This window comes from Pseudomonas sp. KBN10P06128, from assembly GCF_037574945.1.
GTDB lineage: Bacteria > Pseudomonadota > Gammaproteobacteria > Pseudomonadales > Pseudomonadaceae > Pseudomonas > Pseudomonas aeruginosa.
Genome location: NZ_JBBELR010000001.1, coordinates 4,893,645 through 4,947,897, shown reverse-complemented (window position 1 = coordinate 4,947,897; position 54,253 = coordinate 4,893,645). Strand labels below are relative to the sequence as shown.

Annotated in this window: 57 protein-coding genes and 1 tRNA gene (2 of these 58 only partly in view); 35 read left to right on the top strand and 23 right to left on the bottom strand. The window is 66.1% G+C overall.

What is annotated here, in order from left to right; all coding sequences use genetic code 11:
- Positions 1 to 459, top strand: partial view of a TolC family outer membrane protein gene (locus VQ065_RS23160; protein ID WP_003091840.1) — the 3' portion only. It extends 897 nt beyond the left edge of the window; only the last 459 of its 1,356 coding nucleotides appear in the window; its start codon lies beyond the left edge, outside the window; it ends in the stop codon at positions 457 to 459.
- On the opposite strand, the gene VQ065_RS23155 is transcribed toward VQ065_RS23160, so the two are convergent.
- Entirely contained in the window at positions 452 to 739 is a 288-nt protein-coding gene (locus tag VQ065_RS23155; protein ID WP_003091839.1) for a DUF3509 domain-containing protein, read from the bottom strand. The genes VQ065_RS23160 and VQ065_RS23155 overlap by 8 nt on opposite strands.
- A gap of 174 nt (positions 740 to 913) precedes the next feature.
- Here VQ065_RS23155 and VQ065_RS23150 point away from each other — a divergent pair, with 174 nt between their 5' ends.
- The 5 genes from VQ065_RS23150 to VQ065_RS23130 all read left to right on the top strand — a co-directional run bounded on the left by VQ065_RS23150 (position 914) and on the right by VQ065_RS23130 (position 5,184).
- Positions 914 to 1,399 (top strand): phosphate-starvation-inducible protein PsiE, encoded by a 486-nt coding sequence (locus VQ065_RS23150; protein ID WP_003091838.1) that lies wholly within the window; start codon positions 914 to 916, stop codon positions 1,397 to 1,399.
- Between the two features lie 112 nt (positions 1,400 to 1,511).
- Positions 1,512 to 2,483, top strand: a complete 972-nt coding sequence (locus VQ065_RS23145; protein ID WP_003091837.1) for an HlyD family secretion protein — start codon at positions 1,512 to 1,514, stop codon at positions 2,481 to 2,483.
- Positions 2,484 to 2,486: 3 nt separating this feature from the next.
- Complete coding sequence (locus VQ065_RS23140) at positions 2,487 to 3,659, top strand: ABC transporter permease (RefSeq protein ID WP_003111478.1); 1,173 nt, start codon at positions 2,487 to 2,489, stop codon at positions 3,657 to 3,659.
- Positions 3,656 to 4,789: an ABC transporter permease gene (locus VQ065_RS23135; protein WP_003098675.1), complete on the top strand. Its 1,134-nt coding sequence runs from the start codon at positions 3,656 to 3,658 to the stop codon at positions 4,787 to 4,789. The genes VQ065_RS23140 and VQ065_RS23135 overlap by 4 nt, the downstream gene beginning before the upstream one ends.
- 53 nt (positions 4,790 to 4,842) lie before the next feature.
- Entirely contained in the window at positions 4,843 to 5,184 is a 342-nt protein-coding gene (locus tag VQ065_RS23130; RefSeq protein WP_003091834.1) for a YceK/YidQ family lipoprotein, read from the top strand.
- Between the two features lies 1 nt (position 5,185).
- Here VQ065_RS23130 and VQ065_RS23125 read toward each other — a convergent pair whose 3' ends face one another.
- Positions 5,186 to 6,112, bottom strand: a complete 927-nt coding sequence (locus VQ065_RS23125) for a LysR family transcriptional regulator (RefSeq protein WP_003091833.1) — start codon at positions 6,110 to 6,112, stop codon at positions 5,186 to 5,188.
- Positions 6,113 to 6,385: 273 nt separating this feature from the next.
- On the opposite strand from VQ065_RS23125, the gene fpr reads away from it, so the two are divergent.
- A complete protein-coding gene (fpr, locus tag VQ065_RS23120) occupies positions 6,386 to 7,162 on the top strand; it encodes a ferredoxin-NADP reductase (protein ID WP_003091832.1) in 777 nt (258 codons plus the stop codon).
- Between the two features lie 82 nt (positions 7,163 to 7,244).
- Here the strand turns inward: fpr and VQ065_RS23115 are convergent, their stop codons facing one another.
- The 7 genes from VQ065_RS23115 to VQ065_RS23085 all read right to left on the bottom strand — a co-directional run bounded on the left by VQ065_RS23115 (position 7,245) and on the right by VQ065_RS23085 (position 15,552).
- Positions 7,245 to 7,781, bottom strand: a complete 537-nt coding sequence (locus VQ065_RS23115) for a nitrous oxide reductase accessory protein NosL (RefSeq protein WP_003091829.1) — start codon at positions 7,779 to 7,781, stop codon at positions 7,245 to 7,247.
- 16 nt (positions 7,782 to 7,797) lie between these two features.
- Positions 7,798 to 8,625: an ABC transporter permease gene (locus tag VQ065_RS23110; protein ID WP_003091826.1), complete on the bottom strand. Its 828-nt coding sequence runs from the start codon at positions 8,623 to 8,625 to the stop codon at positions 7,798 to 7,800.
- Positions 8,616 to 9,530, bottom strand: a complete 915-nt coding sequence (locus tag VQ065_RS23105) for an ABC transporter ATP-binding protein (protein WP_003098683.1) — start codon at positions 9,528 to 9,530, stop codon at positions 8,616 to 8,618. Before VQ065_RS23105 ends, VQ065_RS23110 begins: the two co-directional genes overlap by 10 nt.
- On the bottom strand, positions 9,527 to 10,813 hold the full coding sequence (locus VQ065_RS23100) for a nitrous oxide reductase family maturation protein NosD (RefSeq protein WP_014603954.1): 1,287 nt from the start codon (positions 10,811 to 10,813) through the stop codon (positions 9,527 to 9,529). The genes VQ065_RS23105 and VQ065_RS23100 overlap by 4 nt, the downstream gene beginning before the upstream one ends.
- Positions 10,810 to 12,720, bottom strand: a complete 1,911-nt coding sequence (gene nosZ, locus VQ065_RS23095; RefSeq protein ID WP_003098686.1) for a TAT-dependent nitrous-oxide reductase — start codon at positions 12,718 to 12,720, stop codon at positions 10,810 to 10,812. The genes VQ065_RS23100 and nosZ overlap by 4 nt, the downstream gene beginning before the upstream one ends.
- 42 nt (positions 12,721 to 12,762) lie before the next feature.
- A complete protein-coding gene (nosR, locus tag VQ065_RS23090; RefSeq protein WP_014603953.1) occupies positions 12,763 to 14,910 on the bottom strand; it encodes a transcriptional regulator NosR in 2,148 nt (715 codons plus the stop codon).
- Positions 14,911 to 15,138: 228 nt separating this feature from the next.
- The gene (locus VQ065_RS23085; RefSeq protein ID WP_003091813.1) at positions 15,139 to 15,552 is read right to left on the bottom strand and encodes a VOC family protein; all 414 of its coding nucleotides are present in this window, start codon (positions 15,550 to 15,552) and stop codon (positions 15,139 to 15,141) included.
- A gap of 60 nt (positions 15,553 to 15,612) precedes the next feature.
- Here VQ065_RS23085 and VQ065_RS23080 point away from each other — a divergent pair, with 60 nt between their 5' ends.
- On the top strand, positions 15,613 to 15,915 hold the full coding sequence (locus tag VQ065_RS23080; protein ID WP_003091811.1) for a putative quinol monooxygenase: 303 nt from the start codon (positions 15,613 to 15,615) through the stop codon (positions 15,913 to 15,915).
- 6 nt (positions 15,916 to 15,921) lie between these two features.
- On the opposite strand, the gene tsaA is transcribed toward VQ065_RS23080, so the two are convergent.
- From tsaA to amrZ, 4 genes are all read right to left on the bottom strand, one after another.
- Entirely contained in the window at positions 15,922 to 16,617 is a 696-nt protein-coding gene (tsaA, locus tag VQ065_RS23075) for a tRNA (N6-threonylcarbamoyladenosine(37)-N6)-methyltransferase TrmO (RefSeq protein ID WP_003091808.1), read from the bottom strand.
- Between the two features lie 52 nt (positions 16,618 to 16,669).
- Positions 16,670 to 17,440 (bottom strand): 3-oxoacyl-ACP reductase RhlG, encoded by a 771-nt coding sequence (gene rhlG, locus VQ065_RS23070; RefSeq protein ID WP_003091805.1) that lies wholly within the window; start codon positions 17,438 to 17,440, stop codon positions 16,670 to 16,672.
- Positions 17,441 to 17,537: 97 nt separating this feature from the next.
- Positions 17,538 to 17,903: a DUF2784 domain-containing protein gene (locus VQ065_RS23065; protein WP_003091804.1), complete on the bottom strand. Its 366-nt coding sequence runs from the start codon at positions 17,901 to 17,903 to the stop codon at positions 17,538 to 17,540.
- Between the two features lie 153 nt (positions 17,904 to 18,056).
- Positions 18,057 to 18,383 (bottom strand): transcriptional regulator AmrZ, encoded by a 327-nt coding sequence (gene amrZ / locus VQ065_RS23060; RefSeq protein ID WP_003091802.1) that lies wholly within the window; start codon positions 18,381 to 18,383, stop codon positions 18,057 to 18,059.
- A 360-nt stretch (positions 18,384 to 18,743) separates the two neighbouring features.
- Here amrZ and phnC point away from each other — a divergent pair, with 360 nt between their 5' ends.
- From phnC to phnP, 13 genes are all read left to right on the top strand, one after another.
- Complete coding sequence (gene phnC, locus VQ065_RS23055; protein ID WP_003091798.1) at positions 18,744 to 19,580, top strand: phosphonate ABC transporter ATP-binding protein; 837 nt, start codon at positions 18,744 to 18,746, stop codon at positions 19,578 to 19,580.
- Positions 19,581 to 19,632: 52 nt separating this feature from the next.
- On the top strand, positions 19,633 to 20,637 hold the full coding sequence (phnD, locus tag VQ065_RS23050) for a phosphonate ABC transporter substrate-binding protein (protein WP_003091795.1): 1,005 nt from the start codon (positions 19,633 to 19,635) through the stop codon (positions 20,635 to 20,637).
- Positions 20,638 to 20,704: 67 nt separating this feature from the next.
- On the top strand, positions 20,705 to 21,499 hold the full coding sequence (phnE, locus tag VQ065_RS23045; RefSeq protein WP_003091793.1) for a phosphonate ABC transporter, permease protein PhnE: 795 nt from the start codon (positions 20,705 to 20,707) through the stop codon (positions 21,497 to 21,499).
- A gap of 20 nt (positions 21,500 to 21,519) precedes the next feature.
- On the top strand, positions 21,520 to 22,242 hold the full coding sequence (gene phnF / locus VQ065_RS23040; RefSeq protein WP_003091792.1) for a phosphonate metabolism transcriptional regulator PhnF: 723 nt from the start codon (positions 21,520 to 21,522) through the stop codon (positions 22,240 to 22,242).
- Between the two features lie 9 nt (positions 22,243 to 22,251).
- On the top strand, positions 22,252 to 22,710 hold the full coding sequence (gene phnG, locus VQ065_RS23035; RefSeq protein WP_003091790.1) for a phosphonate C-P lyase system protein PhnG: 459 nt from the start codon (positions 22,252 to 22,254) through the stop codon (positions 22,708 to 22,710).
- A complete protein-coding gene (gene phnH, locus VQ065_RS23030; protein ID WP_003091788.1) occupies positions 22,710 to 23,339 on the top strand; it encodes a phosphonate C-P lyase system protein PhnH in 630 nt (209 codons plus the stop codon). The genes phnG and phnH overlap by 1 nt, the downstream gene beginning before the upstream one ends.
- Positions 23,339 to 24,439, top strand: coding sequence for a carbon-phosphorus lyase complex subunit PhnI (locus tag VQ065_RS23025; RefSeq protein ID WP_003091786.1), 1,101 nt, complete (start codon positions 23,339 to 23,341; stop codon positions 24,437 to 24,439). Before phnH ends, VQ065_RS23025 begins: the two co-directional genes overlap by 1 nt.
- Positions 24,436 to 25,320 carry an alpha-D-ribose 1-methylphosphonate 5-phosphate C-P-lyase PhnJ gene (locus tag VQ065_RS23020; RefSeq protein ID WP_003091784.1) on the top strand — a complete coding sequence of 295 codons (885 nt, stop codon included), beginning with the start codon at positions 24,436 to 24,438 and terminating at the stop codon, positions 25,318 to 25,320. Before VQ065_RS23025 ends, VQ065_RS23020 begins: the two co-directional genes overlap by 4 nt.
- Positions 25,317 to 26,132 (top strand): phosphonate C-P lyase system protein PhnK, encoded by an 816-nt coding sequence (gene phnK, locus VQ065_RS23015; RefSeq protein ID WP_003091781.1) that lies wholly within the window; start codon positions 25,317 to 25,319, stop codon positions 26,130 to 26,132. The genes VQ065_RS23020 and phnK overlap by 4 nt, the downstream gene beginning before the upstream one ends.
- Positions 26,133 to 26,181: 49 nt before the next feature.
- Positions 26,182 to 26,898, top strand: coding sequence for a phosphonate C-P lyase system protein PhnL (phnL, locus tag VQ065_RS23010; protein WP_003091778.1), 717 nt, complete (start codon positions 26,182 to 26,184; stop codon positions 26,896 to 26,898).
- The gene (locus tag VQ065_RS23005) at positions 26,888 to 28,051 is read left to right on the top strand and encodes an alpha-D-ribose 1-methylphosphonate 5-triphosphate diphosphatase (RefSeq protein ID WP_003091776.1); all 1,164 of its coding nucleotides are present in this window, start codon (positions 26,888 to 26,890) and stop codon (positions 28,049 to 28,051) included. Before phnL ends, VQ065_RS23005 begins: the two co-directional genes overlap by 11 nt.
- Entirely contained in the window at positions 28,051 to 28,608 is a 558-nt protein-coding gene (gene phnN, locus VQ065_RS23000; protein WP_003109293.1) for a phosphonate metabolism protein/1,5-bisphosphokinase (PRPP-forming) PhnN, read from the top strand. The genes VQ065_RS23005 and phnN overlap by 1 nt, the downstream gene beginning before the upstream one ends.
- A complete protein-coding gene (phnP, locus tag VQ065_RS22995) occupies positions 28,599 to 29,369 on the top strand; it encodes a phosphonate metabolism protein PhnP (protein WP_003091770.1) in 771 nt (256 codons plus the stop codon). The genes phnN and phnP overlap by 10 nt, the downstream gene beginning before the upstream one ends.
- A gap of 26 nt (positions 29,370 to 29,395) precedes the next feature.
- On the opposite strand, the gene VQ065_RS22990 is transcribed toward phnP, so the two are convergent.
- From VQ065_RS22990 to VQ065_RS22975, 4 genes are all read right to left on the bottom strand, one after another.
- Positions 29,396 to 29,581 (bottom strand): PA3371 family protein, encoded by a 186-nt coding sequence (locus tag VQ065_RS22990; protein WP_003091768.1) that lies wholly within the window; start codon positions 29,579 to 29,581, stop codon positions 29,396 to 29,398.
- A gap of 51 nt (positions 29,582 to 29,632) precedes the next feature.
- Complete coding sequence (locus VQ065_RS22985; RefSeq protein ID WP_003091766.1) at positions 29,633 to 29,779, bottom strand: hypothetical protein; 147 nt, start codon at positions 29,777 to 29,779, stop codon at positions 29,633 to 29,635.
- 88 nt (positions 29,780 to 29,867) lie between these two features.
- Complete coding sequence (locus VQ065_RS22980; protein WP_003091763.1) at positions 29,868 to 30,146, bottom strand: hypothetical protein; 279 nt, start codon at positions 30,144 to 30,146, stop codon at positions 29,868 to 29,870.
- A 192-nt stretch (positions 30,147 to 30,338) separates the two neighbouring features.
- A complete protein-coding gene (locus VQ065_RS22975) occupies positions 30,339 to 30,857 on the bottom strand; it encodes a GNAT family N-acetyltransferase (RefSeq protein WP_003091762.1) in 519 nt (172 codons plus the stop codon).
- 119 nt (positions 30,858 to 30,976) lie between these two features.
- Here VQ065_RS22975 and VQ065_RS22970 point away from each other — a divergent pair.
- The 3 genes from VQ065_RS22970 to VQ065_RS22960 all read left to right on the top strand — a co-directional run bounded on the left by VQ065_RS22970 (position 30,977) and on the right by VQ065_RS22960 (position 36,515).
- Positions 30,977 to 31,053, top strand: a tRNA-Arg gene (locus tag VQ065_RS22970).
- A 1,227-nt stretch (positions 31,054 to 32,280) separates the two neighbouring features.
- Positions 32,281 to 33,795, top strand: a complete 1,515-nt coding sequence (locus tag VQ065_RS22965; RefSeq protein WP_282892690.1) for a DUF6531 domain-containing protein — start codon at positions 32,281 to 32,283, stop codon at positions 33,793 to 33,795.
- Between the two features lie 14 nt (positions 33,796 to 33,809).
- On the top strand, positions 33,810 to 36,515 hold the full coding sequence (locus VQ065_RS22960) for an RHS repeat domain-containing protein (protein WP_023123812.1): 2,706 nt from the start codon (positions 33,810 to 33,812) through the stop codon (positions 36,513 to 36,515).
- A 569-nt stretch (positions 36,516 to 37,084) separates the two neighbouring features.
- On the opposite strand, the gene VQ065_RS22955 is transcribed toward VQ065_RS22960, so the two are convergent.
- Positions 37,085 to 38,247 (bottom strand): IS3-like element IS222 family transposase gene (locus tag VQ065_RS22955; protein WP_086937300.1). Its coding sequence is split into 2 segments (ribosomal slippage): positions 37,085 to 37,992 and positions 37,992 to 38,247, totalling 1,164 coding nucleotides; the frame shifts between segments, so codons are not numbered across the junction.
- Positions 38,248 to 38,624: 377 nt separating this feature from the next.
- On the opposite strand from VQ065_RS22955, the gene VQ065_RS22950 reads away from it, so the two are divergent.
- Positions 38,625 to 38,855: a hypothetical protein gene (locus VQ065_RS22950; protein ID WP_115456378.1), complete on the top strand. Its 231-nt coding sequence runs from the start codon at positions 38,625 to 38,627 to the stop codon at positions 38,853 to 38,855.
- Positions 38,856 to 39,336: 481 nt separating this feature from the next.
- On the opposite strand, the gene VQ065_RS22945 is transcribed toward VQ065_RS22950, so the two are convergent.
- Positions 39,337 to 39,675 carry a YdcA family protein gene (locus VQ065_RS22945; protein ID WP_003091758.1) on the bottom strand — a complete coding sequence of 113 codons (339 nt, stop codon included), beginning with the start codon at positions 39,673 to 39,675 and terminating at the stop codon, positions 39,337 to 39,339.
- 266 nt (positions 39,676 to 39,941) lie between these two features.
- Here VQ065_RS22945 and VQ065_RS22940 point away from each other — a divergent pair, with 266 nt between their 5' ends.
- The 5 genes from VQ065_RS22940 (at position 39,942) to VQ065_RS22920 (ending at position 45,146) form a co-directional block, all read left to right on the top strand.
- Positions 39,942 to 40,982 carry an aliphatic amidase gene (locus tag VQ065_RS22940; protein WP_003091756.1) on the top strand — a complete coding sequence of 347 codons (1,041 nt, stop codon included), beginning with the start codon at positions 39,942 to 39,944 and terminating at the stop codon, positions 40,980 to 40,982.
- A gap of 82 nt (positions 40,983 to 41,064) precedes the next feature.
- On the top strand, positions 41,065 to 42,180 hold the full coding sequence (locus VQ065_RS22935; RefSeq protein WP_003091753.1) for an AAA family ATPase: 1,116 nt from the start codon (positions 41,065 to 41,067) through the stop codon (positions 42,178 to 42,180).
- A 25-nt stretch (positions 42,181 to 42,205) separates the two neighbouring features.
- Positions 42,206 to 43,363 (top strand): aliphatic amidase expression-regulating protein AmiC, encoded by a 1,158-nt coding sequence (gene amiC / locus VQ065_RS22930; RefSeq protein WP_003091751.1) that lies wholly within the window; start codon positions 42,206 to 42,208, stop codon positions 43,361 to 43,363.
- On the top strand, positions 43,360 to 43,950 hold the full coding sequence (gene amiR, locus VQ065_RS22925; RefSeq protein WP_003091749.1) for a transcriptional antitermination factor AmiR: 591 nt from the start codon (positions 43,360 to 43,362) through the stop codon (positions 43,948 to 43,950). Before amiC ends, amiR begins: the two co-directional genes overlap by 4 nt.
- A 521-nt stretch (positions 43,951 to 44,471) precedes the next feature.
- Positions 44,472 to 45,146, top strand: a complete 675-nt coding sequence (locus VQ065_RS22920; RefSeq protein WP_003091746.1) for a DUF3313 domain-containing protein — start codon at positions 44,472 to 44,474, stop codon at positions 45,144 to 45,146.
- Between the two features lie 46 nt (positions 45,147 to 45,192).
- On the opposite strand, the gene VQ065_RS22915 is transcribed toward VQ065_RS22920, so the two are convergent.
- A complete protein-coding gene (locus tag VQ065_RS22915) occupies positions 45,193 to 45,540 on the bottom strand; it encodes a fucose-binding lectin II (RefSeq protein WP_003091745.1) in 348 nt (115 codons plus the stop codon).
- Positions 45,541 to 46,006: 466 nt separating this feature from the next.
- Here VQ065_RS22915 and VQ065_RS22910 point away from each other — a divergent pair, with 466 nt between their 5' ends.
- Complete coding sequence (locus tag VQ065_RS22910; protein WP_003091742.1) at positions 46,007 to 47,065, top strand: HlyD family secretion protein; 1,059 nt, start codon at positions 46,007 to 46,009, stop codon at positions 47,063 to 47,065.
- Between the two features lie 22 nt (positions 47,066 to 47,087).
- Positions 47,088 to 48,098 (top strand): DUF2955 domain-containing protein, encoded by a 1,011-nt coding sequence (locus VQ065_RS22905; RefSeq protein ID WP_003119630.1) that lies wholly within the window; start codon positions 47,088 to 47,090, stop codon positions 48,096 to 48,098.
- Positions 48,099 to 48,102: 4 nt separating this feature from the next.
- Here VQ065_RS22905 and VQ065_RS22900 read toward each other — a convergent pair whose 3' ends face one another.
- On the bottom strand, positions 48,103 to 48,981 hold the full coding sequence (locus VQ065_RS22900; RefSeq protein WP_003091740.1) for a DMT family transporter: 879 nt from the start codon (positions 48,979 to 48,981) through the stop codon (positions 48,103 to 48,105).
- Between the two features lie 56 nt (positions 48,982 to 49,037).
- Positions 49,038 to 50,384, bottom strand: coding sequence for a D-serine ammonia-lyase (gene dsdA, locus VQ065_RS22895; RefSeq protein ID WP_003091739.1), 1,347 nt, complete (start codon positions 50,382 to 50,384; stop codon positions 49,038 to 49,040).
- Positions 50,385 to 50,709: 325 nt separating this feature from the next.
- On the opposite strand from dsdA, the gene VQ065_RS22890 reads away from it, so the two are divergent.
- The 3 genes from VQ065_RS22890 (at position 50,710) to VQ065_RS22880 (ending at position 54,092) form a co-directional block, all read left to right on the top strand.
- Positions 50,710 to 51,951 carry a glutamine synthetase family protein gene (locus tag VQ065_RS22890; RefSeq protein WP_073647204.1) on the top strand — a complete coding sequence of 414 codons (1,242 nt, stop codon included), beginning with the start codon at positions 50,710 to 50,712 and terminating at the stop codon, positions 51,949 to 51,951.
- A gap of 183 nt (positions 51,952 to 52,134) precedes the next feature.
- The gene (locus VQ065_RS22885; protein ID WP_003091737.1) at positions 52,135 to 53,439 is read left to right on the top strand and encodes an MFS transporter; all 1,305 of its coding nucleotides are present in this window, start codon (positions 52,135 to 52,137) and stop codon (positions 53,437 to 53,439) included.
- Positions 53,440 to 53,480: 41 nt separating this feature from the next.
- Positions 53,481 to 54,092, top strand: a complete 612-nt coding sequence (locus VQ065_RS22880) for a TIGR04282 family arsenosugar biosynthesis glycosyltransferase (RefSeq protein WP_003091736.1) — start codon at positions 53,481 to 53,483, stop codon at positions 54,090 to 54,092.
- Between the two features lie 3 nt (positions 54,093 to 54,095).
- Here VQ065_RS22880 and flgZ read toward each other — a convergent pair whose 3' ends face one another.
- A protein-coding gene (flgZ, locus tag VQ065_RS22875) for a flagellar brake protein FlgZ (RefSeq protein ID WP_003119635.1) crosses the window boundary here: on the bottom strand, positions 54,096 to 54,253 show its final stretch. The gene runs 634 nt beyond the window's last position; 158 of the gene's 792 nt are visible here — the last part of the coding sequence; its start codon lies beyond the right edge, outside the window — the gene reads right to left on this strand; the stop codon is at positions 54,096 to 54,098.

The following is a 54,253-nucleotide window of genomic DNA, read 5'->3' as shown; positions in this document are numbered from 1 at the left end:
GACAGTGTCGGCCTGCGTCTCAGCCTGCCGCTGTTCGAGGGCGGGCGGGTGTCGGCGGCGACCCGCCAGGCCGGCGACAAGTACGCTCAGGCCCAGGCCGAGCTGGATGCCCAGGTGGCCAGTGTGATCAATGACCTGCACAGCCAGTTCGACCTGACCGCCAGCAGCCTGGCCAAGGTGCGCGCCTACGAGATGGCGGTGGCGGCGGCGCGCGAACAGGTGACGGCGACGCGGCGCAGCGTCGCCGGCGGGGAGCGGGTCAATCGCGACGTGCTGGACGCCGAACAGCAGTTCTACGGCGCCCGCCGCGACCTGGCGGAAGCGCGCTACGCCTACCTCAACGCCTGGCTGCGCCTGCGCCAGCTGGCGGGGGTGCTGGAAGACCGCGACCTGGCGGTACTGGCCGCCTATTTCGGCGCCGGCGAAGGACGCGCGCAGGTCGCCGCTGCCATCAGATAGCTATCGGCCAGCGTGCCTTGCCTTGGGTCATCGCCTGCAACAGTTGCGGCGCGCTGGTGCCGTTTTCGATGGCGATGCCGAAGCGGATGCTCTCGATCATCCGCTGCAACTGTTCCAGGTCATGCAGTTGCGCCGGTCGGATCAGGCGCTTGGCGGCGACCCCGCGTTCGTTGGAGAGGGTGAGGACGATGCTGCCGTCCGGCCGCTCCAGGCTGAGGTTGACCCGGTACTCGGCCTGGAAGGCCTCGGTGAGGAGCTGGAAAGGGCTGCTGTCGGTCATGGCGGACCACCTGAATGCTGTCGTGCTGGTTGGGACTGGGTGCCGCCCGGAAAGTTCTTTGTCACCGCCGGGCTGTACCCTGCGCCGACGTGCGGACGTCTATCTGCGCACGTGCCTTGGCCTGGGCCTTGCACGCTTCGGGCCAGGTGGCCGTCGTCTTTGTCGGGAGAAGCTATGAAACAGAATTGGGCCGAGCGCCTGCGCGCAAGCATGCACCACCAGGCGGAGAGCCTCGGCAACCTGCTGGTGGAGGCCTTCCACTACCTGGCCCTGTTCGCCATCGGCGCCACGGTGTTCTGGGCGGCGGGCGCGGCCTTCCTGGGGATGGTGAACAAGGGGCATGCGTCGATCGATGACATCCTCCTGCTGTTCATCTACCTCGAGCTGGGCGCGATGGTCGGTATCTACTTCAAGACCAACCACATGCCGGTACGCTTCCTGATCTACGTGGCGATGACCGCGCTGACCCGCCTGATGATCGCCGACATCCAGCACAACCATACGCCGGACGATGGCATCATCCTGGTCTCGGTGGCGTTGCTCCTGCTGGCGCTGGCGATCCTGGTGGTGCGCTTCGCCTCGGCGCGCTTCCCTTCGGCGAAGTCCGACGGCGCCGCCGCGCGGCGGGTGGCGAGCGAGGACGCCGAAGGGGAAGCCTGATTCGTCGCCGCGCCGGAGCCGGTCTCCGGCGCGCTTCCGCCCGGCGCGCCGGCCAGCGCAACGGCCTGGCAATGTACTACCATCGCCCGGTCGTGTTCAGGAAGCCTGCCCCATGAAGGGATGGAAACTCTTTACCCCGCTGCTGATCCTCGCGATCGTCGCCATCACCCTCTACCTGCGCCTGCACAATCCGCCCCTGCTGTTGCAGGGCGAGGCGGACGCCACCAACGTCATCGTTTCCTCCAAGGCCAAGGGCCGGGTCCAGGTGCTGCACGTGCGGCGCGGCGACGAGGTGAAGCAGGGCGACCTGCTGATCAGCCTCGACAGCCCCGAGCTGGAAGCCCAGCTCGATGCCCTGCACGCGGCGCGCAACCAGGCCCAGGCGCAGCTCGATGAGTCGCTCCACGGTACTCGCGAGGAGAGCATCCGCGCGCTCAAGGCCAGCCTGGCACAGGCCGAGGCCGAGTTGCGCAACGCCGAGTCGGATTTCCAGCGCAACCAGCAGATGGTCGAGCGCGGCTTCCTCTCGCGGACCCAGTTCGACCTCTCGCGGCGTGAGCGCGATGTCGCCCGTGACCGCGTCGCCGAGGCGCGGGCCAATCTCGACGAAGGCCTCAAGGGCGACCGCGAGGAGCGCCGCCAGGCGTTGCAGGCCGCGGTGCGCCGGGCCGACGCGCAGATCGCCGAGCTACAGGCGCAGATCGACGACCTGCAGGTGCGCGCGCCGGTCAACGGCGAGGTCGGGCCGATCCCCGCCGAACAGGGCGAACTGATCAACGCCTACAGTCCGCTGCTGACGCTGGTGCGGCTGGACGACAGCTACTTCGTCTTCAACCTGCGCGAGGACATCCTGGCCAAGGTGCGCAAGGGCGACCGCATCGTCATGCAGGTGCCCGGCCTGGGCGGCGCCGAGGTCGAGACCGAACTGCGCTACATCGCCCCGCTGGGCGACTTCTCGACCAGGCGCGCGACCCGCGCCACCGGCGATTTCGACCTGAAGACCTTCGAGACCCGCTTCTACCCGTTGCAGCCGACACCCGGCCTGCGCCCGGGCATGAGCGCGCTGTGGCGCTGGACGAACTGAGCGATGGCGTGGGCCGCGCTGAAGCGCAACGCCAGCCGTTTCGTCCAGGCGTTCAACACCGAGACGCGGATCGCCTGCCGCAGCTGGACCATCCACTGGCTCGGCTGGTGCTGGCCGCTGCTGCTGTTCGGCGTGATCAGCGGCGTCTACCAGGCCGGTACCCTGCTGGACATGCCGCTGGCGGTGGTCGACAAGGACCATAGCCAACTGTCGCGCAAGTTGATCCGCGAACTCGACGCGACCTCCCACGCCCAGGTGATCACCGTTCCCGCCGGCGTCCAGGAGGGGCTCGACGCGATCCGTCGGGCCGATGCCTACGCCTTGCTCTACATCCCGCCGGACTTCGAGGCCGACGTGCTCGGCGGGCGCGCGCCGAAGGCCGAGCTGTACTACAACGCGCTGCTGTATTCGGCCGGCTACGCCGCCACCCAGGACTTCTCGGCGCTGGTCGCCAGCCTCAACGGCGAATTGCGTCCGCGCCTGGCCGCCGGGATGCCGGCGGCGCTGCCGCACCTGGCGAGCATCAGCGTGTCCTACGACAGCCTGTTCAATGCCAGCGGCAACTACATCTATTACCAGCAGTTCGCCGCCATCGTGCACCTGTTACAGCTGTTCGTGATCGTCACCATGGTCCATGTGCTGGCCCGCGAGGCGCCGGAACTGCGCGCCTCCTCGCCGCACATCCTGCGGGCCAAGGCCCTCGGCGTACGCCTGGTGGGCAAGCTGGCGCCCTACACGCTGCTGTTCACCGCGCTGCTGATGCTGGAAATCTTCCTGCTGGTGGCGTTCTCCGGCGCGCGCATCAACGGCAGCCCGCTGGCGATGCTGATGATCACGCTGTTCTACGTGATTGCCGCGCAGAGCGTCGGGCTGGTGCTGTTCGTCTTCACCGCCAACCGCTTCACCGCCTATTCGCTGGTGGGCATGCTGATCGGCGTCGCCCAGACCTACTCTGGAGTGCTGATCCCGGAATTGGCGATGCCGACCCTGGCGCGGGTGATCGCCGAGGCCGAGCCGCTGACCCACACCCTGCACGGCCTGTTCGACCAGTTCCTGCGCCAGGCGCCGCCCAGTTCGGCGCTCTACACCTGCGCCAAGCTGGCGCTGTACCCGCTGATCGCCTACATGATCGCCAAGATGCGCCTGCGCAGCCGCCTGGACCTGAGCCCGATATGAAGAACTACCTGCAGATCCTCCGGGAAACCCTGAAGGCCATGCTGTCCAAGCCGATGTGGCTGATGGTCGTGGCCTCGGTGTGCATCACCTCGCTGCCGTACATGAACCACACCGCCCTCGACCTGCCGGTGGCGGTGGTCGACGAGGACCACAGCGACGTGTCGCGCGAGCTGGTCCGGCTGCTCGATTCGGCGCCGAAGGTCGCCGTGGTCGGCTACGACAGCCTGCCGCAGGCCAAGCGCGACCTGGCCTGGCGCGAGCTGTACGCGATCATCGTGATCCCGCTGAACTTCGAGAAGCGCCTGCTGCGCGGCGAGGCGCTGGTGATCCCGTACTTCGGCGACGCCACCAACCGCATGGCCAACGGCCAGATCCAGCAGGACATCTCGGCGGTCTACAGCGCGCTGACCAACCGTTACAACGCCGCCCTGCTGGAACGCGAAGGCTTCACCGCGACCCAGGCGCAGGTGGTGCTGAGCCCGCTGGTAGGGCAATTGACCGACCTGTTCAACCCCGGCATCAGCTTCGCCGCGATCGTCCTTCCGGGGCTGCTGTCGCTGATCCTGCAACACAGCCTGCTGCTCGGCTGCACCCGCGGCAACATCATGCTGCGCGGCGGCACCCCGCGCTACATGCGCCAGCCGCTGTCGACCCGCTTCGGCCGCTACAGCGCGCAACTGCTGATCTGGACCGTGCTGGCGATGCTCTTCTACGTGATCTGGCCGCACCTGCTGGGCTATCGCCAGTCGGCCTCGTTCTTCATGCTGCTGGGGATCGTCCTGCCGTTCCTGATCGCGGTGATCGCCCTCAGCGAGTTCATCGCCGAGCTGCTGCCCACCGAGGAATCGGTGTACCTGACCATGACCTTCATCACCCTGCCGCTGTTCTACATGGCCGGCTACAGCTGGCCGGAACAGGCCATGCCGGACTGGGTACGCTGGCTGGCCGACGCGATCCCCTCGACCTGGGCGATCCGCGCCATCGCCGAGATGAACCAGATGGACCTGCCGCTGCGCGAAGTCAGCGACCATGCCCTGGTGCTGCTGGGCATGGCCGCCACCTATGCGTTGCTGGGTACGCTGCTGTACCAGTACCGCAACTGGCGCTGGGACAACGTCAAGGGTTGGTGAAGCGGCGCAAGGCCGGCCATACTCGGCTGGCGTTCGCACAGGGAGATGAAGGAATGTTTCGTTCGGGGCTTTCTTTGCTGGTGCTTCTGGGGCTCGCCACGCTCGGCGGGTGCGGTTCCGTCAACACGCTGGTGCGCGACGACGCCAGCGCCGCCCACGACCTGCGCCTGAAGGCGACCGCCTGCACCAGCCTGCCGCGGGTGTACAGCGGGGTCAGCTACACCTTCTGCCGGCTCAACGTGAAGACCGGGTCGCCGGTGGCGCCGGCGCATGCCGACGGCATCCTCGAGGTGCTGGCCCTCGACTTCGCGCTGTCCGGGGTGATCGACACCCTCGCGCTGCCCTATACCTCGTACCGCCAGTACCGCGACGGCAACCTGTCCCTGGCCAACTGAGTCAGGGAATCAGCGGCAGCACGATCTCGTCGCTGCGGCTGATCCCGGCGGTCTCGCTGCGGCACAGGTCGAGGAACTCGCGCATGGTCGCGGTCTGGTACTTCTGCTTGTGCCAGATGAAGTAGAACTGCCGGCGCAGGTCCAGGCCGGGCGTTTCCACCGGCACCAGGCTGCCGCGGCGGAAAGCGTCGCGCAGGGCCAGGCGGGAAATACAGCCGATGCCCAGGCCGGACTCCACGGCACGCTTGATCGCCTCGGTGTGCTCCAGCTCCAGGCGGATGTTCAGCGGCCGCGGGTGATGACGCATGGCCTGGTCGAAGGTCAGGCGGGTGCCGGAGCCCTGCTCGCGGAGGATCCAGGCCTCCCGCGTCAGCCGTTCCAGGTCGGCGCCGCCCCGCCGCGCCAGCGGATGCTGGGGGGCGCAGAACACCACCAGTTCGTCCTCCATCCAGGGTTGCACCTCGATGTCCGGATGCCGGCAGTCGCCCTCGATCAGGCCCAGGTCCAGCTCGTAGTGGGCGACCTGCTGCACCACCTGGGCGGTGTTGTGCACGTGCAGGCGCACCCGGCAGTCCGGCTGGCGCTGCATGAAGGCGCCGATCAGCAGCGTGGCCAGGTAGTTGCCGATGGTCAGGGTGGCGCCGAGGTCGAGGGAGCCGAAGGCGGTCTTGCCGTTGAGCAGGTTCTCGATTTCCTCGCCGCGGTCGAGCAGCGCCACCGCCTGCGGCAGCAGTTGGCGGCCGAGGGCATTGAGGGTCAGGCGCTTGCCGGCGCGGTCGAACAGCTTGCAGTCGAACTGCCGCTCCAGCTCGCCGAGCGAGGTGCTGGTCGCCGACTGCGACAGCGACAGCCCCTCGGCGGCACGGGAGACGCTCTCCTGCTGGGCCACGGCGACGAACACCTCGAGCTGGCGGAGGGTGAATTTCATCCAGGCTTCCTCGTCTAGAGCGAAAGGCCCCGCGACATTTTGCCGTTCCGTCGGCGGGGTTGGCTCGGTTATCCTTGCGCCCCGTCCGCGGGAGCGATGGGAGCCCTCGGCGGCCGGCGGCCGACCGATATCGTGTTATCCCATATCCATATTCTGGATAAGCATTATCCAGACAATTCATTTTGCGGATATTTTGGCAACCGATAAAATGCCGCGCAACTGCGTCACGTCTGCTGCTGTTGGTGTGCGCCCGCGTTTTCCTAGGAGTCTTTGATGAGCAATCTGTACACCGAGCGCGTTCTCAGCGTGCACCACTGGAACGACACCCTGTTCAGCTTCAAGACCACCCGCAACCCGGGTCTGCGCTTCAAGACCGGCCAGTTCGTGATGATCGGCCTGGAAGTCGACGGTCGCCCGCTGATGCGCGCCTACAGCATTGCCAGCCCGAACTACGAAGAGCACCTGGAGTTCTTCAGCATCAAGGTCCCGGACGGCCCGCTGACCTCGCGCTTGCAACACCTGAAGGAAGGCGACGAGCTGATGGTCAGCCGCAAGCCGACCGGCACCCTGGTGCACGACGACCTGCTGCCCGGCAAGCACCTCTACCTGCTCAGCACCGGCACTGGCATGGCGCCCTTCCTCAGCGTGATCCAGGACCCGGAAACCTACGAGCGCTACGAGAAGGTGATCCTGGTCCACGGCGTGCGCTGGGTCAGCGAACTGGCCTACGCCGACTTCATCACCAAGGTCCTACCGGAACACGAGTACTTCGGCGACCAGGTGAAAGAGAAGCTGATCTACTACCCGCTGGTGACCCGCGAGCCGTTCCGCAACCAGGGCCGCCAGACCGACCTGATGCGCAGCGGCAAGCTGTTCGAGGACATCGGCCTGCCGCCGATGAATCCGCAGGACGACCGTGCGATGATCTGCGGCAGCCCGAGCATGCTGGAAGAGACCAGCGCCGTGCTCGACAGCTTCGGCCTGAAGATCTCGCCGCGCATGGGCGAGCCGGGCGACTACCTGATCGAGCGCGCCTTCGTCGAGAAGTAGGCCTCCGCCGCGCCTCGTCGCGCCAGGCGAAGAAAGCCCCTGCCGTATCCGCGGCAGGGGCTTTCTGCTTTCCGGCCCCCGCTCAGTGCGCCGGGTGCCGGTGCGGGTGGTCGCCGCCCACGCCTTGCAGCACCGCCTGGTCGATCTCGTCGAAGCGCAGTACCCGGCCGCCTTCCTCGGCCGCCAGGCGCGTCGCGGCCTCTTCGTCGGCGAACGAGGCGAGGGTGGCGCCCATGCCGCCCGGCCGCTGGATGCCGACCACGTAGTAGGCGCGGGTGGCGTCGATCAAGCGGGCGTCGTCGGGGTGCCGCCAGTCGGCCTGGCTCATGTCGTGGACATACAGGCGCGCCTGGCCCTGGCGGTTTTCCGGTTGCAGCCACCAGCCGAACAGTTCGGCGGTGGAGCAGAACTTGCGCACCGCGCCGGGAAGCACCGCCTCGCCCTTGGGACCGGGCATTTCCTCGATGAGCATGCCGCAGACGTGGCATTCGTCGCCGCTGGCGATCGGCACCGGGCCGAGTGCCGTGGCGTCGTCCCGCGACGCATCGCAGCCGGCCAGCAGCAGGCCGAGCAGGAGCGTGCCGAGCAGAGGGCGCAGGGGGAGGGTATGACGTTGCATGGCGGAACCTCGTGAGTCAGATGGGGCGGCGGCGGAACAGGCCGTGGGCCAGCGCCAGGGCAGCGCCGGCCCAGAGGGCCAGGGCCAGCCAGAGGGCGCTGGCGGACACCGGCAGGTCGCTGGCCAGGGGAACCACCCCGCCGGCGGCGGCTGCGTCGAAGCCGGACAGGTTGATCAGCCGGTAGAGATCGGTCGGGTTGAGCAGCAACAGCCAGGGCAACAGCCGCGGGCTCAGGTGACCCTGGCTGAGGACCAGGATCGCCAGCAGGGCCAGGTCGAACAGCAGGACGAAGAAGAACCACAGGCCGAGCGCCTGCCCGGCGGCGCTGGATTTCTCGCTGGCGCGGCTGCTCAGGGCGTAGGCCAGGGCGAGGAACACGCAGCCGAGCAGCAGCGAGGAACCCATGAAGCGGCCGAAGGCGCCCAGCAGGATGGCCGCCTCGACCTCCGGCACCAGCACGAGGATCGCCAGCGCCGCGCTGCCGAAGCCGATCAGGGTGGCCAGGGCGAGGATCAGGCCGTGACCGAGGAACTTGCCGAGCAGCAACTGGCCGCGCCCCAGCGGGTAGGTCAGGAGCAGCAGCAGGGTGCCGCCTTCCTCCTCGCCGACGATGGCGTCGTAGGCCAGCAGCAGGGCGATCAGCGGCATCAGGAAGGTGGCCAGGCTGGTCAGGCTGGCGACCGTCGCCGGCACCGAGGTGAAGCCGACCTGGCCGGCCGCGGCGGCGCCGAACCAGGCGATGCCCACCGAGAGCAGGGCGAACAGCAGGCTGATCGCCAGCAGCCAGCGATTGCGCAGGCCGTCGGCCAGTTCCTTGCGGGCGATGGTCCAGACTACGGGCATGGCGTGGCTCCGGCGGGGGCGGGGGACATGTGGTGGCGATAGAGGTCCTCCAGCGACGGCGGCAGGATCTCCAGGTCGAACTCGCGCGCGGCCAGCAGCGCTTCCAGTACGCCGTCGCGCTCGGCATCGTCCAGCAGTACCTCGATGCGCTGGCCGTCCAGTCTCCGCGCCGCCAGGCCGGCCCGGTGCCAGCGTTCGAGCCACTGCGGGTTATGCGGGCTGGCCAGGCGCACGCGGGTCGGCAGAGCCGCCTTGCGGCGCAGTTCGGCGAGGCTGCCGGCCACTTGCAGGCGGCCGCCGGCGAGAATCGCGGCGCGGTCGATGTGCGTCTCGACGCCGGGCAGCACATGGGAGCAGAGGACGATCCCGGTGCCCTGGCCGCGCAGGCGGTCGAGCAATTGGTAAAGCTCGACGGTGGCCAGCGGGTCGAGGCCCACCGTCGGTTCGTCGAGCAGCAGCAGGCGCGGTTCGCCGAGCAGCGCCTGGGCCAGGCCGAGGCGCTGGCGCATGCCCTTCGAGTAGGTTTTCAGGCGCCGCCTGGCGGCATGGCCGAGGCCGACCTGTTCCAGCAGGCGCGCGGCCTCGGCCGGCGCCACGCCCTTGAGGCGGGCGAAGTGGCGCAGGGTTTCCGCGCCGCTGAGCTGCGGGTAGAAGGTCACGTTCTCCGGCAGGTAGCCGAGCTGGCGGCGCGCCTCCAGGCTTCTTGCATCGTGGCCGAGGACCCGCACGCGGCCTTCGCTGGGGGCCAACAGGCCGAGGACCAGCTTGATGGTGGTGGTCTTGCCGGCGCCGTTGTGGCCGAGCAGGCCGAGCACCTCGCCGGGCTCCAGGCGCAGGTCGAGCCCGCTCAGGGCGGTGAGGGCGCCGTAGCGCAGGGTCGCGCCGTCGATCTCGACCAGGCTCATGGCCTCGGCTCCGCGGCGGGCATCCGCATCAGCGGATGGCTGTCGCGCACGCCGGGCGAGCGCACCACCGGGAAGGCGCGCTGGACCCAGCGCAACAACTCGATGCTCGGGCTGTTCAACAGCAGGCGTACCTCCGGGTACAGCCAGATCAGCCGGTCGACGTTGTCGTTGGGCTCGTAGGCGACGTCGCCAAGACCGTCGTCGTCGCGGTCCCAGCCCAGGTAGTCGCTCCAGTAGTTGCCGCGGCCGTCGGCGGACCACTCCTGCTCGCGGCTGGCGACGTACTTGACCTGCTGGCGGTTGCCTATGAAGGCGTTGCCGGCGATGCGATTGTCCTCCGAGCCGGCGGTGAGGTGGATGCCCAGGGCGCTGTCGGCGAAGCTGTTGCCTTCGATGCGGTTGAACAGCGAGTTGTAGATGAACAGCGCCTTGCCCTCGGCGCCGGAGATCATCGCGTCACCGGTGCTGCCGCTGCGCACGCCCTCGACGCGGTTGCCGGCCAGGGTCGAGTAGGTGATGTAGTTCATCAGGATGCCGTAGTTCTCGTCGTCGATGGAGCGGTTGCCGGTCACGGTCAGCTTGCGGCTCTGCATCAGCGCGTAGCCGGTGCGGGTGCGCCGGGTCAGGTTGTCGGTCACCCGGCTGTTGTGGGTGAACATGTAGTGCACGCCGTAGCGCAGGTCCTCGAAGCGGTTGGCTTCGATGCTGCTGTCGTTGGAGGTGTCGATGTAGACCCCGTCGCGGGTGTGGCTGACCCGGTTGCCGCGGACCAGGGCGTCCTTCACCGCATAGAGGTGGATGCCGTTGCCGCGATCCTGGGAGCGCACGCTTTCGTCGCCCTCGATGCGGTTGTCGAGCACCTGCGCGCCCGCCGTGGCGTCGAGCCAGACGCCGAAGCCCGCGCCGCGCAGGTCGTTGCCGCGGATCACGGCGCCGCTGGCGGCCTTGCCGACGAAGATCGCGGCGTCGAGTTCGGTCAGGTTGCGCCCCCAGTTGCGCAGCCGGCAGCCCTCGACGGTGATCCCGGGGCTGGTCAGGGTCAGCAGGCTGCCGTGGCCGCCGCCGTCCAGTTCGGCGCCGGCCTCGCAGCGCAGGTGCAGCGGTCGGTCGATGACGAAGTTGCCGGCGTAGCGGCCCGCCGCCAGGCTCCAGCGGCCATCGCCGTCGGCCCGCAGCGGCAGGCCGTCGACCGGCTCCGCGCGGGCCGTGGCGAGGCCGAGCAGGAGCAGGGCGAGGAGCGGCCCCGCACGGCGCCCGGCCATCGACCGCGCTGCGTGGATCAAGCCTTTTCCACCAGCATCCGCCCGCACATTTCCATGTGCAGGGCGTGGCAGAACCAGCTGCAGTAGTACCAGTGCACCCCGGGCTTATCGGCGACGAAGGTGATCGACGAGGTCTGTTGCGGGCTGATCTCCATGCAGACGCCGTGGTTGACCATGACGAAGCCGTGGGTCACGTCCTCGATCTCGTCGAGGTTGGTGATGGTCACGGTGACTTCGTCGCCCTGCTTCACCTTGAACTCGGTGAGGCCGAAGGAGGGCGCCATCGAGACCATGTAGACGCGGACCTTGTTGCCCTCGCGGATGACCTTGTTGTCCTTCATCAGGTCGATGCCGTCCTTTTCCGCGCGCTTGACCGTCTCGGCGAAGAACGGGTCCTTGCGGTCCCAGATCTTGCGGGTCTTGATCTGGTCGCGGCGGGCGAGGATGCAATCGTGCGGTTCGGCGAAGGTCGGGCCGTCGTGGACCAGCTTCATTTCCTCGCCGGAAATGTCGATCAACTGGTCGTTCTCCGGGTGCAGCGGACCGGTGGGCAGGAAGCGGTCCTTGGAGAACTTGCTGAGCACCACGATCCACTTGCCGTCGGCTTCGCTGGTCTCGCACAGGGTGGCGTGGTTGTGCCCCGGCTGGTACTGCACGTCGAGTTTCTGGCGGATGTAGTCGACCTTCTCGCCCTTGTAGGCGCGCACCGCGTCGGCCAGGTTCCACTTCACCAACTGGCTGTCGATGAACAGCGTGGTATAGGCGTTGCCTCGGCCATCGAAGGTGGTGTGCAGCGGGCCGAGGCCCAGTTCCGGCTCGCCCACCACCACGTCGCGCGGGTCGGCCAGCTTGCCGGCGAACAGGTCGCCGAGGCGCTCGATGGCGATCATGGTGCAGGTCGGCGAGAGCTTGCCGTTGGCGATGAAGTACTTGCCGTCCGGCGAGGTGTTCAGCCCGTGGGGATTCTTCGGTACCGGGATGTAGCGGGTCACCGGGCTGTCCTTGCCGTCCTTGCGCCGGCCGTCGACCACCGGCACCTTCGAGTCGCCGAGGGTGACGAAGCGCTTCGCCTTGATCTCGGCCTCGATGCGCGGGATGTCGAACACCACCACCCAGTCGCGCTCGTTGCGCATCATGCCGCCGAGGTCGACGGCCTTCTCCGAGTTGTAGCAGGTGGAGGCGGCGAACCTGCCGCTGTAGTCCATGTCGGTGTTGTCGAGGTTGCCGTCGACGATCACCTGCCAGGCCACTTCCATGGTCTCGGCGTCGATGGCGTTGTACAGGGTGAAGGCGTTGTCGCCGGACAGGTCGAAGGTCGAGCCGTCGTTGGGATGGGGGATGATGAACTCGGCGTTGCAGAACACGTAGCGGGTATGCGGCACCTTTTGCAGGCGCAGGCCGTGGATCGCCTGGACGTTGGGAATGGTGACGATGCGGTCGCATTTCATGACGTCCAGGCGGATGCGCGCGACCCGGCTGTTGGCCTTGTCGTTGATGAACAGGTACTTGCCGTCGTACTTGCCGTCGGTCATCGAGATGTGCGGATGGTGGCAGTCGCCGTTGAGGAAGCGCGCGCTGTCGCCGAGGACCCGCTTGCTCTCGTTGGTCAGGCCCCAGCCGGTGGCCGAGTCGACGTTGAACACCGGTATGCGCATCAGCTCGCGCATCGACGGCACGCCGAGCACGCGTACTTCGCCGGAATGTCCGCCGCTCCAGAACCCGTAGTACTCATCCAGTTCGCCGGGGGCGACCTCGGCCTTGCTGCGCTCGCCCTTGCCCGCGGCCCGGGCCTCGCGGCCGACCACCGCGCTGCCCAGGGCGCTGGCGCCAACCAGGGCGGCGGCTCCGGTCAGCGCCGAGGCGCCGAGGAAGCCGCGGCGGTTCAGGCCGTGGGTTTCTTCGTGGGGGCTTTTCGTGTCGTCGCTCATCTCGTGTCGTCCTCAAGGGCAGTCAGGGGAAAGGGAGCCAGGTCAGAGGTTCTCCGCGGGTATTCGCGCGTTGTCCGCCGGCGCGCTCTTCGCGCGCTTCTTGCGCTTGTTCACCAGCGGCGGGCACTTGTCCTGGTCGTGGTAGGTCATCTGGCAGTCGAGGCAGTAGTGGCATTCGTTGGCCTCGATGCGGCCGTCCGGATGGATCGCCTGGATCTCGCATTCGCGGGCACAGAGCTGGCAGGGCCTGCCGCATTCCGCACGGCGCTTGAGCCAGTCGAACAGGCGCGCCTTGGCCGGGATCGCCAGGGCCGCGCCCAGCGGGCAGAGGTAGCGGCAATAGACCTTGCGGGTGAACAGGTTGACCACCAGCAGCGCGACGGCGTAGGCGACGAACCACCACTGGCGGTCGAAGCCGAGGGTGATGGCGGTCTTGAACGGCTCCACCTCCGCGGCCTGCTCGGCCAGCGCCAGGGATTCCAGGGAGAGACCGAAGAGCACCAGCAGGATGATGTACTTGATCGCCCAGAGCCGCTCGTGCACGGCGAACGGCACCTGGAACTGCGGCACGCGGAGCTTGCGCGCGAGTTCGTTGAGCAGTTCCTGTAGCGCACCGAACGGGCACAGCCAGCCGCAGAACACGCCGCGGCCCCAGAGCAGCAGGCTGGCTGCGGTGAAGGTCCAGAGGATGAACAGCAGCGGGTCGCTGAGGAACAGCTCCCAGCGGAAGCCTTCGAACAGCGCGTGGACGAAGGTCAGCACGTTGACCACCGATAGCTGGCCGAGGCTGTACCAGCCCAGGTAGACCAGGGTGAACGCCAGGTAGCCGGTGCGCAGTCGCTGCATCAGGCGCGGCCGTCGCACCAGGCGGTCCTGGAGGAAGAGGATCGCCAGGAGCAGGACGAGGGCGGTACAGAGGACCCCGATCTGGAAACTCTTCTGGTACCAGACCCGCAGCCACAGCGGCCGGGCAGCCTCTTCCAGGGCGGCCAGTTCCTCGGCCGTTGGCTGCGGCCGCTCCAGGTATTCCTCGGGCGTCTGGCAGGCCAGCTCGAAGCTGGTGAATACCCCCGCCACCGGGCCGGTCTGGCGCCGCACGAGCAACTCCAGGGTCCAGGGCGAGCCCGGATCGAAACGCTGGCTGGCGCGGGCGACGAAGATCGCCATCTCGCGGAACTCCGGCATGCCTTCGGCGTAGACGTCCGACAGGCGCTGGTAGTCGAGGTCGCGGAAGCTGATGATGTCGCCGAACTGGCGCAGTTGGACCCGATCGAAGATGCCACCGCGCACGTAGCCGGAACCCTTGAAGGAATACTCGCCGTCGCCGAGCACGACGAAGGCGTATTCGCCTGGCTTCAGCGACGCCATCAGTTCGCGGTACTGGTTGTCGCCGAGCAGGCTGCGGCCCACCGCGGGAGGGTTGAGCAGGGCGCTGTAGAGATCGATGAACGGCTCGTCGCGGTGCGCCGCGTCGGCTTCGCCGATGCCTTCGGCCTCGCTGCCCTTGAAGGCGTCGTCGATCTGCCCGCGACTCAACTGCAGGCGGCGGATCGCGCCGTTGCCGAGCAATTCGCTCCAGCTCGCCGTCGCTGCCGGTTGCTGGCGCACCTGCGCCGGCTTGGGCCGCACATTGCCGCGGTCCTCGATCAGGCCGAGGGAAACCGCCACCGTATGTGCGGCGCGCATGACGATCTCGTTGACCACCATCACCGTCACCGTGGCGCCGCTCACCGCGTCGACGGTAACCGCCTGCGGGTCGCTGGAGCGGCCGACCACCACCCGCTGGTCGGCGCGCACGCCGTCGTACCTGGCGCTGAAGGCGTGCAGCTTCTCTTCCGGGATGCCGATCAGCAGGATCGGTTCGTGGTGTTCGAGGACGTAGGCGTCGCGGATAACCGCCTGCGGATCGAGGATCACCTGCAGGTTGATCGGCTTGCCGGAGTAGGCCGGGATGTCGGTGACGCTGAGGGTCTGGAAGGCGTAGCCGAGGGTTTCCTCGCCCTTGCTCAGGCGGCGTACGCCGTAGTCGCCTTCGGGGTCGCCGATCCGCTCGACCGCGGGGAATACCTGGGCGATGCGCAGACGCTCCAACTCGCTGAGTTCGGCACCCTGGGCGGCGAGGCCGACCAGCAGGAGCATCCAGGCGAAGACACACCGCCACGATCCGGCGGAAAAACGAAGGGCGCGCATAGGTTCCATCTACTACTGGCTACCGGCGAAAAAAGGGACGCCGCGCTGCGGTGGGGTCTGCGCCTGGCGGTGGAATCGCTTCCGTTGCCGGATGCTAGGAGGTGCGGGGGCGGAACGCGCTTGATGAAAGTCAAGAAGTGGAGATGAGGAGCCAGCGAGGTTGCTGGCACTGAGTGTACCGAGTCGCCCCTCTCCCTTCAGGGAGAGGGGGAGAGGGCTGCCCGAGGCTCAGGCCAGGCGCTGCCCGGATATCGCCGGATGGTACAGCGGCTGCACCTTGTTGCCCGCCGGGTCGAGCAGGTGGAAGCTGCGCGCGCCGTCGCCGTGGTCGAAGGGTTGGTCGAGCAGGGTCACGCCCAGCGCCTTCAGGTAACGGTACCAGGCTTCCAGTTCCTCCACGCTGTCGACGACGAAGCCGTAGTGATCCATGGTCTGCAGGCCGTTGCTGGCGGCGTGGGCGCGGCCGAGGGAAAGGTTGTCGTTGCCGCAGGTGAGATACACCAGGTCTTCGTTGGCGCGGTTCAGCACTTCCATGCCCAGCACGTCGATATAGAAGCGCTCGCATTCTTCCAGGTTGGGCACCAGCAGGGCGAGGTGACGCAGGCCGTTGAGACGGGAGGGGCGGGCAGGGCGGTCGGACATGGGCTTGCTTCCTTTTTTGTATACAATAATTTTGTAAATCTAAAACAAAAGGAAGTTTCCGTGTACTGCATCTTTATCAAGACCCGCCTCAGGCCCGGCTGCGCCGAGGCTTTCATCGATGCCATCCAGGTCAACGCCGCCGCTTCCGTGTCCACCGAGCCCGGCTGCCTGGTGTTCGACGTTTCCCGCGACCGACAGGACCCTGACCTGGTCTATCTCTACGAGATCTATCGCGATGACGCGGCCTACGAGGCGCACACCCGCACCGCGCATTTCCGCGACAGCCGGCCGTTGGTCGAGCCGCTAATCCTCGAACAGGAAGTCTTCGAAAGCGACGCGCTGGCGCTCAATCCGCTGCGCTGAGAAGGCTCAGTCGCCGCGGGCGACGTCCAGCACGCGGATCAGGTCCGGGCGCGGGTAGTGCCAATGCACGTCGAGGTCCCACAGGCGCACCCCGTAGCGGCGCCCGGGCTCCGGCTTCTGGTAGGCCGGACGCGGGTCCTGGGCCAGGCACTGCTCGATCAGCTCGGCCACCGGCTGCCGCAACCGCTGGCCGTGCTCATGGGCCTGGCGCCGCGCCTGCTCGCTCCACTCCACCGCGATGCCCGGCGGCGGCGCGTCGGCGATGCCGTTGCGGGCGTCGGCCACGGCGTCGGCGTAGGGTACGTAGGGCTTGATATCGAGTACCGGGGTGCCGTCGAGCAGGTCGATCCCGGACAGCCACAGGCGCCCCGCTTCGAAGCCCTCCAGGCGCACCACCGACTGGCCGATGCCGTTCGGCCGATGGGTGGCGCGGGTGGCGAAGACTCCCAGCGAGCGGTTGCCGCCCAGGCGCGGCGGGCGCACCTTCAGTCGCGGCTTGTCTTCCAGGGCCTGGTGGAAGAGGAACAGCAGCCAGACATGGCTGACCTGCTCCAGGCCTTCCAGCGCTTCCGCCTGGTCGAACGGCGGCAGCAGTTCCAGGGTCCCCCGCGCCGCCGGCGCGAGCAGCGGCTGGCGCGGGATGGCGAACTTCTCCATGAAGCAGGAGCGGATGTAGCCGATGGGAGAAACGCTGTGGGTCATGGCGGGACGAGGCGAGCGGTCGGGGGCGTCATGTTACCCGGATTGGCGGCGCTCAGAGATGAAAACCGCCGTCGATGGGGATCACGTTGCCGGTCATGTAGGCGCCGGCGGTGCCGGCCAGGCTGATCGCCAGCGCCGCCATCTCCTCCGGGCGACCCCAGCGGCCCATGGGAATCGACGCGCTGTCCGCCTCCAGTGCCTGCGGGTCATTGGCGATGTGACGGGTCATGCGGCTCGGGAAGCGTCCGGGAGCGATCACGTTGACATTGATGTGCTCGCCGACCAGTTCCTTCGCCAGCATCCGCGACAGTTGATGCAGCGCGGCCTTGCTCGGCCCGTAGGCATAGGCTTGTTCGCCCATGGCGCTGATGCCCGCCACCGAGCCGATGTTGATCACTCGCGCCGGATTTTCCGCGCTGGCCGAGCGGCGCAGCAGCGGCAGCAGTTGCTGGATGCAGGAAAACACCGAGGTGACATTGAGCTGCATGACCTTTTCCCAGCCGGACACCGGATAGCTTTCCAGCGCTGCGCCCCAACTGGTGCCGGCGTTGTTCACCAGGATATCCAGCCGCGCGCTGAGTTCGCCGAGCGCCTGCGCCAGGCGCCGGGCACCGGCTTCGCTGGAAAGGTCGGCAGGGATCGCCTGGCAATCGCCGTAGGCCGAGAGGCGTGTGGCGGTGTCGGCGCAGGCCTCTGCGTCACGTGCGCAGATGAAGACGCGGGCGCCGGCTTCGAGAAGACCCTGGGCGATCATCTGGCCGATGCCGCGGCTGCCGCCGGTGACCAGGGCGACGCGGCCGGCGAGGCTGAAATAGGGATGCATGGGAAACACTCCGGGCTGGGCAGGGGAGATCAGCCTACGATTCGCCTCGCTGCCGGCGCAGCACTATCCAGATACGGAATGACGTGGCATCCGTGGCTCAGCGGCTACTGCGGCGATGCCACAGATACAGGTAGGCGATCAGGTTGACCAGCAGAACGATGGCGCCAAGGATCCATTGCACCGCCGGGGTCAGGCCGGCGGGATAGATCAGCGGCAACAGGTAGTGCTCGACGAAGCCGCCGCTGTAGCCGGCGTCCCCGGCGGCCCGGCGCAGACGATTCTCCAGCGGGGTCAGCGGACAGGGCAGGCCGAGGAACTCAACGGCGCAGCCCCAGGCCACCGCCGGCAGGTGCAGCCAGGCCAGGCGTGGCCAACGCAACGGCAGCAGGCCGCCGAACAGGACGAACAGGATGAAGCCCAGGTGCAGCCAGACCAGGGCATCGGCGGCCAGGCGATAGCTCATTCGGCTCTCCCTCGTGGCGTTGGAGGGATAACGCCACCGCTACAGGGGCCGGCGGATAACCGCCTTGCGGTTACTCGCCCATGGTTGGGCCATCCATAAAGAAAAAGCCGGCGAATGCCGGCCATTTCAAGCGCTACGCGTGGGCTTCGGCGCTCAGGCCTGGGCCAGCTCCGCATCGTGTGCGATCAGGGCGACCAGCGCGTTCTGCTGACGGTGGGTCAGCTGGCGGAAACGCTGCAGCAGCTCGCGCTCGTGCAGGCTGAGTTCCGGGCTGTCCAGGCGAACACCGAGATTGTCTTGCAGCGCCCCTTCCTGGAGCAGGCTCTGCTCGAGTCGGGCGATGATCTCGGAGTTCATGCTGCGGTGATGGCTGCGAGCGACTTCTGCGATCTGCTCACGCATGCCCTCGGGCAGACGAACGACGAATTTGTCAGCGGTACGGCTGGAGTAGGTAGGAGTTGCCTGTTTCAGTGGGCGCATACATTGAACCTGTAGAGTCAGGGAAAAGCGGTGCCGAGGAAGCGTTCATTGTTCTCGGGCCTATGACCACGATTTCCGCCAGCCGTTCAGTCTGTTATTTCGGAAACAACAATTAGTTGACGTCAATTGTGCGTTGCGTGACGGCGTTTTGCCAGTACCAGCTATCTGAAATGCGAGCGATTCAACAAAAGCCTAGTTTTCTACTGGGGTTAGATGATGGCCTTCTGACCACCGGTCGTTCAATGGATTGTCACTCGACTGTCATCGTCACTTCACCGGTCTGACACAGTCTCCTCCTATCTTGGTCTACACCAGATGGCGCCGCTGGCGTCTTCGTGCAACCGATTGGAGGGGAGAACGATGAGCGCGGTGATCTGTGTCGACAGCCTGAACAAGACCTTTGCCCGCAAGCAGGCGCTTTTCAACCTGAAGCTGGAGATCCAGGCGGGCGAGATGGTGGCGTTGATCGGTGCATCCGGCTCCGGCAAATCCACGCTCCTGCGTCACGTCGCCGGGCTCGCCCGCTGCGACCGCGACAACGGCGGCAGCATCGACGTGCTGGGTCGCCGCCTGCAGGCGTCCGGTCGCCTGAGCGGCGAAGTGCGCCGCCTGCGCGCCGACATCGGCTACATCTTCCAGCAGTTCAACCTGGTCAACCGCCTCAGCGTGCTGGACAACGTCCTGCTCGGCTTCCTCGGTCGCATGCCGCGCTGGCGCGGTTCGCTGGGGCTGTTCAGCGCCGAGCAGAAGCGCCAGGCCCTGGAAGCGCTGGCGCGGGTCGGCCTGGCCGATCTCGCCGGGCAGCGCGCCTCGACCCTCTCCGGCGGCCAGCAGCAGCGCGTAGCCATCGCCCGCGCCCTGACCCAGAAGGCCGAGGTGATTCTCGCCGACGAACCGATCGCCTCGCTCGACCCGGAGTCGGCGCGCAAGGTGATGGACATCCTCGCCGACATCAACCGCCACGACGGCAAGACCGTGGTGGTGACCCTGCATCAGGTCGACTACGCGTTGCGCTATTGCCCGCGCGCGGTGGCCCTGAAGGGCGGCCGGATCCTCTTCGACGGCAGCAGCGAGCACCTTTCCGAAGGCTTCCTCAACGAACTCTACGGCGCCGAAGGGGATACCCCGCTGCTGTTTTCCGACCGTGCCCGGCGCGGGGCGGAGAGCCAGCGGGAACTGACCCTCGCGCGCGCCTGACGTCATTCGAACCGCATAAAAACCCGCCAAACCCTGCCCAGGAGTTCTCTCCATGTTGAAACGCTTCAGTCGTGTGCTCGCGGCTTCCGCCCTGCTCGCCGGCTCCCTTGCCGGGATGGCGCACGCCGACCAGCCGGTGATCAATTTCGGGATCATCTCCACCGAGTCGTCGCAGAACCTCAAGAGCATCTGGGAGCCCTTCCTCAAGGACATGAGCCAGCAGACCGGCTACCAGGTGAAGGCCTTCTTCGCCCCCGACTACGCCGGGATCATCCAGGGCATGCGTTTCGACAAGGTCGACATCGCCTGGTACGGCAACAAGGCCGCCATGGAAGCGGTGGATCGCGCCCACGGCGAGATCTTCGCCCAGACCGTCGCCGCCAGCGGCGCGCCGGGCTACTGGAGCCTGCTGATCGCCAACAAGGACAGCAAGATCGACAGCGTCGAGGACATGCTGGCGAACGCCAAGAGCCTGACCTTCGGCAACGGCGATCCGAACTCCACGTCCGGCTACCTGGTGCCCGGCTACTACGTGTTCGCCAAGAACAACGTCGACCCGGTCAAGGCCTTCAAGCGCACCCTCAACTCCAGCCATGAGGTCAACGCCCTGGCGGTGGCCAACAAGCAGGTCGACGTCGCCACCTTCAATACCGAGGGCATGGAGCGCCTGGAATTGACCCAGCCGGAGAAGGCCAGGCAGCTCAAGGTGATCTGGAAGTCGCCGCTGATCCCGGGCGACCCGCTGGTGTGGCGCAACAACCTGAGCGACGAGCAGAAGAACAAGCTGCGCGACTTCTTCTTCAAGTACGGCGCCAACGCCGAGCAGAAGAAGGTCCTCGCCGACCTGCAATGGTCGAAGTTCCAGCCCTCCGACGACGACCAGTTGCTGCCGATCCGCCAGCTCGAGCTGTTCAAGCAGCGCACCGACGTGGCGAACAACGCCAACCTCGGCGCCGAAGAGAAGGCCGCCAAGCTGAAGGCCCTCGACGAGGAGCTGGCCAAGCTGGAGAAACGCATGGCCGAGCGCGAGCAGAAGACCGCCGCCAACGCCGGCTGATCCACCCCGGGCGCGGCCGGCGCCGCGCCCCACCCGATTCGCCAATACCGCTGTCGAGATTCCCGATATGAGCACTCTGAGCACCACCGCCGCGGCGGCCGCCACCGGCAAGCCATCCTGGGGACGCCTGGTCGGCTGGGGCCTGTTCCTCGCCATCCTCGCCTGGTCCTGGAAGGGCGCGGAAATGAACCCGGCCGTGCTGTTCCGCGACGCCGGCAACATGGCGACCTTCGCCGCCGACTTCTTCCCGCCGGACTTCGGCAACTGGAAGCTCTACCTCAGCGAGATGCTGGTCACCGTGCAGATCGCCCTCTGGGGCACGGTGCTGGCCATCGTCTGCGCCATCCCGCTGTCGATCCTGGCCTCCGAGAACATCGTGCCCTGGTGGGTCTACCAGCCGGTGCGGCGGGTGATGGATGCCTGCCGTTCGATCAACGAGATGGTCTTCGCCATGCTCTTCGTGGTCGCCGTCGGCCTGGGCCCGTTCGCCGGCGTGCTGGCGCTGTTCATCAGCACTACCGGGGTGCTTGCCAAGCTCTTCGCCGAGGCGGTCGAGGCGATCGACCCCGGTCCGGTCGAAGGCGTCCGCGCCACCGGTGCCAGCGCCCTGCAGGAGGTCATCTTCGGGGTCATCCCGCAGGTCCTGCCGCTGTGGATCTCCTATTCGCTGTACCGCTTCGAGTCCAACGTGCGTTCCGCCACCGTGGTCGGGATGGTCGGCGCCGGCGGCATCGGCGTGATCCTCTGGGAGGCCATCCGCGGCTTCCAGTTCGGCCAGACCTGCGCCGTGCTGATCGTCATCATCGTGGTGGTGAGCCTGATCGACGTTCTGTCACAACGCCTGCGCAAGCTGTTCATCTGACGACGCGAGGAGGGCGCCTGGTGCGCCCTTTCCAAACCATGCACTTGTCTAGACAAAGCGAACCGCTGTACCGCGAACTGGCCGAACGGCTGCGCCAGGAACTGCTGGCCTACCGCCCCGGCGACTACCTGCCCGGCGAGATCCAGCTGGCCCAGCGCTTCGCGGTGAACCGCCATACCCTGCGCCGGGCGCTCGACGAACTGGTGCTCGAAGGCCGCGTGCTGCGGCGCCAGGGCAAGGGCACCCAGGTCCTGGAGGCGCCGACGATCTACCCGATGGGCGCCGCCAACGCCTACACCGAGTCGCTCTCGGCCCAGGGCCACCGGGTCGAGGCTCGGCTGCTGGAGGCGCGCCAGCGTCCGGCCGGCGCCGCCGAGGCCACCCACCTGGGGATCGGCGAGGGCGGGCGGGTGCTGGAACTGACCACCCTGCGTTACCTCGACGGCCAGCCGGTGAGCCTGATCCGCCATTGTTACGCCGTTTCCCGCAGCGAGCTGCTCGCCGACTACCAGGGCGGTTCGCTGCGTCGCTACCTGGCCGACAAAGGCCTGCCGCTGACCCGCACCTACAGCCTGATCGGTGCGCGCCTGCCCAACCGCGAGGAGGCGGCGCGCCTGCTGATGCCCCGCCATGCGCCGTTGCTCACCGTCCTCACCCTGTCCCGCGACCGTACCGGCCAACCGGTGGAACTGGCCCAGTCGATCAGCCGCGCCGATCGCTTCCAGTACCAGGTCGCCCCCTAGGAGAAGCCCATGACCGCCTTGCATTCCGATCCCACCATCGCCGCACGACAGCGCTGGATGGGCGTGCTCGCCCGCGCCCGTCGCGAGGAGCTGGACGCCCATGCGGACGCCCTGCGCGATGCCGACTATCACCTGCTGCGCGCCGCCGAGACCGGCATGACCCTGGTGCGCGGACGCATGGGTGGCACCGGCAGCCCGTTCAACCTCGGCGAGATGACCGTGACCCGCTGCGTGGTGCGGCTCGCTGACGGACGCACCGGCTACAGCTATGTCGCCGGGCGCGACAAGCGCCACGCCGAACTGGCCGCCCTGGCCGACGCGCACCTGCAGGGCGCCGATGCGGCGGCCTGGCAGGCGCGCCTGATCGAACCGCTGGCCCGTACCCAGGCCGAGCGCCGTGCCGCCCAGGAGGCGGAAATCGCCACTACCAAGGTGGAGTTCTTCACCCTGGTCCGAGGAGAAGATTGATGACCAGCGCTTCGCTTCCCAGCCCGGCGGATACCGCCGCGCTATTGCAACCGGCGTTCCAGGACCCGGTCCTGGACGCCCAGCGGAGTTTCCGCGCGGCGCTCAAGGCCCTCGCCGAACCGGGGCTGGTACGCAACCTCGACCGCGCACCGGCGCTGGCCGCGTTGCAACCGGCCAGCTACGCGCTGTGCCTGAGCTTCCTCGACTCCGACACCCCGCTGTGGCTGGCGCCGGGTCTCGACAGCCCGACGTTGCGCGCCAACCTGGCCTTCCATTGCGGCTGCCCGATCGTCGCCGAGCGCGAGCAGGCGCTGTTCGCCTTGCTCGACGAACGCGAGCTGGACGACCTGAGCGGCTTCGACAGCGGCAGCGACCGTTATCCGGACCAGTCCTGCACCCTGCTGATCCAGCTTGCCGGCCTCGATGGCGGCGACTCGCTGGAGTGGCGCGGACCGGGTATCGCCGAGGTGCGCCAGGTGGCGTTGCCGGTGAGCGCCGGGTTCTGGGCGCAGCGCGCCGCACGCACCGAATTCCCCAGGGGCCTGGATGCCTTCTTCGCCGCCGGCGAGCGCATCCTCGGCCTGCCACGCAGTACCCGGGTCAGCGAACCCGTCGAGGAGGTGGCCTGATGTACGTAGCCGTCAAGGGTGGCGAGAAGGCCATCGACAACGCCCATCGCCTGCTGGCGCGCAAGCGCCGCGGCGATACCGCGCTGCCGGAGCTGTCGGTGGAGCAGATCCGCCAGCAGATGCCACTGGCCGTGTCGCGGGTGATGACCGAAGGTTCGCTGTACGACGAGCAACTGGCGGCACTGGCGATCAAGCAGGCGGCCGGCGACCTGATGGAAGCGATCTTCCTCCTCCGCGCCTACCGCACCACGCTGCCGCGCTTCGCCGCCAGCCTGCCGCTGGATACCGCCGGGATGCGCCTGCAACGGCGGATCTCGGCGACCTACAAGGACCTGCCGGGCGGGCAACTGCTCGGTCCGACCTTCGACTATACCCATCGCCTGCTCGACTTCAGCCTGCTCGCCGAGGGCGACTACCCCGGCCCCGAAGTGGAGCGGGGCGCGTCCCTGGAGCCTTGTCCGCGCGTGCTCGGCCTGCTCGACCGGGAAGGCCTGATGACGCCGGAGTACGAACTGCCCGGCGCGGTGCCGGATATCACCCGCGAGCCGCTCGACTTCCCCACCGGCCGCGCCCAGCGCCTGCAGGCCCTGGCCCGCGGCGACGAGGGCTTCCTTCTCGCCCTGGGCTATTCGACCCAGCGCGGCTACGGCCGCAACCATCCGTTTGCCGGGGAAATCCGCATCGGCGCCTGCGAGGTCTGGCTGGAGCCCGAGGAACTCGGCTTCGCGGTGCCGGTGGGCGAGATCGAGGTCACCGAGTGCGAGATGGTCAACCAGTTCGTCGGTTCCCGCGAGGAGCTGCCGCAATTCACCCGTGGCTACGGCCTGGCCTTCGGCTACGCCGAGCGCAAGGCGATGGGCATGGCCCTGGTCGACCGTGCCCTGCGCGCCGAGGAATACGGCGAGGAGGTGGTGTCGCCGGCGCAGCAGGAAGAGTTCGTCCTGATGCACTGCGACAACGTCGAGGCCGGTGGCTTCGTCTCGCACCTGAAGCTGCCGCACTACGTCGATTTCCAGTCCGAGCTGGAGCTGATTCGCAAGCTGCGTCGTCCCGGCGTCGCCGAATCCGCGCAACCCACTGTCCAGGAGAAGCGCGCATGAGCCTTTCCCCGCAAGCCAGCGCCGCGCCGGAGCAGGGCTACAACTTCGCCTACCTCGACGAGCAGACCAAGCGCATGATCCGCCGCGGCCTGCTCAAGGCGGTGGCGATCCCCGGCTACCAGGTGCCCTTCGGCGGCCGCGAGATGCCGCTGCCCTACGGCTGGGGCACCGGCGGCATGCAGGTGACCGCGGCCATCCTCGGTGCCGACGACGTGCTCAAGGTGATCGACCAGGGCGCCGACGACACCACCAACGCGGTATCCATCCGGCGTTTCTTCGCCCGCACCGCCGGGGTCGCCACCACCGAACGGACCCCGGAGGCGACGGTGATCCAGACCCGCCACCGGATACCGGAAACCGCGCTGAGCGGCGAGCAGATCATGGTCTACCAGGTGCCGATCCCCGAGCCGCTGCGCTTCATCGAGCCTTCCGAGGCGGAGACCCGGACCATGCATGCGCTCAACGACTACGGGGTGATGCACGTGAAGCTCTACGAGGACATCGCCACCTTCGGCCATATCGCCACCAGCTATGCCTACCCGGTGACGGTGGACGAGCGCTACGTGATGGATCCCTCGCCGATTCCCAAGTTCGACAACCCCAAGCTGGACATGAACCCGGCGCTGATGCTGTTCGGCGCCGGTCGCGAGAAGCGCCTGTACGCGGTGCCGCCGTTCACCCGGGTGGCGAGCCTGGACTTCGAGGACCACCCCTTCGAGGTCCAGCGCTGGGAGGAAAGCTGCGCCTTCTGCGGCAGCCACGAGTCCTACCTGGACGAACTGATCGTCGACGACCGTGGCGGCAAGCGCTTCGTCTGTTCCGACACCGATTACTGCACGCAGCGGCGTGCCCGCCAGGAAGAAGGGGAGGACGCGCAATGAACGCGGTCTGCGAATCCATCGATGCGAGCCTCGACGCACGCGACCGGCCGCTGCTCTCGGTGCGCGGCCTGACCCGCCTGTACGGGCCGGAAAAGGGCTGCCAGGAGGTCGACTTCGATCTCTACCCCGGCGAAGTGCTGGGCATCGTCGGCGAGTCCGGCTCGGGCAAGTCGACCCTGCTCTCGCTGCTCTCCGGGCGCTGCCCGCCGGACGCCGGCACGGTCGCCTACCGCGACGACGGCGACCGCTGGCTGGACCTCTACGCCGCCAGCGAAGCCGAGCGGCGCACCCTGCTGCGCACCGAGTGGGGCTTCGTCGAGCAGAACCCGCGCGACGGCCTGCGCATGGGCGTGTCCGCCGGCGCCAACATCGGCGAACGGCTGATGGCCCAGGGCGTGCGCCACTACGGTCGGCTGCGCCAGGCCGGGTTGGACTGGCTGGAACAGGTGGAGATCGATCCGCTGCGCATCGACGACCTGCCGCGAACCTTTTCCGGCGGCATGCAGCAGCGCCTGCAGATCGCCCGCAACCTGGTCTCGGCGCCACGCCTGGTGTTCATGGACGAACCCACCGGCGGCCTCGACGTGTCGGTGCAGGCGCGCCTGCTCGACCTGCTGCGCGGCCTGGTGCGCGAGCTGGACCTGGCGGTGGTGATCGTCACCCACGACCTGGCGGTGGCGCGCCTGCTCGCCGACCGCCTGATGGTCATGCGCCGTTCGCGGGTGGTGGAAGCCGGTCTCACCGACCAGATTCTCGACGACCCGCAGCATCCGTACACGCAATTGCTGGTGTCGTCGGTCCTGCAACCCTGAGCCGAAGCGTCGGCGCCGGTCCGCGCGACGGGCGCCCGGAGAAGTAGCGATGAACAACCTGATCGAGGTCCGCGACCTCAGCAAGACCTTCACCCTGCACCAGCAACAGGGCGTAGTGCTCAATGTGCTGCGCGGGCTCAACTTCAATGTCGCCGGCGGCGAATGCCTGGTGCTCCACGGACGCTCCGGCGCCGGCAAGAGCACCCTGCTGCGCACGCTCTACGGCAACTACCTGCCGGCCGGCGGCAGCATCCGCCTGCGCCACGCCGGCGACTGGCTGGAACTGGTCGGCGCCGAGCCTCGCGAGGTGCTCGCCGTGCGCCGCCAGACCCTCGGCTACGTCAGCCAGTTCCTGCGGGTGATCCCGCGGGTGGCGACCCTCGACGTGGTCATGGAGCCGGCCCTGGCCCGTGGCTGGAGCCGCGACAGCGCCGAACTGCGGGCGCGCAGCCTGCTGGCCCGGCTGAACATCCCGGAACGCCTCTGGCAACTGGCGCCGGGCACCTTTTCCGGCGGCGAGCAGCAACGCGTCAACATTGCCCGCGGCTTCATGGTCGAGTGGCCGATCCTGCTGCTCGACGAGCCGACCGCGTCCCTCGACGAAGCCAACCGCCAGGTAGTGCTGGAACTGATCGGCGAAGCCAAGGGCGCCGGCGCCGCTTTGATCGGCATCTTCCACGACCGCGCCGCCCGCGAGGCGGTGGCCAGCCGCTACCTGGACATGAGCCAGGAGCTTTCCCGCCAGGAGCAAGCCCATGTCGTCTGAACGCGTTCTCAGCAATGCCCGGGTAGTCAGCGCCGAGCGGGTCTTCGTCGGCAGCGTGCTGCTGCGCGACGGCCTGATCGCCGCGGTCGACGAAGGCCGCAGTCACCTGGCCGGGGCCGAGGACCTGGGGGGCGACTACCTGCTGCCCGGCCTGGTCGAGCTGCACACCGACAACCTGGAGAAGCACATGACCCCGCGTCCCGGCGTCGACTGGCCGTCGGCCTCGGCGGTGCTGGCGCACGACGCGCAGATCGTCGCCGCGGGGATCACCACGGTGTTCGACGCGCTGTCCATCGGCGACGTCAACCCCAAGGGCAAGCGCATGCAGCAGTTGCCGAAGATGCTCGAGGCCATCGGCGAGGCCGCCGCCAGCGGCGACGCGCGCGCCGACCATCGCCTGCACCTGCGTTGTGAGGTCAGCCATCCGCAGACGCTGGAGGTGTTCCGCGAACTGGTCGAGCATCCGCTGGTGCAACTGGTCTCGGTGATGGACCACGCCCCCGGCCAGCGCCAGTTCGCCAGGCTGGAGAAGTACCGCGAGTACTACCAGGGCAAGTACCACCTGAGCGATGCCGAGATGGACGCCTTCATCGTCGAGCAGGTAGCCAACTCCGAGCGCTACAGCGACGCCGCCCGTGCGGCCATCGTCGATGTCTGCCAGGGACGCGGCCTGTCGGTGGCCAGCCATGACGACGCGACCCTCGCGCATGTCCGCGAGTCGGCCGGCTACGGCATGGCCATCGCCGAGTTCCCGACCACCGTGGAGGCCGCCAGGGCCAGCCACGAGCACGGCCTGCAGGTGCTGATGGGCGCGCCCAACGTGGTCCGCGGCGGTTCCCACTCGGGCAACGTGGCGGCGGCGCAACTGGCGGGAATCGGCGTGCTGGATATCCTTTCCAGCGACTACTATCCGGCCAGCCTGCTGCATGCGGCCTTGCTGCTCGCCGGCGAGCACAGCGAGTATGATGCGATCCGTTACGACCTGCCGCGCGCGGTGGCGATGGTCAGCCGTACCCCGGCGCTGGCCGCCGGGCTGACCGATCGTGGCGAAATCCGCGTCGGCCTGCGCGCCGATCTGCTGCAGGCGCGGGCGCTCGGCAACAACCAGCCGGTGGTGCGTCAAGTCTGGCGCGGCGGGCAGAGAGTGTTCTGATGACAGGCAGACTGATTTATCTGATGGGGCCTTCCGGCTCGGGCAAGGACAGCCTGTTGCAGGCCGCGCGCGAGCCCCTGGCGCTGCGCGGCTGCCGTATCGTGCGGCGGGTGATCACGCGCTCCGCGGAAGCGGTGGGGGAGGACGCCCAGGCGGTGACCCCGGCGCAGTTCGACACCCTCGAGCGGGCCTCGGCGTTTGCCATGAGCTGGCGCGCCAACGGCCTTTGCTATGGCATCCCGGTGCAGATCGACGAGTGGCTGGCGCAGGGCTACGACGTGCTGGTGAACGGCTCGCGCGGCTACCTGGCGCAGGCCCGCCGGCGCTATCCGGATCTGCTCGCGGTCCTGCTCGGGGTGAAACCCGAGGTGCTGCGCCAGCGCCTGCTGGCGCGCGGCCGGGAAAGCCCCGAGGAAATCGAGGCGCGCCTGGCGCGCAACGCCGAGTTCGCCGCCGGCCTGGAGGGCCCGCTGTTCCAACTGGACAACTCCGGTGACCTCGACGACACGCTACGCAGCCTCCTGGCCCGTCTCGGCAGCGACCGCGCATGCGCCTGACCCTGCTCGGCACCGGCGACGCCCGCCAGGTGCCGGTCTACGGTTGCGATTGCCCGGCCTGTCGCAACGCCCGCGCCGACGTCGGCCTGCGTCGCCGTCCCTGTAGCGCGCTGCTGGAGTGCGCCGGCCAGCGCTGGCTGATCGACAGCGGCCTGGTCGATCTCTGCGAGCGCTTCCCGCCCCATAGCCTCGACGGCATCCTCCAGACCCATTACCACGCCGACCACGCCCAAGGCCTGCTGCACCTGCGCTGGGGCCAGGGCCTGGTGATCCCGGTGCATGGCCCGGCCGACCCGGAGGGCCTCGCCGACCTCTACAAGCATCCGGGCATCCTCGATTTCAGCCAGCCCTTCGGCGCCTTCGAGCGGCGCCAGTGGGGCGCGTTGGCGGCGACCGCGCTACCGCTGGTCCACTCGAAGCCGACCTTCGGCTACTTGCTGGAGGGGGCTTCCGAGGAGGGAACGATACGGCGTCTGGCCTACCTCACCGATACCGTCGGGCTGCCGGCGGACAGCGCCTCGCGATTGCTCGCGGCGCCGCTGGACCTGCTGGTGCTGGACTGCTCGATGCCGCCGCAGGAGCGGCCGCCGCGCAACCACAACGACCTGACGCGGGCATTGGAGTGCATCGAATCACTGCGTCCCCGGCGGGCCGTGTTGACTCACGTCGGGCATGCGCTGGACGCCTGGCTGCTGGACCACCCCGCTGCGTTGCCCGAGGGGGTGGAACTGGCACACGACGGCATGTGCCTGCCGCTGTAGCGCCCGGCAAGGCGTTGTGGGCGAAATCAGTCCAGGCTGGGATCGAAGCGGATTCGCCGACCTACCACCAGCGCAAACAGCAGCCAGGCGCCGGATATGCCCAGCAGTCCCCAGGCGCACCAGGCGAGGAGGGTGGCATCGGGCGGCAGGCTCAGCGCCAGGATCGCGCTGGCGATCACCACGAACAGAAGAATGACGGCGGATCGTGACATGGTTTCACTCCCGGAGCCCTCTCCGTCGGGCTCGCTGTTCCTTGTGCCGGCTCAGTGGCGCCGAGGTTCCGTGGCGCCCTTGTCGCTCAGCGGAAGCTTCGCTGGATATTCGTCTCCTCCGCGCTCTATCAGCCAGAGCAGCCCGTAGACGCCGACCGAAAGGGCCAGGGCGGTCAGCGGCAAAGCCAGGATCCACATGTTCTTTCTCCCTTCCGCCCGCCAGCATCCCGGGGACCTGTGCGGCGGTGTAGCGTCGTTGGATGCCGGTCTCCCGGCGCTTGCTTCGTCAGAATGTCCAGGCCTGTTCGTCGGCCGCGGTCACCAGCGCCGTGCCGCGCTCGTCCTCGCCTACGGTGACGATGCGCGGGGATTCTTCGGGCGCCTGGATCACCAGTCGCTGCGCAGCGGGTGCCCACTGCGGTGTTGCGTTGCTGTCCAGCGCTACCGGCTTTTCGCCGTTGCGTTCCTGCGTCCTGTCCTCGTCGCCCAGTGCGCTGTTCTGGAAGACTACGAGAGCCAGCAGGGAAAGAAGTCCGGTGCCGACCAGGTTGCGTGAGCTGCTCATGTTCACCTCCATTTCGTAGCTTTGCCAGGCAGATGGCCAAGGTTTGATCCTGAGGGTCTTGTAGCAGCGGTTGTGCCAACTTTTTCCTATAAAAAAACCTTTTAAATCAATGGCCTATATATGTATATGGGGCTCTCTGACATGCACTTTGCAAGGATTGGCATTTTGCCGGTTGCAAAATGCATGATGAGGTCAGCCCAGATGCAGCGCCAGGCTTACGCCGTGGCTGGTGAATCCCAGCGCGGCATAGAAGCGCTGCGCGGTTTCCCGGTCCTGGTGGCTGGAAAGCGCCAGTTTGTAGCAGCCCCAACTGCGCGCGCGCTCCACGGCCCGGCCGATCAGTTCGCGGCCTACGCCCTGGCCGCGGGCGTGGCGGTCGACCACCATGTCTTCGAGAATTGCCGAGCGGGCGAAATCGTGCGCCAGGTGTTCGATCAGATGCAGGGTGCAGGTGCCGAGCAGGCGCTCGCCGCGCTCGGCCACCAGGGTGACCCGGTCGCCGCGCGGTCGTTGCAGTTGGATGGCCAGCAACGCCGGGTCCGGGCGCGGATCGGCGCTACCGAGTTGCTGTAGCAGCAACGACAGGCGCGGCGCGTCGTGCTCGCTGGCGATCCGCACGTCGAAGCTGGCGAAGGGGGAGTCCGGTATCCGCGGCTGGCGCGGGGCGTCCGGCAGGTCCTGTGCGGCGGGAATGGCGACGGTCTGGTTCATGCTGCACCTCCAGGGTTGCGGAAAATTATGCGCAGCCTTGGTGGCAGTGGCATGACAAACGCTTTCTCTGCCGTTAACATGCCGCCCGGACGCGGCGCACCGCTCGCCATGTCCGGCGTGTCCCGGTAGCTCAATTGGATAGAGCATCCCCCTCCTAAGGGGAAGGTTGGAGGTTCGACCCCTCTCCGGGACGCCAAATATATCGGGCACTTACCGCAAATCGCTTCTCCTGGGCCAGTTCTTTGTCGGGGCATGGTGGGTGCAGTAAGCCTAAAAGAAAGCCCCGTCCTGAATCGCTCAGACGGGGCTTTTCCATGCCGGCCAGCTCAAATGTCTGTCGTCAGCGCCAGCAGGACAACCGGGTGGCCTGCGCCGCTCCCGGTAAGCTCGATCCTCGCTTTCCCTTCTCATCGCGACCTTCGCGCGCGTCTTAATCCTCCGAATACCCTACCAAGCGCATCGCTGGATGCAGCTTCGAGATCTTTCACCTTCATCGAGAGCACGTCCTCATTGTGGTTTTCCGGGCAGTTCTAGCCTAGTGCCATTACGTCGAGGTTTGGGCTCGATGTGATGGCGTGCCTGAGGGCGGTGCCGGCAGATCGCATCCAGGCGGATGAGGTGCTGGAGATAGGCGGAATTTTCCGCCGATCAGGAGGGACCAGAAACTTTCCGGACTCTGGCCGTAGGGGGAGTGCGGAATCATTGCAGATCCTGGCCAAGCCATGCCGGAAAATCTTCCGGTATATGGCGGGAAAGTCTCCGGCACATGCGACGGGCACGCTTTTGTACCCGTATCGGGAGGGATCCCTCGGAGGTGGGTCCGACAAGGTAGGTTTTTCTCACTTTCCCCCATTAGTAGTGGTCGTGATCTGCGGTGCCTGACTGTCTCCTCAAAATTGTGGGCACGGTCGCGCGACCCTCTCCTGAAAATTCAGGAATTTCGTCCCCAGCTCAAAAGAACGTTTTGTGTCCTTTAGCCTGGGCGAGATACCGGGAGTTTTCCTGCATTGCAGGAGATCCAAACTGGCGATTTTCCGGTTTTGCCGGGGTGTCGTTTCATCGTCCTTGGGCATAGCGGGACGGTATCCTCATTGGCCGTCCTCCATTGGAGTTTTTGCCGCCGGCGGTGGCCGCAAGGCAGGCCGACTGCGCCACCTCGTCCGAGGTCGGTAGATTCCTGGCTTAATCACCTTGGCCGCGTGCTTGCTCCCGTCTGGCTCACGGACAGAAATTTGCGTAAACGCCGTCGGTTCTTAAGACTGGCTCACGGAATACAGTGAACATCTATACGAAACTCGACTGCCGGACATGATCGGCACTGGATTTGGGGCGAATAGTAAGCCGGGTAGATGATCGAGGGGGGTTCACTGCGAACCGGAAGTGGCAGGAAACGAAGCTTTTTGTGGCCCAGGAGAAAGGATAAATGAGGACTAAGGCAAGTCTATTGGCTCAGGGGAGGCTACTTTCTGTAACGTGTTTAATGTTCACGTTGTTCTTCGCCCAGAGCGCTAATGCTGAACTTTATCAATGGAAAATTAGCATACCAGGGGAACCTACAGCCTTCTTTCCATCCTATGCGGCGGCGTGCCAGTACTACTTCGATAATACATCGAAAAACTGGCTAAAAACAATTGAGAAAATGAATCCCAAGTGGGTTCAATGCAATGTTTCGGGTACTGGCGGGATTACTTGGCAGACCTCGGGAGCTACCTTGATCGGCAACAGCTGCCCACTAGGGGCTGAGCTTAATAACGAGACAGGAAGCTGCGATTGTCGCCCCGGTTACGAAATGAATGACGCTGGCTGTAAGCTTCCAGATAAAAATGGCCCCGACAAGGGGGCTCCGCCGCCGGAGGGTTGCGCAGGAAACCCGGTCAACATCACCAATGGCAACAAATATCAGGTCGAGCATGATTTAATAACCCCGATTCCGCTTGCCCGACACTACAATGGCCTGGACGGATTATGGCGTCATTCGTTCTCTGCGCGCATAACACGCAAGGATGATAGCTACCTACTTTACCGCGAAGACGGAAAGGTTTCGGAGTTCACTGGGGCCGGGAGAGATCTAACTTCCCTCACGGATCTGGGAAAGCTTAGCCGACTAGCAGGAAGATTTTTCTATACCTCGGAGCTCAACGAAACTATAGAGTTTGACCCGTATGGAAAACTCGCCAGGCTCAAGACCAAGGAGGGTCGAAAGTATCGTGTAGAGCGAGGCGCTAATCTTACGATTAGCGACGAGCATGGCAACAAACTCGTTCTCTCGGAGGGAACCAACCATCAACTCCTGCGCGCTCAGACAGGGGGTATATCCATTGAGTACACATACGACAAGGAACAGCGACTCACTTCGGTAACACGAACAGATGGGCAATACAGCACGAAAACACAGTACCTCTATGACGACCCGAGGAACATAAAACTACTTACAGGCATCCAGGATAACAATAATCGCCGGTTCGCCACCTGGGCCTACGACAACCAAGGCCGCGCCATCTCCAGCGAACACGCCAACGGCGCCGAAAAGGTCTCCCTCGCCTACAACGATGACGACTCCACCACCGTCACCAACGAATACGGCAAGCAGGCCACCTACCGCTTCCAGGTGATCCAGGGTATCAAGCGCATCGTCGCCATCGAAGGCGAACCCTCTCCCAACTGCCCCAGCAGCAATTCCACCTTTACCTATGACGAACGCGGCCTGCTCAGCAGCAAACGCGACAACAACGGCAACCTGACCACCTACCAGTACAACGCCCGTGGCCTGGAGACCTCGCGCACCGAGGCCGCCGGCACTGCGCAGGCGCGCACCATCACAACCGACTGGCACCCGACCCTGTTCCTCCCGGTGCAGGTCAGCGAGCCCGGCCGGATCACCCGCTACCAGTACGACGCCGAGGGACGCAAGACCGGCGAGACCGTCACCACCCGCTGACAAGGACGACACCCATGCGCATCCCCCCATACTTCCCCCGTCTCGGCGCCCTCGCCCTGGCCTGCGCCCTCGCCCTGCCCGCGCAGGCGGCCGAGCGCGCCTGGAGCTACAGCTACAACGCCCTCGGCCTGATCGAGCGCGCCGACGGTCCGCGCACCGATGTGCAGGACGTCACCCTCTATGCCTACGACAGTCGCGGCAACCTGACCCAGGTGACCAACGCCCTCGGCCAGGTCACCCGCCTCGGCGACTATGACGAGCGCGGCAAGCCCGGCAGCATCACCGATGCCAACGGCGTCACCAGCAGCCTCGCCTACACCGGCGTCGACGGCTGGCTGGCCTCCGTCAGCACCGCCGGCAGCACCACCCGCTTCGACTACGACGCGGTCGGCCAGATCACCCGCGTTACCCGTGGCGACGGCAGTTGGCTGAGCTACGAATACGACGACGCACGGCGCCTGGTGGCGATCGGCAACAACCTCGGCGAACGCCTCGAATACGACGTCGACACCAAGGGCAATCGCACCGCCCAGCGCATCAAGGACGCCAGCGGCAGCCTGGTGCGCCAGCAGCAATGGGCCTACGACGAGCTTGGCCGGCTGCTCCGTGCGGTCGGCGCCGGCGGCCAGACACGCAGCTTCGCCTACGACCTCAACGACAATCCGGTCGGCGAAACCAACCCGCGCCAGTTCGCCCACAGCCAGGCCTTCGACGCCCTCGACCGGCTGGTCGGCCAGAGCGATCCTCTCGGCGGCAAGACCCAACTCGCCTACGACGCCCAGGACAACCTCACCGAGGTCAAGGACCCGCGCGGCGTCACCACCCGCTACGAATACGACGGCCTCGGCAACCTGACCCGACTGGTCAGCCCGGACAGCGGCACCACCACCTTCGAGCACGACGCCGCCGGCAACGTCATCCGCCGCACCGACGCTCGCGGTGCGGTCACCGAGTATCGCTACGACGCCCTCAATCGCCTGATCGAGCGCCACTCGCCGAGCGACCCGAGCCTCGACGTACAGTACCGCTACGACCTCACCGCCGACGGCAACAAAGGCATCGGCCGCCTGGGCGCCATCGAAGGTGCCCGCGACAGCCTGGTGTACCGCTACGACGAGCGCGGCAACCTGGTCGAGCAGGTACGCAGCATCCGCCTCGACCAGCAGACCCTGCTCGACCGCGTGACCTACCGCTACGACGCGGCCAACCAACTGCTGGAGATCGGCTACCCCTCCGGCCTCGCCATCGGCTACTCGCGCAACGCCGGCGGCCAGGTCGCCAGCGTGACCCTGGCAGTAGGCGACAAGGCGCCGAGCCCCCTGGTCGGGCAGATCGCCTACCTGCCCTTCGGCCCGCTGCTGCGCCTGACCTGGGGCAACGGCATCACTCTCAGCCGCGAGTACGACCAGGACTACCAACTGCTGCGGCAGAAGGTCGGCCCCTGGCAGAGCGACTACCAGCACGATGCCAATGGCAATATCCAGCAGCACCGCCACAGCCTCTGGGGCACCCTGGACTACCAGTACGACCCGCTGGACCGCCTGACCGAGGAACGCGGCGTCCAGGGCGGGCGCAGCTATGCCTACGACGCGGTCGGCAACCGCACCCAACGCAGCGACAACCCCGCCTCAGGCGGCACCGCCAGCAGCCAGGACTACCAGTACGCGCCCGACAGCAACCGATTGACCGCCATCGGCGCGCAAGCGGTGACCAGCGACGCCGCCGGCAACCTCACCCAGGACCGCGCCGCGCGCAAACTGGCCTACGACGCCCAGGGCCGCCTGCAAAGCGTCAGCCTCGACGGCCAGCAGGTCGCCGAATACCGCTACAACGCCCTCGGCCAGCGCATCGTCAAGCTCACCCCCGAGAGCGTCACCACCTACCTCTACGGTCCCGACGGCCAGTTGCTCGGCGAAGCCGAACACGACGGCAGCGGCCGGAAACTGCGAGCCCGGTACTACCTGTGGCTGGACAGCCTGCCGCTGGCCACCATCGACGCCGACTACGACGCCCAGGGCAAGGTCGGCAACCCGACCCTGCTCTACCTCCATGGCGACCACCTCGACACCCCGCGCCTGGCCACCGACGCCAGCGGCCAGATCGCCTGGCAGTGGCAGTCCGACGCCTTCGGCCGCGGCGAAGCGCTGAGCCAGGGCAGCACCCAGGTCAACCTGCGCTTCCCCGGGCAGTACTACGATGCGGAGAGCGGGCTGCACTACAACTACTTCCGCGATTACGACCCACAGACAGGGCGCTACGTCGAGAGTGACCCTATTGGACTCAGAGGTGGTTTGAATACCTATGGGTATGTAATGGGAAACCCTCTCCGGTATATTGACCCCACAGGAGAAAGCATCGCGATAGTAGAAGCGCTTGTAGTGGGGGCGGTAATTGTCGGCGGCGCAATGATTATTAACAGCTTGGGGAATCCTGCTGGCCAAGACTCGCAAGGTGGAGATAACTATGGCGTCATACCTGACTGGCATAACCCTGACTACACTGGGCCTATTGCGCCGGAAGCGCCATCTGAAATGGCAAAAGGCGGAAAGCAAAACATTGATAATGAGTATGTTCGAGATGTTCTGGCTCAAGGGAAAAACTGCAACCCTTGCGAGTACTTAAGAAACCTCTATCAGAATGAGAGGAACGCAGTAGAGAGACAGAAAATCAAGCAAGCGATGAAGCGCTTTAACTGCGACGGCAAAAATAGGTTCCAATAATGACTTGGTTCGTTGTTAGCATTGCATCAACAATAGAGCTCTTGGCCCCCCCCCAAGAAGAGTATCCAATTTATGAGGACTTCTACCTATTCGAGGCGCACTCTGAGGTTGAGCTTCAAAAAAAAATAAAATCCACGATGCAGATTATTGATAGCGCAGGAGACTGCACTTACCAAGGAAGCCCCGCTAAGCAGAAATGCTTAGGAACTCGAAAGGTAAGATCCATATACAACCCTCCGCCTTCAGATCTGGATTCATCGCCGCCCTCGGACGGAACAGAGCTTAGTCATTCGTTCTTCATCGCAAGCTCATTGAAGGACGCTGAGGATTTTGCCCAAGGGAAGTCCGTACTCTTAAAATGCGTTGATGATTCAGAAGAATAAATATAGCTGATAGCCCACATCAGCCCTTAATAGAACAGGCCTCTATCTTAATTTGATAGGGGCCTCTTACTTATCTCTCGATTCCAATCAAAGTATTTACACCTCGCTACAAATCGAGAGAAAAGGGGATAGATTTATTTTTACTACTCTAATTTCAGCAACTGCGCCCACGCTGAACTGTAGTGGTCAACCCATCCCGGACAGTGGGTTGAGTTTTTCTTCGGCCACCGCAGGTGGTAACCCGTCGTTGAATTGATGCGGCCTGATCCAGTTGTAGCGGTGCATCAAGTAATGACTGATGTCCCGTTGGGCCTCCTGCGCCGTCAGGTAACCCGTTGACGGGACCCACTCCGACTTCAGACTGCGGAACAGGCGCTCCATCGGCGAGTTATCCCAGCAATTCCCTCGGCGACTCATGCTCTGCTGCATCCGATAGCGCCAGAGCCGTTGCCGAAACAGGCGGCTGGCGTACTGGCTGCCCTGGTCTGAATGGAACAGCACCTGCTGTGGCTTGCCGCGCTGTTCGTAGGCCATGTCCAGGGCCTTGATCACCAGTTCGGCATCCGGCTTGGCCGAGAACGCCCAGCCGATCACCCGCCGGGTATGCAGATCCAGCACCGCGGCCAGGTAGTGCCAACGGCCTTGCGCCCAGACGTAGGTGATGTCGCCACACCACACCTGATTGGGATGCTCGGTCGCGAATTCGCGGTTCAGCCGATTCGGGATATCCGGCCGCTCAACCGTGGCCTGTTTGTAGGCGTGCGAGCCCGGTTGCTTGCTGACCAGGCCCAGCTCACGCATCAACCGACGCACTCGGAAACGGCCGATGGTCACGCCCTCTTCGCGCAGCATGCCCAGAATGCTGCGGCTGCCGGCCGAGCCCCGACTCTGGCTGAACAACTGGTTGACTTGGCTGCGTAGCGCCACGCGGCGAGCATCGACACGCCGCCGTCGAAGACGGTGGACGTAGTAGCAAGACCGCGCCACATCGAAAGCTGAACAGACCACTTCCACCGACTCCTGCTCACTCAACTGGTCTATCAGCGCGTACGATCGAGTTCGTCCGACATCAAGAGAGCGGTAGCCTTTTTTAATATCGCTTTCTCCCGCTCCAATCGGTTGATCCGGGCTTCCAGCTCCTGGATCTTTTGCTGCTCAGGCGTCAACGCCTTGCTCTTCGGGGTCACACCCTGGCGCTCCGCCTCGAGCTGCTTCACCCAACGGCGCAAGGCCGAATCCACCACCCCCAGCGAACGGCAGGCGTCGATATGGCTGTAGCCTTGGTCCAACACCAGGGCCGCGGCCTCTCGTTTGAACTCGGCGGAAAACGTACGTCGTTGCTTGCTCATCAGACACCTCTCTCACGGCGAGGATTCTCGCCTAAATCGGTGTCCGGGATCAGTAGACCACTACACCTCCATGCTAGAAAAATTAGAGTAGAGAAAATAAATCTGTCCCCTTTATGCTCGTCCCCTTTATGCTCAGTGACGGGAAGGGTCGTTGCTGTTGGTACACGTGCCTACAGACCGCTAGATGTAATACCTGATGACGAGATGCAACATGGTGTATACGGCTCTCACCACAATATTTTTGTCGCCAAACAAGCGCCGAGGGGCACTCCAAGGCCGTGTAAGTGTCAGTGGGTAAAGCAAAATTATGTATTGAAGCCACACGAGCTGACCCCCGACATGATACCTATAGAGCCATTTTCAGACTAAGGTGACGCATGAAGTATTTAACCGGAGAAACAGTCGAGCTAGGGGACTTAGTGTTGATTGAGTCCGGCAAAACGCTGGGCGTGGTATATGCGATTATAGAAACCCCTGAAGATGCACTAAACTGGGGGCTTGATGAGGCTGGTATTTCAATTGAGGCGGAACCGTTTGGATTAGTATTCTGGCCGCAATCTGAAACTGAAGATCCAGTTAGATTTATTTCCAGAAAAGAGATCAGCTAGTCTTGCTGGAGATATAAAGGGGAAGGGGGCAAATTTATTTAGGTCACCTGACTTTCCAGAAGGTATAAGCCCAGCCCTACGCTGGGCTTTTTCCTCCGCGATTTAGCCGATTACCTTGAGAAAAAGGGGACGGATTTATTTTTACTACTCTAATTTCAGCGACTGTGCCCACGCTGAACTACTCAAAGCAAATAACTCGCTAAACCATGCGCCCTTGCCTAGGCATCGCGAAGTTCCTTTACGGCATCTGCGCTGGAGTCTCCATGCTAGAAAAATTAGAGTAGAGAAAATAAATCTGTCCCCTTTATGGTCCTTTGCCCCTGAGTCACTATTAGGGGCTCCACATGCTTGCAGGCCCCGAGCGTCTTCTTTTGTACCTGATTGAGCGTCAGTACGCCTATGCGTCCCAAGGTGCGCCTTTTGGGACGCTATTTCATGCTCTGCTCCAGCTTCCCTCGCCGCTTCGACAGTCCGCTTGCCGTCACTTTCTCCGATAGCTTTTCTTGCCGCCCGGCGTCAGGCAGTACACCCCTCCGCGCGGGCCTGTGCAGAACGAGCCGCTGCCACAGGCACAGCCCTGCGTCGTGCCTTGCAGACGCTGTACGGCGGGTTGTCCGGTACGTCCGCCGGCGTTGCCGAAGTAGGCCGCGCAACTGCGCTTCGAGGCGCTGATGGAGCCGTCGTTGCAGAGGAAGATATCGCCGTCGCAACCGGCGATACCGCCTTTCTTTCCCGAGCAGGGGCTATTGGCAGCCAGCGCCGGAAGTGCGCAGACCGACAGGAGGAAGAGGGCAGTCGAGGCGAAGAGTCCGAATTTCATTGGCGAAGCTTCCGTGCGAATGATGGCTGCATGCTATCTCAGGCGCGCGCCGTGCGCTTTCGCGAGCGCGCCGATTACATGGTCTTACCCGAGCCTTGACAGGTCTTTTCAACGGGGCTTATAAGTGGCGCCATCAGGTCATGCGCATCAGCGTCGATGTCGCGGGACCGAACCTAACGCATACGTACAGAGCAAATGGGCTCTCCCGGGGTTACCCGGGAGGGCCTTTTTTCGTCCCGAAAAAATAACAACAAGAGGTGATATCCATGCGTCACGGCGATATTTCCAGCAGCAACGACACCGTCGGAGTAGCGGTGGTCAACTACAAGATGCCGCGCCTGCACACTGCGGCGGAGGTCCTGGACAACGCCCGGAAGATCGCCGACATGATCGTCGGCATGAAGCAGGGCCTGCCCGGCATGGACCTGGTGGTGTTCCCCGAGTACAGCCTGCAGGGCATCATGTACGATCCGGCGGAGATGATGGAAACCGCGGTGGCGATCCCCGGCGAAGAAACCGAGATATTCTCCCGCGCCTGCCGCAAGGCCAATGTCTGGGGCGTATTCTCCCTCACCGGCGAACGGCACGAGGAGCATCCGCGCAAGGCGCCGTACAACACTCTGGTGCTGATCGACAACAACGGCGAGATCGTCCAGAAATACCGCAAGATCATTCCCTGGTGCCCCATCGAGGGCTGGTATCCCGGTGGTCAGACCTACGTCAGCGAAGGGCCGAAGGGCATGAAGATCAGCCTGATCATCTGTGACGACGGCAACTACCCGGAAATCTGGCGCGACTGCGCGATGAAGGGCGCCGAGCTGATCGTGCGCTGCCAGGGCTACATGTACCCGGCCAAGGACCAGCAGGTGATGATGGCCAAGGCCATGGCCTGGGCCAACAACTGCTATGTGGCGGTGGCCAACGCCGCCGGCTTCGACGGCGTGTATTCCTACTTCGGCCACTCGGCGATCATCGGCTTCGACGGTCGTACCCTCGGTGAGTGCGGCGAGGAGGAAATGGGTATCCAGTACGCCCAGCTGTCGCTCTCGCAGATCCGCGATGCGCGCGCCAACGATCAGTCGCAGAACCACCTGTTCAAGATCCTCCACCGCGGCTACAGCGGCTTGCAGGCATCCGGCGATGGCGACCGGGGCCTGGCGGAATGTCCGTTCGAGTTCTACCGCACCTGGGTCACCGACGCCGAGAAGGCGCGCGAGAATGTCGAGCGTCTGACCCGCTCGACTACCGGCGTGGCGCAATGCCCGGTCGGCCGGCTGCCCTACGAGGGACTGGAGAAGGAGGCCTGACGGCAGACGCCGCCAGCCCGGCGTGCCGTCGTGCGGCACGCCGTCTCCGCCATTTCCCCCTGTGGCAGAAGGAGTTTCATCCATGCCTTTTCTGAGCGACATGCTCGACCAGTCCCGCCGGCAGCAGGACGAGGAACAGGCCCTGGCGCGGGAGAATCTCGCCGAGGCGAGTCTGCTCCAGGCCCACCTGAGCCACCGCAGCGCCCTGCACAGCCGCTTCCGTTTCGACCCGGCGGCGGTGATGGACTGCCTGCGCGCCGAGGTGCTCGGCCAGGAACCGGCGCTACAGGCCGTCGAGGACATGCTCAAGGTGGTTCGCGCGGACATCGCCGACCCGCGCCGTCCGCTGTTCAGCGCGCTGTTCCTCGGCCCCACCGGGGTCGGCAAGACCGAGATCGTGCGCGCCCTGGCCAGGGCCCTGCACGGCGACGCCGAGGGGTTCTGCCGGGTGGACATGAACACCCTGTCCCAGGAGCACTATGCCGCCGCCCTCACCGGTGCGCCGCCGGGCTACGTCGGGGCGAAGGAGGGCACCACCCTGTTGGAACAGGACAAGCTGGACGGCAGTCCCGGGCGCCCCGGCATCGTTCTCTTCGACGAACTGGAGAAGGCCAGCCCGGAAGTGGTCCATGCGCTGCTCAACGTGCTCGACAACGGCCTGCTGCGGGTCGCTTCCGGCGAACGCACCTACCATTTCCGCAACACCCTGGTGTTCATGACCAGCAATCTCTGCGCCCATGAGATCCAGCGCTACGACGAGCGTCGCCAACGCCTGCCCTGGCGCCTGCTGCCGGTCGGCGGCGAACGCCGGCGGCGGGACATCGACGGGATGGTCCGGGCCCGGCTGCTGAAGACCTTCTCGCCGGAGTTCGTCAATCGTCTCGATAGCGTGGTCACCTTCAACTGGATCGAACGCAACGTCGTCGCGCGCCTGGTCGAGTTGGAGGTGCAGCGGCTCAACCGGCGCCTGGAGAAGCATCGCTGCCGCCTGGAGGCGACCCCGGAGGTGCTGGCGAAGATCGCCCGCGCCGGCTTCGACCGGCAGTTCGGCGCCCGTGCGTTGCGCCGCAGCGTCCGTCATCATCTCGAGGTACCGCTGGCCGAGCATCTGCTCGACCACCACCAGCCGGGCGACGGGAACTGCACGACCTACCTGGCGAGCCTGGAGCACGAGCGGGTTCGCTTCGTGCGGCGCTGAGCGACAGTCACAGGAGAGGAAACGGATGGGATCGCACCAGGAGCGGCCGCTGATCGGCCTGCTGTTCTCCGAAACCGGTGTCACCGCCGATATCGAGCGCTCGCAGCGCTATGGCGCATTGCTCGCGGTCGAGCAACTGAATCGCGAGGGCGGCGTCGGCGGTCGCCCGATCGAAACGCTGTCCCAGGACCCTGGCGGCGATCCGGACCGCTATCGGCTGTGCGCCGAGGACTTCATTCGCAACCGGGGGGTACGGTTCCTCGTGGGCTGCTACATGTCGCACACGCGCAAGGCGGTGATGCCGGTGGTCGAGCGCGCCGACGCTCTGCTCTGCTACCCGACTCCCTACGAGGGCTTCGAGTATTCGCCGAACATCGTCTACGGCGGTCCGGCGCCGAACCAGAACAGTGCGCCGCTGGCGGCGTACCTGATTCGCCACTACGGCGAGCGGGTGGTGTTCATCGGCTCGGACTACATCTATCCGCGGGAAAGCAACCATGTGATGCGCCACCTGTACCGCCAGCACGGCGGCACGGTGCTCGAGGAAATCTACATTCCGCTGTATCCCTCCGACGACGACGTGCAGCGCGCCGTCGAGCGCATCTACCAGGCGCGCGCCGACGTGGTCTTCTCCACCGTGGTGGGCACCGGCACCGCCGAGCTGTATCGCGCCATCGCCCGTCGCTACGGCGATGGCAGGCGGCCGCCGATCGCCAGCCTGACCACCAGCGAGGCGGAGGTGGCGAAGATGGAGAGCGACGTGGCGGAGGGGCAGGTGGTGGTCGCGCCGTACTTCTCCAGCATCGATACGGCCGCCAGCCGCGCCTTCGTCCAGGCCTGCCATGGCTTCTTCCCGGAAAACGCGACCATCACCGCCTGGGCCGAGGCGGCCTACTGGCAGACCTTGCTGCTTGGCCGCGCCGCGCAGGCCGCAGGCAGTTGGCGAGTGGAAGACGTGCAGCGGCACCTGTACGACATTTGCATCGACGCGCCGCAGGGGCCGGTCCGGGTGGAGCGCCAGAACAACCACAGCCGCCTGTCTTCGCGCATCGCGGAAATCGATGCGCGCGGCGTGTTCCAGGTCCGCTGGCAGTCGCCCGAACCGATTCGCCCCGATCCTTATGTCGTCGTGCATAACCTCGACGACTGGTCCGCCAGCATGGGCGGGGGAGCGCTCCCATGAGCGCCAACTCGCTGCTTGGCAGCCTGCGCGAGTTGCAGGTGCTGGTACTCAACCCGCCGGGAGAGGTCAGCGACGCCCTGGTCTTGCAGCTGATCCGCATCGGTTGTTCGGTGCGCCAGTGCTGGCCGCCGCCGGAAGCTTTCGACGTGCCGGTGGACGTGGTCTTCACCAGCATTTTCCAGAATCGCCACCACGACGAGATTGCTGCACTGCTCGCCGCCGGGACTCCGCGCACTACCCTGGTGGCGCTGGTGGAGTACGAAAGCCCCGCGGTGCTCTCGCAGATCATCGAACTGGAGTGCCACGGCGTGATCACCCAGCCGCTCGACGCCCACCGGGTGCTGCCTGTGCTGGTATCGGCGCGGCGCATCAGCGAGGAAATGGCGAAGCTGAAGCAGAAGACCGAGCAGCTCCAGGAACGCATTGCCGGCCAGGCCCGGATCAACCAGGCCAAGGCGTTGCTGATGCAGCGCCATGGCTGGGACGAGCGCGAGGCGCACCAGTACCTGTCACGGGAAGCGATGAAGCGACGCGAGCCGATCCTGAAGATCGCCCGGGAGTTGCTGGGAGACGAGCCGTCCGCCTGAGCGATACCGGCCTGTTTTCTGGCAACAGGCCGGGGCATGCCGATGTCGGAACGTTCGTCGAAGCATCTTCCTTGGGTTGCGGCGATTCTCTCCAAGTTCTTCGATTCTGTTTGGGAGTGGATCGTCTTCCGCAGGCGCTCGGGTAGAATTCGAAGCCGCTGTTCAGTGCGACTTTAATATGCCCGGAAGTTCGGTAGCGTTCGGGCGGGAAAGCGCAGGCTTGCCCTGGACAGACGCGGGGGCGGCGCGCCTGCGGGCCGTCGCTGTGCGAAGAGGCGCAGATGAACTGCGGCTCCCGCGGTTAGGGCTTCTCAATATTCCGGAGCTGGGTTTTCCTGCGCATTCATAACAGTTCTGAAATGAAAAGGTATTCGCTCTTCGAGAGTTGCGGAGCAATTCCGAATATAGCGTCGGCAAGCGATTTCCGTTTTTGCAACTTCTGCCTATATTCTGAGCGACTCGCTCTCGACTGAGCGTTTTCCATTGTTCGGCGACATTCCTTTCCCTGTTCGAGGCTCTTAATGAAACGACTTCGAGTTGCCGTTTCCTGCGCGCTGCTGGCGGCGCTGGTGGGTTGTTCCAATGGTCAGGTCAAGCCGGAAAACTACTCGGGCTTCATCGGTGACTATTCGACGCTGGCGCCTGCCACCGCGCCTTCCGGAGCGCCGCTCCTGCGCTGGGTAGACCCGCAGGCGGACGTGCGGCGCTACCAGCGGATCTACATCGAGCCCAGCAGGTTCTATCCGGTCCCGAAACCGAACGACAAGGTTTCCGCGAAGACGCTTGCGGACATCACGACCTACTACGATCAGGCATTGCGCCGTGAGCTGGGCAAGAGCCTGCCGCTGGCCAGCGCCCCCGGCCCGGGTATCCTGGTGCTGAAACCGGCGATCACCGCAGTTTCCAGCCATACCCAGGGTCTACGGCCCTACGAGGTCATCCCCATCGCGCTGATCGCTGCTGGGATGAGTACGGCGGTCGGGATTCGCGACCAGGATACCCAGATTGCCACCGAGGCCATGCTGCTCGACGGTGGGGACAACAAGGTATTGGCGAAGATGGTGCGCCAGGGCACCGGCAAGGCGCTGGACGATTCCGATCAGCCGATCACGGGAGACGATGTCAAGGCGGTGCTGGACGGTTGGGCGGCCGACATGCGCATGTCGTACGAGAAGACTCTCGGTTCTCGTCGATGACGGTCGGCGGGGAACTGGCTAAGCGTCCCCGCCGCCTTTTCCGACGCTAGCCGAGCGGCCAGTTGATCACCACGACGGCGTCGTTGTAGTCGTTGTCGGTGCTGTCTTCAGAGCCGACCAGGGCGAAGTTCAGCTCATTGGCCAGGATCACCTGCGCCGAAACCAGATCCGAAGAGCGGCCATTGACGCTGACCAGGATCTGCACCTTGCCGCCGCCGCCCGAGTTGAGCACCTTGCTGCCGATGATGCCGTTGTTGGTGCTTTGCCCGGTGAAGGTCGCGACGGTTTCGTTGTTGACCTGCACGTTCACCGTCTGGGTTCCGGCCGAGTTGGCGAAGGCGGTGACGCCGAACTGGGTGTTGGCGGGAAGGGTGAACACTCCTTGTGTTGCCATGATGTATCTCCACTGAATACCTGGCCTGCCTTTTCAGGCAGCCGTCTGGCGCGCGGTATGGCGTGTCGGGAGAGATCCGCAGTCCTTGGCGGCAGGCGATGCGCAGGCAGGAAGGACGCATCGTTCAGCCAATCTACGCCGTCGACCGGGCGCGACCACTGCTAGAGTTCGCAGGAGGGCTACAGGGGTGTCCTGGCACTGGCGATGCATGGCCCGGTGCCGGTCTATGGCAGCCGCCTGCCGGCCCGCTCGTTCGATTGTTACGCTGTCTGTAATGATCTATTGCCGATGCCGGCAGGCCAGGGGCGATTGTCTCGAAATATACTGCGTCACCTGGTCGCCGCAGCGGCGACGGCTACCCACTGGCCGTCGTCCGGGTCGCCGGTTCCATCCCGGCCGCGCCAACCCCCGCATTCAGGCCCCGCTGCGGCGACTGCATTCCCGCTGGATTCGAGGCTCGTACCCTATGACTCCCGATCAACGATTTGCCCGTTGGGTTCAAGTCGCTATCGCGGTATTCGTGTTGCTGTTCGTCTACTTCCTGGTCGCCGACCTGTGGATGCCGCTCACCCCGCAGGCCCAGTTGACCCGGCCGGTGGTGCGCGTCGCGCCGCGTGTCAGCGGTCAGGTCGCCGAGGTGCTGGTGTCCAACAACGGCCACGTGCAGCCCGGCGAAGTGTTGTTCCGCCTCGATCCCGAGCCGTTCCAACTGGCCGTGCGCCAGGCCGAACTGGCACTGGAGGAAGCCGAGCGCACCAACCGCGAGCTGGATGCCGCCATCGCCTCGGCCAAGGCCGACCTCCTGGCCGCGCGCAGCAGCGCCGGCGAGCTGGACAGCGAGGCGCGCCGCACCGCCCAACTGGTGCAGCGCCACCATGTGTCGCAGCAGATGCACGAGCAGGTCAGCGCCCAGGCCCAGGCCGCCCGTGCCCGGGTCGCCGCAGCCCAGGCGCGGATCGGCGAGCTGACCGCACGACGCGGCACGGCCGGCGAGGACAACCTGCGCCTGCGCCAGGCGCGTAACGCCCTGGCCCAGGCCCGTCTGCAACTGCAATACAGCAGCGTCCGGGCCGACCGTGCCGGGACCCTGAGCAACCTGCAACTGACCCCGGGCACCTACGTTCCGGCCGGAACGCCGGTGGCGGCGCTGGTGGACGACCGCATCGACATCGTCGCCGACTTCCGCGAGAAATCGCTGCGCTACGTGCGCCCTGGCGACCGTGCGGCGGTGGTGTTCGATGCGCGTCCCGGCGAAGTGTTCGGCGCGCGGGTGGCGGCCATCGACGCCGGGGTCAAGGAGGGCCAGCTGGACGCCAACGGCGACCTCGCCGCGCCGGTCACCTCCGACCGCTGGGTCCGCGACGCTCAGCGCCAGCGCCTGCACGTGGTGCTCGACGAACTTCCCGAAGGCTTGCTGCCCACCGGAGCCAAGGCCACCGTGCAGCTGTATCCCGGCGACGGCCTGAGCCACCTGCTCGGTCGCGCGCAGATCGTCGCCATCAGCCTGCTGCACTACGTCTACTGACGCCATGCCGGCCAAGCTCGCGATGTCCGCCAACGACCTGCGTCAGTGCCTGCGCATCGCCGGCGGCGGCACCCTGGGGTTCTTCGTCTGCAAGCTGATGAACTGGGACTACGGCTCGTTCTTCGGCGTCTACCCGATGCTGCTGCTCGGCCTGACGCCGGTGATCAACCTGCACATCGTCCGCCAGTTCCTCGCCAACTCGGTGGTGATCAGCGTCGAGGTACTGGTGCTGTACGGGTTGTTCGGCGACCGGCCGCTGCTGATGACGCCTATCGTCTTCGGCCTCTTCGTCTACCGCTTCGCCCTGATGGCGCGCGGCCCGCTGTTCTTCTTCGGCGCACTGAGTTCGGTGTTCCTCTCGATGCTGCTGCACTTTGCCAGCTATCCGGACGTCGATCTGTTCGACATGCTCGCCAGCAACATGGTCGCCACCTGGCTGACGGTGGCAATCGCCGTGCTGATGTTCTACCTGTTCCCCGACGTCGAACCGCGGCCGCCGCGCCAGGCGCCGGCCAAGGACGCCCCCAGCCGGCGCCACGAGACGCTGCTCGGGGCCACGGTGGCGACCCTGTCCTTCGTGGTCTTCCAGACCTTCGACCTGAAGGACTCGCTGTCGGCGCAGATCGCCTCGATCCTGGTGTTGTTCCCCATGCACTGGAAGGGCGTGCACTTCGCCGGGCGCATCCGCGCCCTCGGTACGCTGCTCGGCTGTGCGCTGGCGGTGGGCTTGCAGGTGCTACTCTACGATCACTACGACATCCTGCCCTTCGTCGCCCTGTTGCTGTGGATCTCGGCGATGTTCTGCGCGCGCATCCACATGCTGGAGAACGGCGTACCGGGGATCGGTTTCGGCGCGCTGACCACCCTGGCGATCGTCCTCGGCCAGTACCTGACGCCGACCCACGACATGATGTACAGCGTGCTCTACCGATTTACCTCGGTGTGCTTCGCGGTGCTGATCACGCTGATGACGGTGCTGGTGATCCACCTGTTCCTCAACCGCTTCGCCGCCACCCGGCACTACAGCCACTGAGGCCTCAGGCGCGCCGGCCCGGCCAGTTGACCAGCGCGACGCCGAGCATCACCAGCAGCATGCCGCCGATCGCCGCCGGCGCCAGGCGCTCGTCGAACAGTAGCCAGGAGGCCAGCGCGGTCACTGGCGGCACCAGGTAGAACAGGCTCGCCACCTTTGACGCGGCGCCATGCCGGATCAGCGTGTAGAGCAGGCCGACGGCGCCGAACGAGAGTCCCAGCACCAGCCAGCCGAGGGTCAGCACGAACGGCGTGCTCCACTGCACCTCGCGGCTTTCGAAAAGCAGCGCGGCGAGGCCGAGCAGGGCGCCGCTGGCCAGGTACTGGACGACGCCGCCGGTGCGCAGGTCCATGCCGCCGCAGAAGCGCTTCTGGTACAGCGTGCCGCAGGTGATCGCCGCCAGTGCCACCAGCACCGCAGCCCAGGCCAGGCCGTCGGCGCCACCGTGGATGCGGCCGAGTACCACCAGGGCTACGCCAGCCAGGCCGAGCGCCAGTCCCAGCCATTGCCGGCGGCTGACCTGCTCGCCGAGCCAGATGCCGGCCAGGGCCGCGGTAGCCAGCGGTTGCAGGCCGACCAACAGGGAGGTCAGGCCGGCCGACATGCCGTGCTCGATGGCGAGGAACACCCCGCCCAGGTACAGGCCATGGACCAGCAGGCCGGCGACCGCGACATGCCCGGCCAGCCGTGCCGAGCCCGGCCAGGGCGCACGGCTGAGCAGGGCGAAGGCGGCCAGCAGGGCGGCCGCGAGGAGCAGGCGGATGGCCAGGAAGGTGAAGGGCTCGGCGTACGGCAGGCCGAACTTGGCGCCGAGGAATCCAGTGCTCCAGAGCAGCACGAAGAGCAGCGGCATGCCGCTGCCGAGCCAGGCGGGTGTGCGCATGCAAGGTCCTCGTCGGGAGGTGGCGGGACGGTCGTGGCGCCCCGCGCGTGTCGGTGTCAGTCCAGCAGCGAGCGGCCTCGCTCCAGGTAGGCGCGCATTTCCGTCTCGGGCACCATGCCGCCGCCGGTGGCCCAGACCAGGTGGGTGGCATTGGCCAAGCGCGCCGAGGTCAGCCCCATGCGTTCGCGATAGCCCTGCGGCTCACGGGTGACCCGGGCGATGCCCGGCGCGCCGGCCAGGGCCGAGGGTTCCAGGCGGATGCCCTGGCTGCGCTCGAGCAACGCGAGCAGGCGGAACAGTTCGTCGTCGTCCACCGTGTAGTAGCCGTCGAGCAGGCGCTGCATGGCGCGGCCGACGAAACCCGACGGACGCCCCACCGCCAGGCCATCGGCGGCGGTGCGGTTGTCGATGCCGAAGTCCTGCACCGAAACCTGCTCGTGGCGGCCGGTATAGACGCCGAGGAACATGCAGGGCGAGTGGGTCGGCTCGGCGAACAGGCAGTGCACCGCGTCGCCGAACGCCAGCTTGAGGCCGAAGGCCACGCCGCCGGGACCGCCGCCGACCCCGCAGGGCAGGTGGACGAACAGCGGGTGCTCGCTGTCGACGCGGATGCCGGCGGCGTCCAGCTGGCCGCGCAGTCGCTCGGCGGCGACGGCGTAGCCGAGGAACAGGTCGCGGGAGTTTTCGTCGTCGACGAAATGGGTGTAGGGATCGCCGGCCGCTTCGCGGCGGCCCTGTTCCACCGCGACACTGTAGTCGGAGGCGTACTCCACCACCGTCACGCCGTGGGCGCGCAGCTTGTCCTTCTTCCACTGGCGGGCGTCGGCGGACATGTGCACGCTGGCCTGGAAGCCCAGCGCGGCGCCGATGATGCCGATGGAAAGGCCCAGGTTGCCGGTGGAGCCCACGGCTATCCGGTGGCGGGCGAAGAATGCCCGGCAATCCGCCTCGGCCAGCCGCGAGTAGTCGTCGTCGAGGCCGACCAGGCCGTGCTCCAGGGCCAGGCGCTCGGCATGGGCGAGCACTTCATAGATGCCGCCGCGGGCCTTGATCGAGCCGGAGATCGGCAGGTGGCTATCGCGTTTCAGCCAGAGCCGGCCGGGCAGTTCGGCGGCGTAATGCTGGCGCAGGGCATCGTGGAAGGCGGCGACCTCGACCAGGTCGGACTCGATGATGCCGCCGCTGGCGGCGGTTTCCGGAAACAACCGGGCGATCAGCGGGGCGAAGCGCTGCAGGCGGGCGCTGGCGTCGGCCACGTCGGCGGCGCCGAGGCCGACGTCGGCCAGGGCTTCGGCGCTCGGCGCGATGGCCGGGTTGAACCACTCGCTCGGGCGCAGGGCGATCAGGTCGGCCAGGCGCGGGAATTCGGCGAGCCAGTCGGCCTTGGGTGTTCCGAGAATCAACGGCAGTACTCCTGTGGCGGGTAGGGCGGCGAAGGCACAGAGGATATACGCCTGGCCGGCGTTTTTCCTCGTACCCGGCAGGCAAGGCAGAACGCCTCTGCGGCGAAAGGCTTTGCACACGCGAGAATGTGCCGCATGCTTGATATCTTGAACAAGCGATGCGTATTTTGTACGCGGCCGCCGCCCGGTGCGGCATCCGCGATACCAACAAGGATAAGAAGTCATGACTATCGAAGGCCAAGGCTCACTCGCCGAACGGCTGGCTGGAGTTGAAGAAATCGAATGCGTCACCCCCGACCTCAACGGGGTGCCGCGCGGCAAGGTGATGACCGGCGAGGGCTTCCTCAGCGGCCGGCGCCTGCAGCTCGCCCGTGGCGTACTGCTGCAATGCATCATGGGCGGCTACCCGCCGGCGCGCTTCTATGGCAGCGACGATGGCGACCTGGCGCTGGTCGCCGAGCCGACCCAGGTCCATCGCCTGCCCTGGAGCAACACTCCGCGCGCCTTCGCCATCTGCGACGCGCAGGAACTGGATGGCACGCCGTCCGGGTTGTCCACCCGCGGCCTGCTCAAGCAGGTGGTGGCGCGCTACGCCGCCCACGGCTGGCAACCGGTGGTGGCCACCGAACTGGAGTTCTTCGTCTTCGCCCCGAACACCGATCCCAACGAGCCGTTCCAGGCCCCGCTGGGGCCGGATGGCCGGCGTGAGCTGGGCTATTCGGCCTTCAGCGTGTCTTCCAACAACGGCCTGCGGCCGTTCTTCGAGGACGTTTACCGCTGCATGGATGCGCTGGGCCTGGTGCGCGACACCTTCATGCACGAGATGGGCACCAGCCAGTTCGAGATCAACTTCCTGCATGGCGACCCGGTGCTGCTGGCCGACCAGACTTTCCTGTTCAAGCACCTGCTCAAGGAGGTCGCGCTCAAGCACGGCCTGATCGTGGTGTGCATGGCCAAGCCGCTGGCGAAGACGCCGGGCAGCTCGATGCACATCCACCAGAGCATCGTCGAACTGGACGGCGGGCGAAACATCTTCAGCGAAGCCGATGGCGAGCCTTCCGCCGCGTTCCGCCACTTCATCGGCGGCCAGCAGGCCTGCCTGGCGGACTTCACGCCCTTCTTCGCGCCGCACGTGAACTCCTTCCAGCGCCTCTGCCATCCCTACGCTTCGCCGAACAACGCCTGCTGGTCCCACGATAACCGCGCCGCCGGCCTGCGCATCCCGGCCAGCGGACCGTCCGCGCGGCGCGTCGAGAATCGCCTGCCGGGCGCCGACGCCAACCCTTACCTGGCCATCGCCGCCAGCCTGGCCGCCGGCCTCTACGGCCTGGAGCACGAACTGGAGCCGAGCCCGGCGATCCAGGGCGAGTTCGAGGTGCCGGAGGAACTGACCCTGCCCTGCACCATGTACGATGCCCTGCGGCGCCTGAAAGGCAGCGCGCTGGCGCGCGAACTGTTCGGCAGCGAGTTCGTCGAAGGCTACGTGGCGACCAAGAGCATGGAACTGACCAGCTTCTTCGACGAGATCAGCCCCTGGGAGCGTCGTGTCCTGGCAGCCCAGGCCTGATCCACCGTGGTACTTTCCTAGCCCTGTGTCACCCCCTGCCGCCTCGCGGCGGCAGGGTCGTGGTGTCGGGTGCCGGCTTCGGCATCCCGCGTCCTGTCCCGGGGCCTCCCCGGGACTCCAACGCTGTGCGAGCCGGGCAGTCCGCGAGCGGCGCCGGCTCCCTTGTACGGGACCGGAGGTCCGATGCGGCGGATTTTCTTCTCTTTTCGCGCTCTCTATTTCGCTACCCTGCTGATGCTCACCGGCTCCGGCCTGCTCAGCACCTACCTGGCGCTGCGCCTGGCGGCGGACAAGGTCGACGGCCTGTGGGTCGGCGCGCTGATGGCAGCCAACTACTTCGGCCTGGTGCTGGGCGGCAAGGTCGGTCACCGGCTGATCGCCCGGGTCGGCCACATCCGCGCCTACGTCGCCTGCGCCGGGGTGGTCACCGCCGCGGTCCTCGGCCATGGCCTGCTGCCCTGGCTGCCGGCGTGGATCGCCTTGCGCATGGTGATGGGCCTGGGCCTGATGTGCCAGTACATGGTGATCGAGAGCTGGCTCAACGAGCAGGCCGATGCCAGCCAGCGCGGCGCGGTGTTCGGCGGCTACATGGCGGCTTCCTACCTGGGCCTGGTGCTCGGCCAGATGATCCTGGTGGCGCATCCGCAACTGGGGCCGGAATTGCTGATGCTGGTGGCCTTCTGCTTCGCCCTGTGCCTGGTGCCGCTGGCCCTGACCCACAAGATCCACCCCGCGGCGCTGCGCCCGGCGCCGCTCGAACCGCGCTTCTTCATCCGCCGGGTGCCGCAGTCGCTGACCACCGTATTGGTCTCGGGGCTAGTGGTCGGCTCCTTCTATGGCCTGGCGCCGCTGTACGCCAACCAGTTGGGGCTGCCCAACGAGCAGGTCGGCCTGTACATGGGCGCCTGCATCTTCGCCGGGCTGCTGGTGCAGTGGCCGCTCGGCTGGCTGTCCGACCGTCGCGACCGCGCCTGGCTGATCCGCGCCTGCGCCATCCTGCTGTGCCTGTTCGCCTTGCCGCTGGCATTGTTGCAACAGATGCCGCTGGCGTTGCTGCTGGCCCTGGGAATCGCCGCGAGCATGTTGCAGTTCACCCTCTATCCGCTGGCAGTGGCCTTTTCCAACGACCACGTGGAGACCGAGCGACGGGTTTCGCTAACGGCCATGCTGCTGGTGACCTTCGGCGTCGGCGCCTGCATCGGGCCGCTGGCGGCCGGCGCGCTGATGCGGCTGTTTGGCGCTAACATGCTATATGCGTTCGTCAGCGCCTGCGCGCTGATCCTGGTCTGGCGGGTCCATCCGGAGAAGGTCAGCGGCCTGCACCGGGTCGACGACGCGCCGCTGCACCACGTGCCGACCCCGGACAACATGACCAGCTCCCCGCTGGTCGCGGCGCTCGATCCGCGGGTAGACGAACAGGCGGTGCAGGAACAGATGGTCGATGGCGAGCCCGACGCGCCGCAGGCCGACGGCGCGATGCAGAACTGAATTCCGCTCGCCGCGGGAGCCGATAGGCAGGAGAGGTTGCGATGAGTCCGACGCTTTCCCTTCACCTGATGGTGCGCAACCTGCCGCCCGGGCAGCGGCGGCCGAAGATCGCCCAGGCCATCGGCGAGGAGAGCGCGGGACGCTTGCAGCGGGTATTGCTGGAACGCGCCCTGCGCCTGCCCGATCGCGGTTTCAGTGCCCGCATCCTCTGGTTCGACGACGATCTGGACAGCGATCTGCAGACGCTGGCTATGGCATTGGGCTGGAGCCTGATGAGCCAGCCGGCCGGCGATCCCGGCGAGCGCATGCGGCGTATCGCGGCGCTGGGGTTGGCGGAAAGCGAGGCGGTACTGCTGATTCGCCACGACTGCCCGGTGCTGGACGGCGACTACCTGGAAGCGGCCTGCACCGCCCTGGGCCGCCACCAGGCGGTGCTGGGGCCGGTGGAGCGGGGCGGCTACGCGCTGCTCGGCCTGACCCGGGTCGACCCGCTGTTGTTCGAAGCGATGCCCTGGGGCGGAGACCGCCTGCTGGCGCTGACCTGCGAGCGTCTCCGGCAACTGGGCTGGGAGCATCACCTGCTGCCGGCGCTCTGGGACGTCGACCGTCCCGAGGACCTGCCGCGCCTGGCGGCGCTGGGAGTGGTCCTGTGAGACTCAGAACAGTTCGTCTTTCTCGAAGCGCCGGGCTTCGCGTTGCAACTGGTAGACGAAGCGATCCACCTGGCGCTGGGCGAGGCCGCTCATCTCGCTGAAGCGGACGCCGGCGAAGGTCGCGTCGAGCTTTTCGTCGAAACGCACGTGACGCAGTTCGA

Excerpts from the sequence above, each read along its gene's own strand:
- VQ065_RS23155 (WP_003091839.1), bottom strand. The coding sequence starts at position 739 with ATGACCGACAGCAGCCCTTTCCAGCTCCTCACCGAGGCCTTCCAGGCC.
- VQ065_RS23150 (WP_003091838.1), top strand. The coding sequence starts at position 914 with ATGAAACAGAATTGGGCCGAGCGCCTGCGCGCAAGCATGCACCACCAG.
- VQ065_RS23145 (WP_003091837.1), top strand. The coding sequence starts at position 1,512 with ATGAAGGGATGGAAACTCTTTACCCCGCTGCTGATCCTCGCGATCGTC.
- VQ065_RS23140 (WP_003111478.1), top strand. The coding sequence starts at position 2,487 with ATGGCGTGGGCCGCGCTGAAGCGCAACGCCAGCCGTTTCGTCCAGGCG.
- VQ065_RS23135 (WP_003098675.1), top strand. The coding sequence starts at position 3,656 with ATGAAGAACTACCTGCAGATCCTCCGGGAAACCCTGAAGGCCATGCTG.
- VQ065_RS23130 (WP_003091834.1), top strand. The coding sequence starts at position 4,843 with ATGTTTCGTTCGGGGCTTTCTTTGCTGGTGCTTCTGGGGCTCGCCACG.
- VQ065_RS23125 (WP_003091833.1), bottom strand. The coding sequence starts at position 6,112 with ATGAAATTCACCCTCCGCCAGCTCGAGGTGTTCGTCGCCGTGGCCCAG.
- fpr (WP_003091832.1), top strand. The coding sequence starts at position 6,386 with ATGAGCAATCTGTACACCGAGCGCGTTCTCAGCGTGCACCACTGGAAC.
- VQ065_RS23115 (WP_003091829.1), bottom strand. The coding sequence starts at position 7,781 with ATGCAACGTCATACCCTCCCCCTGCGCCCTCTGCTCGGCACGCTCCTG.
- VQ065_RS23110 (WP_003091826.1), bottom strand. The coding sequence starts at position 8,625 with ATGCCCGTAGTCTGGACCATCGCCCGCAAGGAACTGGCCGACGGCCTG.
- VQ065_RS23105 (WP_003098683.1), bottom strand. The coding sequence starts at position 9,530 with ATGAGCCTGGTCGAGATCGACGGCGCGACCCTGCGCTACGGCGCCCTC.
- nosZ (WP_003098686.1), bottom strand. The coding sequence starts at position 12,720 with ATGAGCGACGACACGAAAAGCCCCCACGAAGAAACCCACGGCCTGAAC.
- nosR (WP_014603953.1), bottom strand. The coding sequence starts at position 14,910 with ATGCGCGCCCTTCGTTTTTCCGCCGGATCGTGGCGGTGTGTCTTCGCC.
- VQ065_RS23085 (WP_003091813.1), bottom strand. The coding sequence starts at position 15,552 with ATGTCCGACCGCCCTGCCCGCCCCTCCCGTCTCAACGGCCTGCGTCAC.
- tsaA (WP_003091808.1), bottom strand. The coding sequence starts at position 16,617 with ATGACCCACAGCGTTTCTCCCATCGGCTACATCCGCTCCTGCTTCATG.
- rhlG (WP_003091805.1), bottom strand. The coding sequence starts at position 17,440 with ATGCATCCCTATTTCAGCCTCGCCGGCCGCGTCGCCCTGGTCACCGGC.
- VQ065_RS23065 (WP_003091804.1), bottom strand. The coding sequence starts at position 17,903 with ATGAGCTATCGCCTGGCCGCCGATGCCCTGGTCTGGCTGCACCTGGGC.
- amrZ (WP_003091802.1), bottom strand. The coding sequence starts at position 18,383 with ATGCGCCCACTGAAACAGGCAACTCCTACCTACTCCAGCCGTACCGCT.
- phnC (WP_003091798.1), top strand. The coding sequence starts at position 18,744 with ATGAGCGCGGTGATCTGTGTCGACAGCCTGAACAAGACCTTTGCCCGC.
- phnD (WP_003091795.1), top strand. The coding sequence starts at position 19,633 with ATGTTGAAACGCTTCAGTCGTGTGCTCGCGGCTTCCGCCCTGCTCGCC.
- phnE (WP_003091793.1), top strand. The coding sequence starts at position 20,705 with ATGAGCACTCTGAGCACCACCGCCGCGGCGGCCGCCACCGGCAAGCCA.
- phnG (WP_003091790.1), top strand. The coding sequence starts at position 22,252 with ATGACCGCCTTGCATTCCGATCCCACCATCGCCGCACGACAGCGCTGG.
- phnH (WP_003091788.1), top strand. The coding sequence starts at position 22,710 with ATGACCAGCGCTTCGCTTCCCAGCCCGGCGGATACCGCCGCGCTATTG.
- VQ065_RS23025 (WP_003091786.1), top strand. The coding sequence starts at position 23,339 with ATGTACGTAGCCGTCAAGGGTGGCGAGAAGGCCATCGACAACGCCCAT.
- VQ065_RS23020 (WP_003091784.1), top strand. The coding sequence starts at position 24,436 with ATGAGCCTTTCCCCGCAAGCCAGCGCCGCGCCGGAGCAGGGCTACAAC.
- phnK (WP_003091781.1), top strand. The coding sequence starts at position 25,317 with ATGAACGCGGTCTGCGAATCCATCGATGCGAGCCTCGACGCACGCGAC.
- phnL (WP_003091778.1), top strand. The coding sequence starts at position 26,182 with ATGAACAACCTGATCGAGGTCCGCGACCTCAGCAAGACCTTCACCCTG.
- VQ065_RS23005 (WP_003091776.1), top strand. The coding sequence starts at position 26,888 with ATGTCGTCTGAACGCGTTCTCAGCAATGCCCGGGTAGTCAGCGCCGAG.
- phnN (WP_003109293.1), top strand. The coding sequence starts at position 28,051 with ATGACAGGCAGACTGATTTATCTGATGGGGCCTTCCGGCTCGGGCAAG.
- phnP (WP_003091770.1), top strand. The coding sequence starts at position 28,599 with ATGCGCCTGACCCTGCTCGGCACCGGCGACGCCCGCCAGGTGCCGGTC.
- VQ065_RS22990 (WP_003091768.1), bottom strand. The coding sequence starts at position 29,581 with ATGTCACGATCCGCCGTCATTCTTCTGTTCGTGGTGATCGCCAGCGCG.
- VQ065_RS22985 (WP_003091766.1), bottom strand. The coding sequence starts at position 29,779 with ATGTGGATCCTGGCTTTGCCGCTGACCGCCCTGGCCCTTTCGGTCGGC.
- VQ065_RS22980 (WP_003091763.1), bottom strand. The coding sequence starts at position 30,146 with ATGAGCAGCTCACGCAACCTGGTCGGCACCGGACTTCTTTCCCTGCTG.
- VQ065_RS22975 (WP_003091762.1), bottom strand. The coding sequence starts at position 30,857 with ATGAACCAGACCGTCGCCATTCCCGCCGCACAGGACCTGCCGGACGCC.
- VQ065_RS22965 (WP_282892690.1), top strand. The coding sequence starts at position 32,281 with ATGAGGACTAAGGCAAGTCTATTGGCTCAGGGGAGGCTACTTTCTGTA.
- VQ065_RS22960 (WP_023123812.1), top strand. The coding sequence starts at position 33,810 with ATGCGCATCCCCCCATACTTCCCCCGTCTCGGCGCCCTCGCCCTGGCC.
- VQ065_RS22950 (WP_115456378.1), top strand. The coding sequence starts at position 38,625 with ATGAAGTATTTAACCGGAGAAACAGTCGAGCTAGGGGACTTAGTGTTG.
- VQ065_RS22945 (WP_003091758.1), bottom strand. The coding sequence starts at position 39,675 with ATGAAATTCGGACTCTTCGCCTCGACTGCCCTCTTCCTCCTGTCGGTC.
- VQ065_RS22940 (WP_003091756.1), top strand. The coding sequence starts at position 39,942 with ATGCGTCACGGCGATATTTCCAGCAGCAACGACACCGTCGGAGTAGCG.
- VQ065_RS22935 (WP_003091753.1), top strand. The coding sequence starts at position 41,065 with ATGCCTTTTCTGAGCGACATGCTCGACCAGTCCCGCCGGCAGCAGGAC.
- amiC (WP_003091751.1), top strand. The coding sequence starts at position 42,206 with ATGGGATCGCACCAGGAGCGGCCGCTGATCGGCCTGCTGTTCTCCGAA.
- amiR (WP_003091749.1), top strand. The coding sequence starts at position 43,360 with ATGAGCGCCAACTCGCTGCTTGGCAGCCTGCGCGAGTTGCAGGTGCTG.
- VQ065_RS22920 (WP_003091746.1), top strand. The coding sequence starts at position 44,472 with ATGAAACGACTTCGAGTTGCCGTTTCCTGCGCGCTGCTGGCGGCGCTG.
- VQ065_RS22915 (WP_003091745.1), bottom strand. The coding sequence starts at position 45,540 with ATGGCAACACAAGGAGTGTTCACCCTTCCCGCCAACACCCAGTTCGGC.
- VQ065_RS22910 (WP_003091742.1), top strand. The coding sequence starts at position 46,007 with ATGACTCCCGATCAACGATTTGCCCGTTGGGTTCAAGTCGCTATCGCG.
- VQ065_RS22905 (WP_003119630.1), top strand. The coding sequence starts at position 47,088 with ATGTCCGCCAACGACCTGCGTCAGTGCCTGCGCATCGCCGGCGGCGGC.
- VQ065_RS22900 (WP_003091740.1), bottom strand. The coding sequence starts at position 48,981 with ATGCGCACACCCGCCTGGCTCGGCAGCGGCATGCCGCTGCTCTTCGTG.
- VQ065_RS22890 (WP_073647204.1), top strand. The coding sequence starts at position 50,710 with ATGACCGGCGAGGGCTTCCTCAGCGGCCGGCGCCTGCAGCTCGCCCGT.
- VQ065_RS22885 (WP_003091737.1), top strand. The coding sequence starts at position 52,135 with ATGCGGCGGATTTTCTTCTCTTTTCGCGCTCTCTATTTCGCTACCCTG.
- VQ065_RS22880 (WP_003091736.1), top strand. The coding sequence starts at position 53,481 with ATGAGTCCGACGCTTTCCCTTCACCTGATGGTGCGCAACCTGCCGCCC.